This window comes from Pseudoalteromonas sp. S327, assembly GCF_005886415.1.
In the GTDB taxonomy this organism is placed as follows: Bacteria; Pseudomonadota; Gammaproteobacteria; order Enterobacterales; family Alteromonadaceae; genus Pseudoalteromonas; species Pseudoalteromonas atlantica.
This window is the reverse complement of the sequence record NZ_PNDP01000055.1, coordinates 1-57,671: the sequence shown is the minus strand read 5'-3', so window position 1 is coordinate 57,671 and position 57,671 is coordinate 1. Positions and strand designations below refer to the sequence as shown.

The 57,671-nt window shown below is 40.2% G+C and carries 55 protein-coding genes and 1 tRNA gene (1 of these 56 running past the window's edge); 21 read left to right on the top strand and 35 right to left on the bottom strand.

Features of this window, described 5'->3' with window-relative positions:
* The 4 genes from CWB60_RS16740 to CWB60_RS16725 form a co-directional block, all read right to left on the bottom strand.
* A protein-coding gene (locus CWB60_RS16740; RefSeq protein ID WP_283240971.1) for a replication initiator protein A crosses the window boundary here: on the bottom strand, nucleotides 1-374 show its 5' portion. 367 nt of this gene lie to the left of the window's left edge; the window shows 374 of its 741 coding nt (coding positions 1-374); its start codon is at nucleotides 372-374; its stop codon lies off the left edge, out of view.
* Between the two features lie 56 nt (nucleotides 375-430).
* Complete coding sequence (locus tag CWB60_RS16735; RefSeq protein WP_033032042.1) at nucleotides 431-631, bottom strand: helix-turn-helix transcriptional regulator; 201 nt, start codon at nucleotides 629-631, stop codon at nucleotides 431-433.
* A gap of 518 nt (nucleotides 632-1,149) precedes the next feature.
* The gene (locus tag CWB60_RS16730) at nucleotides 1,150-1,527 is read right to left on the bottom strand and encodes a hypothetical protein (RefSeq protein WP_138579493.1); all 378 of its coding nucleotides are present in this window, start codon (nucleotides 1,525-1,527) and stop codon (nucleotides 1,150-1,152) included.
* 60 nt (nucleotides 1,528-1,587) lie between these two features.
* Nucleotides 1,588-1,797 carry a hypothetical protein gene (locus tag CWB60_RS16725; RefSeq protein WP_138579495.1) on the bottom strand — a complete coding sequence of 70 codons (210 nt, stop codon included), beginning with the start codon at nucleotides 1,795-1,797 and terminating at the stop codon, nucleotides 1,588-1,590.
* A gap of 113 nt (nucleotides 1,798-1,910) precedes the next feature.
* Here CWB60_RS16725 and CWB60_RS16720 point away from each other — a divergent pair, with 113 nt between their 5' ends.
* A complete protein-coding gene (locus CWB60_RS16720) occupies nucleotides 1,911-2,174 on the top strand; it encodes a helix-turn-helix domain-containing protein (RefSeq protein WP_138579497.1) in 264 nt (87 codons plus the stop codon).
* Nucleotides 2,175-2,240: 66 nt separating this feature from the next.
* On the opposite strand, the gene CWB60_RS16715 is transcribed toward CWB60_RS16720, so the two are convergent.
* Nucleotides 2,241-3,893: a P-loop ATPase, Sll1717 family gene (locus CWB60_RS16715; protein WP_138579499.1), complete on the bottom strand. Its 1,653-nt coding sequence runs from the start codon at nucleotides 3,891-3,893 to the stop codon at nucleotides 2,241-2,243.
* 507 nt (nucleotides 3,894-4,400) lie between these two features.
* Between CWB60_RS16715 and CWB60_RS16710 the strand changes: the two genes are divergently transcribed.
* Both CWB60_RS16710 and CWB60_RS16705 read left to right on the top strand, forming a co-directional pair.
* Nucleotides 4,401-4,622: a hypothetical protein gene (locus tag CWB60_RS16710; protein ID WP_138579501.1), complete on the top strand. Its 222-nt coding sequence runs from the start codon at nucleotides 4,401-4,403 to the stop codon at nucleotides 4,620-4,622.
* Nucleotides 4,615-5,496 (top strand): site-specific integrase, encoded by an 882-nt coding sequence (locus CWB60_RS16705; protein ID WP_138579503.1) that lies wholly within the window; start codon nucleotides 4,615-4,617, stop codon nucleotides 5,494-5,496. Before CWB60_RS16710 ends, CWB60_RS16705 begins: the two co-directional genes overlap by 8 nt.
* Nucleotides 5,497-5,509: 13 nt before the next feature.
* On the opposite strand, the gene CWB60_RS16700 is transcribed toward CWB60_RS16705, so the two are convergent.
* The 5 genes from CWB60_RS16700 to CWB60_RS16680 all read right to left on the bottom strand — a co-directional run bounded on the left by CWB60_RS16700 (nucleotide 5,510) and on the right by CWB60_RS16680 (nucleotide 8,615).
* A complete protein-coding gene (locus tag CWB60_RS16700) occupies nucleotides 5,510-6,190 on the bottom strand; it encodes a hypothetical protein (RefSeq protein ID WP_138579505.1) in 681 nt (226 codons plus the stop codon).
* The gene (locus CWB60_RS16695) at nucleotides 6,187-7,335 is read right to left on the bottom strand and encodes a DUF8426 domain-containing protein (RefSeq protein ID WP_138579507.1); all 1,149 of its coding nucleotides are present in this window, start codon (nucleotides 7,333-7,335) and stop codon (nucleotides 6,187-6,189) included. The genes CWB60_RS16700 and CWB60_RS16695 overlap by 4 nt, the downstream gene beginning before the upstream one ends.
* Before the next feature lie 143 nt (nucleotides 7,336-7,478).
* A tRNA-Ile gene (locus CWB60_RS16690) sits at nucleotides 7,479-7,555 on the bottom strand.
* Between the two features lie 269 nt (nucleotides 7,556-7,824).
* Nucleotides 7,825-7,983 (bottom strand): YqaE/Pmp3 family membrane protein, encoded by a 159-nt coding sequence (locus CWB60_RS16685; protein WP_004587604.1) that lies wholly within the window; start codon nucleotides 7,981-7,983, stop codon nucleotides 7,825-7,827.
* Between the two features lie 65 nt (nucleotides 7,984-8,048).
* Complete coding sequence (locus CWB60_RS16680) at nucleotides 8,049-8,615, bottom strand: BON domain-containing protein (protein ID WP_004587605.1); 567 nt, start codon at nucleotides 8,613-8,615, stop codon at nucleotides 8,049-8,051.
* Nucleotides 8,616-8,932: 317 nt separating this feature from the next.
* Between CWB60_RS16680 and CWB60_RS16675 the strand changes: the two genes are divergently transcribed.
* Nucleotides 8,933-9,589 carry a LiaF domain-containing protein gene (locus tag CWB60_RS16675; RefSeq protein WP_004587606.1) on the top strand — a complete coding sequence of 219 codons (657 nt, stop codon included), beginning with the start codon at nucleotides 8,933-8,935 and terminating at the stop codon, nucleotides 9,587-9,589.
* Nucleotides 9,590-9,659: 70 nt separating this feature from the next.
* Here the strand turns inward: CWB60_RS16675 and CWB60_RS16670 are convergent, their stop codons facing one another.
* Nucleotides 9,660-10,076 (bottom strand): VOC family protein, encoded by a 417-nt coding sequence (locus CWB60_RS16670; protein WP_004587607.1) that lies wholly within the window; start codon nucleotides 10,074-10,076, stop codon nucleotides 9,660-9,662.
* Between the two features lie 451 nt (nucleotides 10,077-10,527).
* Between CWB60_RS16670 and suhB the strand changes: the two genes are divergently transcribed.
* Nucleotides 10,528-11,331 (top strand): inositol-1-monophosphatase, encoded by an 804-nt coding sequence (gene suhB / locus CWB60_RS16665; RefSeq protein ID WP_121638042.1) that lies wholly within the window; start codon nucleotides 10,528-10,530, stop codon nucleotides 11,329-11,331.
* Between the two features lie 53 nt (nucleotides 11,332-11,384).
* On the opposite strand, the gene CWB60_RS16660 is transcribed toward suhB, so the two are convergent.
* The 7 genes from CWB60_RS16660 to queA all read right to left on the bottom strand — a co-directional run bounded on the left by CWB60_RS16660 (nucleotide 11,385) and on the right by queA (nucleotide 19,847).
* Nucleotides 11,385-12,194: a substrate-binding periplasmic protein gene (locus CWB60_RS16660; protein WP_004587609.1), complete on the bottom strand. Its 810-nt coding sequence runs from the start codon at nucleotides 12,192-12,194 to the stop codon at nucleotides 11,385-11,387.
* Nucleotides 12,195-12,210: 16 nt separating this feature from the next.
* A complete protein-coding gene (locus CWB60_RS16655) occupies nucleotides 12,211-14,001 on the bottom strand; it encodes a GGDEF domain-containing protein (RefSeq protein ID WP_138579509.1) in 1,791 nt (596 codons plus the stop codon).
* 317 nt (nucleotides 14,002-14,318) lie between these two features.
* Nucleotides 14,319-15,266 (bottom strand): protein translocase subunit SecF, encoded by a 948-nt coding sequence (secF, locus tag CWB60_RS16650; protein WP_004587611.1) that lies wholly within the window; start codon nucleotides 15,264-15,266, stop codon nucleotides 14,319-14,321.
* A gap of 9 nt (nucleotides 15,267-15,275) precedes the next feature.
* Nucleotides 15,276-17,135 carry a protein translocase subunit SecD gene (gene secD, locus CWB60_RS16645; protein ID WP_004587612.1) on the bottom strand — a complete coding sequence of 620 codons (1,860 nt, stop codon included), beginning with the start codon at nucleotides 17,133-17,135 and terminating at the stop codon, nucleotides 15,276-15,278.
* Nucleotides 17,136-17,154: 19 nt separating this feature from the next.
* Nucleotides 17,155-17,490, bottom strand: coding sequence for a preprotein translocase subunit YajC (gene yajC / locus CWB60_RS16640; RefSeq protein ID WP_004587613.1), 336 nt, complete (start codon nucleotides 17,488-17,490; stop codon nucleotides 17,155-17,157).
* 25 nt (nucleotides 17,491-17,515) lie between these two features.
* Nucleotides 17,516-18,640: a tRNA guanosine(34) transglycosylase Tgt gene (tgt, locus tag CWB60_RS16635; RefSeq protein WP_138579511.1), complete on the bottom strand. Its 1,125-nt coding sequence runs from the start codon at nucleotides 18,638-18,640 to the stop codon at nucleotides 17,516-17,518.
* Nucleotides 18,641-18,815: 175 nt separating this feature from the next.
* The gene (gene queA, locus CWB60_RS16630; protein WP_138579513.1) at nucleotides 18,816-19,847 is read right to left on the bottom strand and encodes a tRNA preQ1(34) S-adenosylmethionine ribosyltransferase-isomerase QueA; all 1,032 of its coding nucleotides are present in this window, start codon (nucleotides 19,845-19,847) and stop codon (nucleotides 18,816-18,818) included.
* Between the two features lie 201 nt (nucleotides 19,848-20,048).
* On the opposite strand from queA, the gene CWB60_RS16625 reads away from it, so the two are divergent.
* Both CWB60_RS16625 and CWB60_RS21015 read left to right on the top strand, forming a co-directional pair.
* On the top strand, nucleotides 20,049-22,580 hold the full coding sequence (locus tag CWB60_RS16625) for an EAL domain-containing protein (protein WP_138579515.1): 2,532 nt from the start codon (nucleotides 20,049-20,051) through the stop codon (nucleotides 22,578-22,580).
* A gap of 187 nt (nucleotides 22,581-22,767) precedes the next feature.
* Nucleotides 22,768-22,980 (top strand): hypothetical protein, encoded by a 213-nt coding sequence (locus CWB60_RS21015; protein ID WP_024031438.1) that lies wholly within the window; start codon nucleotides 22,768-22,770, stop codon nucleotides 22,978-22,980.
* A 119-nt stretch (nucleotides 22,981-23,099) separates the two neighbouring features.
* Here CWB60_RS21015 and CWB60_RS16615 read toward each other — a convergent pair whose 3' ends face one another.
* From CWB60_RS16615 to CWB60_RS16585, 7 genes are all read right to left on the bottom strand, one after another.
* Complete coding sequence (locus CWB60_RS16615) at nucleotides 23,100-24,020, bottom strand: hydrogen peroxide-inducible genes activator (protein WP_004587618.1); 921 nt, start codon at nucleotides 24,018-24,020, stop codon at nucleotides 23,100-23,102.
* Nucleotides 24,021-24,102: 82 nt separating this feature from the next.
* A complete protein-coding gene (locus CWB60_RS16610; protein WP_024031439.1) occupies nucleotides 24,103-25,371 on the bottom strand; it encodes an inorganic phosphate transporter in 1,269 nt (422 codons plus the stop codon).
* A 40-nt stretch (nucleotides 25,372-25,411) separates the two neighbouring features.
* A complete protein-coding gene (locus tag CWB60_RS16605; RefSeq protein WP_004587620.1) occupies nucleotides 25,412-26,089 on the bottom strand; it encodes a TIGR00153 family protein in 678 nt (225 codons plus the stop codon).
* Nucleotides 26,090-26,239: 150 nt separating this feature from the next.
* Nucleotides 26,240-26,941: a phosphate signaling complex protein PhoU gene (phoU, locus tag CWB60_RS16600; RefSeq protein WP_004587621.1), complete on the bottom strand. Its 702-nt coding sequence runs from the start codon at nucleotides 26,939-26,941 to the stop codon at nucleotides 26,240-26,242.
* 45 nt (nucleotides 26,942-26,986) lie between these two features.
* Nucleotides 26,987-27,814 carry a phosphate ABC transporter ATP-binding protein PstB gene (gene pstB / locus CWB60_RS16595; protein WP_004587622.1) on the bottom strand — a complete coding sequence of 276 codons (828 nt, stop codon included), beginning with the start codon at nucleotides 27,812-27,814 and terminating at the stop codon, nucleotides 26,987-26,989.
* 26 nt (nucleotides 27,815-27,840) lie between these two features.
* Nucleotides 27,841-29,490 carry a phosphate ABC transporter permease PstA gene (pstA, locus tag CWB60_RS16590; protein WP_138579517.1) on the bottom strand — a complete coding sequence of 550 codons (1,650 nt, stop codon included), beginning with the start codon at nucleotides 29,488-29,490 and terminating at the stop codon, nucleotides 27,841-27,843.
* 15 nt (nucleotides 29,491-29,505) lie between these two features.
* Nucleotides 29,506-31,740 carry an ABC transporter permease subunit gene (locus CWB60_RS16585; protein ID WP_064386998.1) on the bottom strand — a complete coding sequence of 745 codons (2,235 nt, stop codon included), beginning with the start codon at nucleotides 31,738-31,740 and terminating at the stop codon, nucleotides 29,506-29,508.
* Nucleotides 31,741-32,397: 657 nt separating this feature from the next.
* On the opposite strand from CWB60_RS16585, the gene CWB60_RS16580 reads away from it, so the two are divergent.
* The 3 genes from CWB60_RS16580 to CWB60_RS16570 all read left to right on the top strand — a co-directional run bounded on the left by CWB60_RS16580 (nucleotide 32,398) and on the right by CWB60_RS16570 (nucleotide 36,649).
* On the top strand, nucleotides 32,398-32,904 hold the full coding sequence (locus CWB60_RS16580) for a glycine cleavage system transcriptional repressor (protein WP_024031441.1): 507 nt from the start codon (nucleotides 32,398-32,400) through the stop codon (nucleotides 32,902-32,904).
* 177 nt (nucleotides 32,905-33,081) lie between these two features.
* Nucleotides 33,082-35,169, top strand: coding sequence for a polyphosphate kinase 1 (gene ppk1 / locus CWB60_RS16575; RefSeq protein ID WP_138579519.1), 2,088 nt, complete (start codon nucleotides 33,082-33,084; stop codon nucleotides 35,167-35,169).
* Entirely contained in the window at nucleotides 35,162-36,649 is a 1,488-nt protein-coding gene (locus CWB60_RS16570) for a Ppx/GppA phosphatase family protein (RefSeq protein ID WP_138579521.1), read from the top strand. Before ppk1 ends, CWB60_RS16570 begins: the two co-directional genes overlap by 8 nt.
* A 192-nt stretch (nucleotides 36,650-36,841) precedes the next feature.
* Here the strand turns inward: CWB60_RS16570 and CWB60_RS16565 are convergent, their stop codons facing one another.
* From CWB60_RS16565 to CWB60_RS16535, 7 genes are all read right to left on the bottom strand, one after another.
* On the bottom strand, nucleotides 36,842-37,297 hold the full coding sequence (locus CWB60_RS16565; RefSeq protein ID WP_004587628.1) for a hypothetical protein: 456 nt from the start codon (nucleotides 37,295-37,297) through the stop codon (nucleotides 36,842-36,844).
* Nucleotides 37,298-37,591: 294 nt separating this feature from the next.
* A complete protein-coding gene (locus CWB60_RS16560; RefSeq protein ID WP_138579523.1) occupies nucleotides 37,592-40,714 on the bottom strand; it encodes an efflux RND transporter permease subunit in 3,123 nt (1,040 codons plus the stop codon).
* Nucleotides 40,711-42,246: an efflux RND transporter periplasmic adaptor subunit gene (locus CWB60_RS16555; RefSeq protein ID WP_138579525.1), complete on the bottom strand. Its 1,536-nt coding sequence runs from the start codon at nucleotides 42,244-42,246 to the stop codon at nucleotides 40,711-40,713. The genes CWB60_RS16560 and CWB60_RS16555 overlap by 4 nt, the downstream gene beginning before the upstream one ends.
* A 4-nt stretch (nucleotides 42,247-42,250) precedes the next feature.
* Nucleotides 42,251-43,573, bottom strand: a complete 1,323-nt coding sequence (locus CWB60_RS16550) for a TolC family protein (protein WP_138579527.1) — start codon at nucleotides 43,571-43,573, stop codon at nucleotides 42,251-42,253.
* A 296-nt stretch (nucleotides 43,574-43,869) separates the two neighbouring features.
* Nucleotides 43,870-44,202: a hypothetical protein gene (locus CWB60_RS16545; RefSeq protein ID WP_138579529.1), complete on the bottom strand. Its 333-nt coding sequence runs from the start codon at nucleotides 44,200-44,202 to the stop codon at nucleotides 43,870-43,872.
* A gap of 63 nt (nucleotides 44,203-44,265) precedes the next feature.
* Nucleotides 44,266-44,874, bottom strand: coding sequence for a paraquat-inducible protein A (locus CWB60_RS16540; protein WP_138579531.1), 609 nt, complete (start codon nucleotides 44,872-44,874; stop codon nucleotides 44,266-44,268).
* A 2-nt stretch (nucleotides 44,875-44,876) separates the two neighbouring features.
* A complete protein-coding gene (locus tag CWB60_RS16535; RefSeq protein WP_138579533.1) occupies nucleotides 44,877-46,142 on the bottom strand; it encodes an EAL and HDOD domain-containing protein in 1,266 nt (421 codons plus the stop codon).
* Nucleotides 46,143-46,287: 145 nt separating this feature from the next.
* On the opposite strand from CWB60_RS16535, the gene CWB60_RS16530 reads away from it, so the two are divergent.
* The 3 genes from CWB60_RS16530 to CWB60_RS16520 all read left to right on the top strand — a co-directional run bounded on the left by CWB60_RS16530 (nucleotide 46,288) and on the right by CWB60_RS16520 (nucleotide 48,615).
* Nucleotides 46,288-47,046, top strand: coding sequence for a substrate-binding periplasmic protein (locus CWB60_RS16530; RefSeq protein ID WP_171036164.1), 759 nt, complete (start codon nucleotides 46,288-46,290; stop codon nucleotides 47,044-47,046).
* 69 nt (nucleotides 47,047-47,115) lie between these two features.
* Complete coding sequence (locus CWB60_RS16525) at nucleotides 47,116-47,682, top strand: PhnA domain-containing protein (protein WP_055252603.1); 567 nt, start codon at nucleotides 47,116-47,118, stop codon at nucleotides 47,680-47,682.
* Between the two features lie 117 nt (nucleotides 47,683-47,799).
* Nucleotides 47,800-48,615 carry an META domain-containing protein gene (locus tag CWB60_RS16520; RefSeq protein WP_138579535.1) on the top strand — a complete coding sequence of 272 codons (816 nt, stop codon included), beginning with the start codon at nucleotides 47,800-47,802 and terminating at the stop codon, nucleotides 48,613-48,615.
* Between the two features lie 43 nt (nucleotides 48,616-48,658).
* On the opposite strand, the gene CWB60_RS16515 is transcribed toward CWB60_RS16520, so the two are convergent.
* The gene (locus CWB60_RS16515) at nucleotides 48,659-49,498 is read right to left on the bottom strand and encodes a 23S rRNA (adenine(2030)-N(6))-methyltransferase RlmJ (RefSeq protein ID WP_138579537.1); all 840 of its coding nucleotides are present in this window, start codon (nucleotides 49,496-49,498) and stop codon (nucleotides 48,659-48,661) included.
* A 238-nt stretch (nucleotides 49,499-49,736) separates the two neighbouring features.
* Here CWB60_RS16515 and CWB60_RS16510 point away from each other — a divergent pair, with 238 nt between their 5' ends.
* From CWB60_RS16510 to CWB60_RS16475, 8 genes are all read left to right on the top strand, one after another.
* Nucleotides 49,737-49,967: a cell division protein ZapB gene (locus tag CWB60_RS16510; protein ID WP_024031454.1), complete on the top strand. Its 231-nt coding sequence runs from the start codon at nucleotides 49,737-49,739 to the stop codon at nucleotides 49,965-49,967.
* The gene (locus CWB60_RS16505; RefSeq protein ID WP_004587640.1) at nucleotides 49,967-50,269 is read left to right on the top strand and encodes a cell division protein ZapA; all 303 of its coding nucleotides are present in this window, start codon (nucleotides 49,967-49,969) and stop codon (nucleotides 50,267-50,269) included. The genes CWB60_RS16510 and CWB60_RS16505 overlap by 1 nt, the downstream gene beginning before the upstream one ends.
* Nucleotides 50,270-50,331: 62 nt before the next feature.
* Nucleotides 50,332-51,354 (top strand): MBL fold metallo-hydrolase, encoded by a 1,023-nt coding sequence (locus tag CWB60_RS16500; protein ID WP_138579539.1) that lies wholly within the window; start codon nucleotides 50,332-50,334, stop codon nucleotides 51,352-51,354.
* A 37-nt stretch (nucleotides 51,355-51,391) separates the two neighbouring features.
* A complete protein-coding gene (locus tag CWB60_RS16495) occupies nucleotides 51,392-52,870 on the top strand; it encodes a LysM peptidoglycan-binding domain-containing protein (protein WP_138579541.1) in 1,479 nt (492 codons plus the stop codon).
* A gap of 67 nt (nucleotides 52,871-52,937) precedes the next feature.
* Nucleotides 52,938-53,426, top strand: a complete 489-nt coding sequence (locus tag CWB60_RS16490) for an FKBP-type peptidyl-prolyl cis-trans isomerase (RefSeq protein WP_024031457.1) — start codon at nucleotides 52,938-52,940, stop codon at nucleotides 53,424-53,426.
* Between the two features lie 26 nt (nucleotides 53,427-53,452).
* A complete protein-coding gene (locus tag CWB60_RS16485) occupies nucleotides 53,453-54,181 on the top strand; it encodes an SDR family NAD(P)-dependent oxidoreductase (RefSeq protein WP_138579543.1) in 729 nt (242 codons plus the stop codon).
* Between the two features lie 10 nt (nucleotides 54,182-54,191).
* A complete protein-coding gene (locus tag CWB60_RS16480; protein ID WP_138579545.1) occupies nucleotides 54,192-55,034 on the top strand; it encodes an amidohydrolase family protein in 843 nt (280 codons plus the stop codon).
* Nucleotides 55,035-55,080: 46 nt separating this feature from the next.
* A complete protein-coding gene (locus CWB60_RS16475; protein WP_138579547.1) occupies nucleotides 55,081-55,452 on the top strand; it encodes a hypothetical protein in 372 nt (123 codons plus the stop codon).
* Nucleotides 55,453-55,591: 139 nt separating this feature from the next.
* On the opposite strand, the gene CWB60_RS16470 is transcribed toward CWB60_RS16475, so the two are convergent.
* Nucleotides 55,592-56,767: a mandelate racemase/muconate lactonizing enzyme family protein gene (locus tag CWB60_RS16470; protein WP_138579549.1), complete on the bottom strand. Its 1,176-nt coding sequence runs from the start codon at nucleotides 56,765-56,767 to the stop codon at nucleotides 55,592-55,594.
* 25 nt (nucleotides 56,768-56,792) lie between these two features.
* Complete coding sequence (locus tag CWB60_RS16465) at nucleotides 56,793-57,560, bottom strand: class II aldolase/adducin family protein (protein WP_024031462.1); 768 nt, start codon at nucleotides 57,558-57,560, stop codon at nucleotides 56,793-56,795.
* Between the last annotated feature and the right edge of the window lie 111 nt (nucleotides 57,561-57,671).

The following is a 57,671-nucleotide window of genomic DNA, read 5'->3' as shown; positions in this document are numbered from 1 at the left end:
AACTTAAAGCCTTCGATGAGACCCATATTTTCCAAAAATCTTCGGCCATTAAACTTGTAATCAGTAGTAATTAAAGTTCCTGCGAGTCGATATAAAGCCTTTTCAACAAGTTTGTACTCTTTTCCTGATGTTCCTCTCCCTGTGGCTTTCAGGAGATCATAGGTGTTAAAGCGAACAGTGTTACTAAGCTCTAACTTAGCATTTTTTGCAGCCATGATATGGCTCAAGCAATAAATGAGTACTTCTTTATCTTTGATAGTTGCTCGACCTTGGACGCTTGGAACGATTTTTATCGATACACCTTTATATGAAAAATCCAAAACACCTTTAGACTTTCCGTCTAATGCAAACACAGGCCACACCATTGAAAACATATCTGATTTCAAATTGACATGAGTCATTTTGCACTCGAAATACGCCATAACTAGCGTTACTTGTTTCTTGGTTGAGAAGCTAACCAGTTGTGAAAATCTTCAACAGGGAAAAGTAATCGAGCGCCAATTTTAATATGCGGTGGTAATGGATAATTTCCACAGCCTTGTTTGTTCTTAGAGATTTGATTAAAAAGAGCTTGTTTGCTGATAAAAAGTAAGTCGGCTACTTCTTCTGAACGATAAAATACCTTTTCCATTATTATTGACCTCAAAGCGTAAGCGTTGAGCTCAATTATTAGCTCAACACATTATTAATTAGTTGAGCGACAATGGTAATTAAGTGATAAGAAGCTTGTCCTTGAAAAACAGGGGTAACTTTCGGGGGGTTTTTGACGGTTTAGAGGAAAAGTAACTTAATTTAGTTATCAATAAAATTAAATAACTAATTTTTATATGTATTATTTTTTAGATTTGGAGTTAGCTAGTAAAAAGGCCTACAAAAAAATTTGCTTGATAATCTTTTTAGGTAGGCTTTTGGAGAGGTTCTATGCAATATCATTTACATTTGAAATGAAACAAAACAGCGAAGAAGATCACAAGACTTAGAATCAAAGCGCAACCAACTAACAAAGGAGCCATATCTAAATCCTGCCATCTTTAATTGCTGCAAAAAGATCATTTTTCAGCTTGTCATAGCGTCGAGTAGCGCGAATCACTAACACCATTAAAATCCACATTTGAAACCATTCGTATAATGTCATGACAGCAATCTCTGCTAATGCTTTGCATTTGAGTATAGAAAAGATCCTTCCCAATTACACAAAGCAATCATCCACTCACTAATATTTTGTTGTTTCTGCTCATTACTACCCATGAACGGGAAGGTAATTTTTTTGCTTCGAGATTTGAAATGACTGAAAGGCTCTAACCTAATATCCCAAACCTCACCTATTTCATTTGTTACATCGAAAGCCAACGCTTTTTGAGAAATCAAAGCAAAAAACATTTCTTGCTCTGATTGCACTTCTTTCTCAAATGATAGCCCTAATGGTTCACATTCAGCTTCGATACCTGCCAAGCGGCTCTGAAACTCAACGACTACAGGGATGAAAGGCCTTAGCTCAACATTTTTATATAGCTCTAAAAGTAGCATTACATTACTCCTTAAAATTAGGCATGCCTAATTTTGATCACTGTCCTATTCTTTAAGTGATTAGTAATAGGTGTCGTAAAGTTCACCCCGTGATTTTGCATCCTCAGCTTCTTCACGCGACATAAATTCACCATCAGCGATAATATTGCCCATACCATCATTCAATATATCTAGTTGCTCGTTTTCTTTCGACGACTGCTCATCACTTGTAAATATACTTACCAGCAAGTAGATAGCCCCGACCAATACACACACAAACGTTTCGAGCATACTCATTCCTCCAAACTAAATTCGTTACAAAAGCAAAGAACTAAGGATTCCTTAGTATCTAGATTTAATTAAAGCTAAGAAACTCTTAGTTTTCAAGCTAAGAACAATAAATAATGAAAACTAATGACGAATCACCATTTCCAAAACGCTTAAAAGAGGCAAGAAAGGCTAAAGGGCTATCGCAAAAACAGTTGGGAATTTTGGCTGGAATGGATCAGTTTGCAGCATCAGCAAGAATGAACCAATATGAGAAAGGTGTACATTCTCCAGACTTTAAAACAGTGAAAGCTCTGGCTGATATTTTAGAAGTGCCAACTGCGTACCTGTATTGTATTGAAGATGAGCTGGCAAGTGTTATTAGGGAATGGTGCTCATAATACCTTCCCCATGTGTCTTCATCTCAAATAACTATCCCTTATAGGGGTTATTTGAAAGCCCCTTTGTTAAGAAGGCCTTTTATCAATTGCTAAGCTTCTCCATAACATCTTGTGTATATAGACAATAGAAGTTTGCTCTATGAGTTTAGGAGTTAAGTTTTGAGTTCTATCATGGCTCCACTTTACAGTGCTTGTCCCATCAACTTTGATACCAACAATGCCTATTTTGTATAGCGTATACAAAATATTCTGCCTAACTTGAGTCATGAAAGAGAGAGATGATGGATAGCTAGATTTAACATAGTCATGTGCGCTTTTGACGGCCAAGTCACCTTGCTCTTTAGGGATTTCTATTAAGCCCAAAATTACTTGCTCTAATTCTTCATCTAAAATGCTAGAAACTTTAAATTTACTATTTTTATGATGTAACAGTTCAATATATTTTTCTAACAATTGGTGCTCAGTTCGCCATTCAAATTTAAGTGACTCCAAACGGCCTTGAGAATAAGCTAGTTCTGCTTGCTTAATCATTGAGCCTGTAATTTCAGTTTTTCCTTGTGCTTCAATAAGACACTCATTTACAAATATAATAGCATCTCTGGGCCTCATCAATGTCCTATCTAAAATATAATCAAGAGGTGTAACCTTATCTATTTTATTCGGAAAGATATCTTCAAAAAAAACTTCACTATTAGTGTATTTGTTCTTTAGTAATTGGTTAATCCTCATATCTAACAGGCTTTTGAGCTGAGGACGATTCCATCCCATTTTTAAATAAAAACTATTGTACTTCTCCGGTTGAAAGCCTGAATCTTTAGTCTTATCAAGCACTCGATGAAGCAAGTCTGTTCTAAGAGTAATAACTATTTTTACTGGTTTTATTGCTCTAAACTTTTTAATTGTTTCAATTAAAGCCTTGATTAACTTATATCTAAGCTCATCATCTACCCAGTTTTCATCAAGTCTATCTATAACAATAAATGTTTTTTGCTTTCGGTCATTAAAAATATCATCAGCAAGAATATTTACCAACTTTGCTAATTTTTCAATTTGGACAGTATTTACAACTTTTTTTCCATAGTGGATTACTTCTGACTTAACCTCTTCTGTCATTGCCCCTCCTGCACCTCCAGTGATTTTTACACCTGGTACATTTGAAGAAATCGAAGATTTTAGGCTTGCTTCAAGCTTTTCTGTTAATTCTTTGATTCTGGTTTCAGTATCGACCCAAAATTTGTCCCCCCACTCTTCAATATACTTCAAGGCTTGTTGTTTTTTATAATTACCTGACAGTAGGTTGGTTATTAAATCAATGAAGTTGGTTTTTGCTTGAATGGAGTCAATGTTATATTTATATTTGATAAGCTCAACTGCGAAAGTATGCTGCCAAAGCAAATTATAAAAAATATCTAAATTTACACCTAAACCCTCAAAAAAATTTAAGACTGTAGAATTTGAAATATGTCTTAACGCTAAAGATTCTGGTTCAATCCTAATAACATTTTCAGAGCTACTTTCTAGTTGCTCCAAAAGAGCACTTTTTCCAATGCCTGTTCGACCTAAAACAATTGATTGCGGGGCTTCTGTATTTTCTATAACTTCAAAGTCACCAATATCAACAAAACAATCAGCTAAGAAGTTTAAATCGTTTTCTGCATCTGCCTCACCAATAGACATATGCTTCTTAAATACAAAATCTTGTTTAGGACTTTTCGCCATTCTATTTCCATATAAACCTAAGAATCTTCAACCTATATACTTTCACATGTTGGGCAAAACTTAAACTATGTTGATTAAAATAGCTTTAAGATTTGAATTTTAAAAATGAGGCATCATGAGCAATTGCCTCCTCTTTTCTGGGCTTCGCCCATACCCCGCTATGTAGAAGCCTAAAATAGGCTTGCACATAGCGGGGTATGGGCTTTTGAGTATCTTACACGCAGATTTTTATTTGCAGATTGAAATATTAATTAAAGCTGCTAATCTAAATATTAATCAAGCCCTTCGGGCAAGAATAAAACAGGCGCTGCACTGCTGCCTTCAACACGTTGTTACATTCTCTGTAACCCCCACTTCAGAAGCTTTCAGCTTCATTATAAAACCAAGTCTTTTGATTTTTAGGCGCGATCAGTCCGAGCCTTACGCATGCGTAAAACAGGGGCGAATAGGCGTTAGCCGCTGAGCTTAATCAGCCAGTTTTTCTTACAACCACACCGGAGAATAACTATGACCTTTAATGCTAAAGCAGAAGCATTGCGCCTAAAAAATGAGAAAAAATTGATCAGTAAAAAACGATTTAAGCCATCCAAGCTAGATAAACATAAACAGCGACTTCTGGCTCTTTACGAAGAAGATACGAATATAGCCAATCTTCAAAGATGGCTATTGCGTAAAAGAGTGAGAGCACATTGGACAACTGTAAAACGGTGGATTGATAAAAATGCCTAAGTTCGCAAAACCAGAAACGCAAGCGGAAAAGCTGGCTAAAAACTTATATAAGCACAAAATTATTAAATCTCTAGGTACCGCACGAAGCTATAAAACTGCACTTATAAAAATAGCTCGGTGGTCAAAAGATATTGGCAATAATGGTGTGCAAGGCATGAGCATTCAAGATGCTTATAAATACCTTGATTACCGCAGTGAGTTTGCAGGCCAAAAAACGTTGGATATGGAACGGCAAGCAATTCAAGCTATGTTTAAACTCAACGGCAAGCTTGGCCCTAAAGAAACGCTGACTGTAATAAAATCCGAAAAAGAGATAATCGAAAAGTCTCGCGCCTACACTCCAGTCCAAACTCATGCAATTAGTGAACATCAAACTAGAAAATATAATCTATCTACACAAATAGCCTACGCAGCAGGATTAAGAGCCCATGAGCTATTAACTATAGCCAGAGTATCAGAGCGAAAAGCTGATAGCCGTCCAGCGCTAGACAGCAAATGGCTTGGTCGAGAAGGTTGTATTTATACAGTGAAAGGTAAAGGCGGCCTAATCCGAGATGTATTAATACCTAACGCATTAGCTACACAGCTGGAACAAAGGCGCTTAGCACAGCCTATAACGGTTCGTGACAGGGAAATTAACTATTTGCAACGTTATGATATTGGTGGTGGTCATAAATGGTCATGCTCATTCTCAAAAGCATCTAGTCGCACACTCTTCTTTTCAAATGGCGGTCATGGTCTCAGGCATAGCTACGCACAAGAGAGAATGGATGAACTAAAAGGTTTGGGGCTTCGTAGGCAAATAGCTCTCGAAACTGTATCACAAGAGCTAGGTCACTTCAGAGCTGAAATTACTGAAGTTTATTTAAGGTAAAGAGCAGTCCATATTATTCCAAGTAAATATACTTAGAAACAAACCACTTACAACCTGAGAGCTCCTCACATTTTGTAAGCCCATCATTTTTCAATTCTATGGGCTTTGTTGAAAACACTATGTAATACATTCTATTTTTAGGCAATACAGCAAAATAACTTAGTACCCTTTCAGATGAAGTCAAAGAAACAAAGCTTGTCAAAGGTGTACTTTCTGAGTCACCCCCTATCTCTGCTAACTCACTGATAATTTGTGGTTCATACAATTTGCTGTAACCCATCTCAACTCCTTGAGCTTCAATTTGGTAAATTTTTACCGAAGATTTTGATACATCAAACTCAATAGGAGTATTTCCGACATTTACGATTTTTATTTTTACAATAACACCTTTAGAGCGTTCATCTTTATTTATACCTTCATAATTAACTACTTCTGTTGAAAGCTCTATTTTCGACGACTCTACATTTTTTAGCTTTTCTTTTAGTTCCGTTAATTGTGCTTGTGCTATATCTCTTTGATTTAAAATATTAAATGTAGAAATGGCCCACACACCTGCGGCAACTATACTTATAGCCGCTACAAAATTGTATACAGTTTCACTCAATTTAGGATAATCATTTGGTATTTTTTTAAGTAATAACAAAATGAATACAATGAATAAAACTGATGCACATACCCCCACTAATAGGGTCATATTCCAGTGTCTCCGTCAGCTTTTACTTTTGGGAAAGTGATCTCTTTTTTACCGTCCAATGTATCTTCACTAACTTGCTTTATTGACTTATTAGGTTTATCAAGACTGGCTTTAATACTAGCCTGAAAGACATCAAAGTTACCTTTTCCTGTTTCTTTCATTTCTTTAACAGTCTGATTAATTGCAACTTTTTGTTCTTCAGTAAACTCTTCACTCGCTTCAACATTTACACCGAACAATCCTCCTAATAACACGGCAAACACAGCAAGCTTTGTAGCCTCACCTCCAACGTCACTCCAAATATTGCCAGGTGATAAAAAAGAGTTTTTAGTAACCAATGAAAACTCATTATGGATTCCGGAGTAAATATATTGCTCTTCAATCTCATTAAACAAATTTCCATCAAAGTCCTTACTAGCTATTTTCGTAGCTAACAACTCTAACTTCTGTATAGTTCTTTGGAATTCAGTAACATTGAATTGACTGATTTTGTTTCTTTGATCAATTTTAGTAGAAAAATATAAGCGCCCGTTCTGTAAAAAAATACTATAAAGCCAATGCGTGAAAAGCTCTGAATTATCTTCACTGATAGAGAAAAGCGTTTGACTTGGTCCTAAGCTAGGCTTAATTGGCTTAGGTATCGTTTCTCGATTTCTAGGTGATTCCCATTCTACATTTCTTCGTAATTTATATTTCAATATTTTAGAAGAGTAGCCAGAGCCATCTATCAACAGGGCTTTTAAATCACCTTCTTCAATATATGCGTCTGACTTAATTGTACCTACTAAAACTTTTGAAGAGTTAAGTGTAATTACAACATCACCCACTTTTAGATCATTTATAAAAGTTTTAACCTGGGTTACAGCTGATGTTATTTGTGCAGACTCTTTCCTTGCTTCTTCGTCTGTCAATATTTTATCAGATGCCTCATCTTCTTGAGCTCTATTTTGGTCTAGTTCTGATTTTAGCGCTGTAAATATATCCGAAGGCTCAACTGACTTGATAACTCCTTCTTCTTTTATTACATCATCAATATGACCTAAAGCAACTACGCTATTTTGCATAAAGTGCCTAAAGTAGACAGCATCATTGCCTGGTCTGATAACCCAATATTTTATGTCATTTGCCACTGTATGAAGTTTCATTTGTTCCCTTTGGTCATTTAAGCGCTAATTTTAATTACATCACATTAAATATTAACTATAAAGCTTTGCTATACTAAAAGTAGCACAGAGGTAGCACAGGGTAATTTTTGTTAGTAGGTGTTTACTTAGGAAGCTTGTAAAAATGGTGGCCCCTCCCAGACTTGAACTGGGGACCTAACGATTATGAGTCGTGTGCTCTAACCAACTGAGCTAAGGGGCCAACTTTGTATAACTACGAGGTAGTTAATTTTTGAAGCGTTTAGCCACTGAGCGACTAAAGCGGGTTGCAGTATAAAAAGTTTTTTAAGGCTTGTCACTAGCAAAAACCTTTATTTTAACAATCAGTAAGCTGACTGCTTAAATAGTAATCTTTTTGCATGCGAATAGGCAGGGAATAACAGAAAAATAAACACAGAAGTATGTAAGCCGCTTTTTTACAATTTTAATAACTATAAAAAAGTGGCCGGCTCACATTGAACACACCACACATTATTTTTTAGCAATAATGTAGATAGCGTGAATTAAACCAGGGAAGTAACCCAGTAAAGTTAGTAAAATATTTAGCCAAAAGTGCATACCTAAACCAACTTGTAAAAATACACCCAGTGGCGGTAATAAAATCGACAGTATTATACGAATGATATCCATGATATAGCTCCTTTAAAAATGACAAGCAAAAAGCCCAGCTAAGCTGGGCTTTTTAGTATAGTGTATTATTCAGCAACAATAGTTAGTTCATCTACTACGTCACGAACATCTTCAGCATTTTTAGCAATTTTTACTGCTAACTGCTTTTCAGCTTCTGTTTCAACAGAACCTTTAAGTTTTACTATACCGTTGTCGGTATCAACGTCGATATCTGTACCGTCAACTTCTGAGTCAAATAAGAAACGTGTAGTAATTACTGTGGTGATTTTAGCGTCAGTTAAGTCGTTATCGTCATCATCCATAGTGTCACGATCTTTGTCGTCCATATCCATGTTTTTCACAACAGTTAGGTTGTTTTCTACATCAGATACGCCATCTAGGCTAATTACAAGTTCTTCAGCTAGCTCTTTATCAAGGTCGCTGTTTACTTTACCTGTAAGTACTACCTTGCCATTTTTTACATCAGTGTTAATGTCAAAGTTGTTTAGATTAGTGTTCATAAGAAGCACTGTTTCTGCCTTACCATCAATCCAAGCATCTTTACTTTCATTTTCCCACGTGCCCGCTTGAGCACCCATAGCTGTAGTACCTAGAACTAAAGCCGCAATCATAGATTTGTTGAATGTTTTCATAATCTTTCTCCTTTTGATTAAAGACACTTTTATATATGCGAGCTTTAGGCCAACTTTATTAACACTTTAAATTCATGGAGTTAACTATTTCATTAGGTATAAATAAAAATACCTCCGAGTAAACATTTACAGGCTATTAGGTAAAACTTTCTTAAGTGGTGAAAATAACGATTATATTGCTGTTTTGGTTAATCTATCGTTAATATAATAAATTAAGCGGCGCTACTAAAACAATAAGCCATTGATATATAAATAGTTAATTTTTGGTACACCACTTGCTATGTACAGTGGTAACTCATATAAAAAGGATTATTCCCATGTCTGTAAAAATTGAAGACCGCCCAATAGAGCAAGTTCGCGAACAAGTGATAGACCAACTTATTTATAACTACAGCCATGGCGTTATTTCAGCTGAAGCCTTTGAAAGGCGCTTAGACAGTGCAATGGAAGCAACCGAAAATACTGCGTTACTTAATTTAGTAGAGGATTTAACCCTTACTACAGATACCCAGTACAGTGCTCAAAAGCAAACGCAATTTGCCCCTAACTACAGCGCCCAACAAGCGGATGAAGAAAACTTAACACTGCGAAGCATTTTAGGCTCAAGCGAGCGTAGCGGCCAATGGGTGGTGCCTAAAGATATTTACATTCAAAACTATATGGGGTCGATTGTTTTAGATTTTACTGATGCTATTTTTGCCCACCAACATGTTACCGTGCATGTAAATTGTATTTTTGGCAGCGAAGAAATTTACGTACCAGAGCACGTTAATGTAGTTTCTAAAATGTTTTGTATATTAGGTAGTTTTGAAAACAAAACGGTGTCGCTTAATAAGCGTCAAGGCCCCACAATTAACCTAGAAGGTAAAACAGTTTTAGGTTCGGTGGAGGTAAAAGTTAAACGCACCATTAAAGAAAAGTTTGTGAGTTTTGCTAATGATTTAAAGGCCCAGCTTGGGGTGAGTAATAAATAATACGGGTAAAAACACAATGGGTAGAAAAGCCATATTATGCGCTTTTCTACACCGTTAGTTACTGCCTATTTTATAAGTCGTTATTACGCTCGCTTGGAATGTCACTCATATACTGCACAAACTCAACCTCGAACCCGGCTGGGTCTAAGTAATATACGTTTTTTCTAAATGGGTTTTCTGCACCCTCTTTATCAATGCTAAATCCGGCGTGTTTTAAGCGCTGTATAACAGCGTCTAGGTTGTTTGTAACGTAGGCAAAGTGAGCCAGTCCGACTTGGTGCCCTGCCAAATCTCTGTTTTTATGCTCGCCATTATCGCTTATAGCAATGTAATGGTTATCGTCGCCAAAATGTACCCAGCGCTTAGGTTTGCCATACCAGGTGTTATGCCCTTCACTTCTAATTGACCAATAAGGAAAGGCTGCTTGGTAAAATTTAAGCATGGCATTTATATCGTTTACTACTAAATGTACGTGTTCTAATTTCATTATTATTTACCCTAGTTGAATGCTTAAACACAAGATAAAACCTCAAGCTAACTTTAGGTAAAGCACTTTTTTTACTTTTTAGTATTATTGGCGTGTATTGCCCTTGTAAGATTAATTTTTACAACAGTATGTTTGCTAGCAGGACGCGGAAGCTTTGCCTACATGGATGTAGGTAAGGAGCGTGAGCAGGACGCGGAAGCTTTGCTTCATGGAAGTTATTGAGCCCCCAAGGCTTCGCACTTCGCGCTGTGATTAAGTTGCCCTTCGGTTGAACAAATTTCAATCCATACACGCCAACATGTCTTAGATACGAATAAATTTACATGCATTTCAAGGCCGTACAAAAAACACACAAAAGTATTTGGGGTTTATTGTTTACTTTATGGCAAAAGTCGCTAAAATACGCCGGCTTAAATATATAAACGTTCTTTTACAACCCAAAGGTAATACCATGCATCCAATGTTAAACATTGCGGTTCGCGCTGCGCGCAACGCAGGCAAAATTTTACTTCGCGCAAGTGAAGATTTATCAAAAGTTGAAATTCAACAAAAAGGCACTAACGACTTAGTGACTAACATTGATAAAGAAGCCGAAGCCGCAATTCGTGATACAATTTTAAAATCTTACCCTGATCACTGCATTGTTGGTGAAGAACTAGGTGAGCACAAAGGCAAAGATGCAGATTACCAATGGATTGTTGACCCGCTTGATGGCACAACTAACTTCATCAAGGGTATCCCTCATTTCGCGGTTTCTATCGCACTTAAAGTAAAAGGTCGTTTAGACCAAGCTGTAATTTATGATCCAATTCGTGGCGAGCTTTTCACTGCATCTCGTGGTCAAGGCGCACAGCTAAACAGCAAGCGTTTACGCGTTACTAAAACCGTAGAATTAGCTGGTTCAATTTTAGCAACAGGCTTCCCTTTCAAACAAAAACATCACTTAGATGCATACACAGACGCGTTTAAAGCATTGTTTACACAAACTGCTGATATTCGTCGTGCAGGTTCTGCAGCGCTAGATATGGCGTATGTAGCTGCGGGCCGTGTTGATGGCTTTTTTGAAATTGGTTTAAAACCGTGGGACACAGCAGCAGGCGAGTTACTTGTAAAAGAAGCTGGCGGCATGGTTGTTGATTTTGCAGGTGGCGTTAACTACAACAATAGCGGTAACATTATTTGTGGTGCACCTAAGCTTACGCAAGCAATTATCCGTGAAATTCGCCCAGTATTACCTGAAGCGTTACTTCGCTAATAAAGTGCATGTAACCCTATTATAAAAAAGGAGCCTATGGCTCCTTTTTTGTTTTAAAAGTAAGGGTTATCGAGCTTTAGCTCCGTGGTATAACCTTTTGTAAAAGGGAGAGAGTTTATGTCTTTTGCAAAATACTCATCAAATAACGCATCAAACTCTCCGCTGTTTTGCATGTTTTGCAACCCAAGCTCTATGGCTTGCGCTAAAGCTGGCTTACTACTTACAACAAAATAATAAATACCGGTGGGATAACTAATAAATAAATTAGGCACAATAACTAAGTTACTCTGCGCATTGGCAACAAGCTCAGAATTAACTTCGATAAATGAGCGAGGAAAGTAATCAATTCTGCCACGGCTAGTAAGCGTAAACATAGCTTGATAGTTACTCAGCGGCCTTACATGTAAGCCGTTATAGGCCATTATTTTTGTATCTGGCCAATCATGCCCTTGCACTGCCGAGAGCTCACTTAATTGCGCCAAAGTGGTAATGCCTTTAAATTTTTCGACATTTTTTTTACTGGTTAATAAAACGCGCTTGCCTATAAAGCCTTTAAATAGCGGGACTTTAACGGCTATTGCCCGTGCCTCTCGTTCTGGGCTGCTCATGCTCCAATAAACATCTAACTCTGTTTTATCTAGCTCAATCAGGTCACGCTGTTGCTGTAAGCTCACTGGCTGCATTTTTATGTCTACAGGATAATTAGCCCGCTCTAGGGCTCGTGTTAATAGCTCACTTAGGTATTCTTCACGGGCATTTTGCACACTTTGCTTTTGAGCAACATTAACAATTTCTACCCCTTGCACAAAAAAACTAACCGCAAATAAAGCAAATCCACCAACAACTACTTTTAATGGCAACATAATAATTACCTATTTTTTATACCACCTGTTTATTCTCTGGTGCTAAGCGCACTACGGCAGGCGCAGGCTTTCTGCGCTTACAAATAAACAAATAACTATGGCGATATCGCTTAGCCTCTTTTTTAGCATCTGTTGCAAGTGCTGCAACTTGATGGCTGTTTTTACATTCTTGTAAGTCGGGCTCCACAAGGCCAATTGATAACGTAAGTAAAGGTACAAATTGCTTTTCTCCCTCACGATTTGTAGCCCAGTAGCCTTTGCTCTTAATGTGCTCAGGCGTAAAAAAAGTGCGTGATTGCAGTTCAAACTGCTCAATTATGGTATTACAAATATACACAGCATCTGATTGGTCAAACACAACCATAAAGTCATCACCACCTATATGTCCTACAAAGTTAGCACTGTTTTCGCATGCTTGCACGGTTACATCTGCCAATAATTTAATCACACTATCGCCACTGGCATAACCGTATAAATCATTGAACTGCTTAAAGTGATTAAGATCTATATAGGCAAGCGAAAACGCACTTTGTGAGCGTAACCTTTGCTCTATTGCCTCATTAATGGCTACATTACCAGGGAGCATGGTGAGTGGGTTAGCATGCTGGGCGTGACGAATTTTTTCTTCTGTTATATGCTTTAAAATATCACGCAATGGGGCAAGCCCTAGGTAACGTTTATTTCGGGTGATCACAATATGGCGGCGAATATCAAAGTCTTGCTCTGTAATTTGCTGACTCACGGTATCAAGAAGTTGGTTTTCATCCACCACTAAAGGTTGTTTATCCATAAAGTCGGTTACGGGGCACTTGTCGTAAAGTGCATGGCCATAGGGCGCTGCAAACACCTCAGTGAGCTGATCTTTATGTAGTAAGCCAACCGGTTGGCCGGCTTTATTTAAAACCGCTAGGCTCATCACGGCTTTGTCTTTTTCGAATAGCTTGTGGGCGTCTTTGCAACGGGTTTCGCTGTCTATTGCTTCTTGTGTAACAGCAAGCCAGCCAATCGCTATTGATTGATCAAACGTATTGCTTGGCTGTTTAAAGTTTAATGCTTGTAATTGCTCTGAGCTGTAATCAAGGCTTGGATTTGAGTTTGGTTTTTCCAGTAAAAAACCTTGTACGTTTGCTATGCCTAAGCTTTCAACATAGGCAAGCTCTTCTACTCTTTCTATGCCTTCGGCTATTACTGCGGTGTTTGTTGCTTTTGCGAGTACCGTAATCGATTTTAAAAACTCTTTTTTAACTTCGCTTTCATCGCAATGATCAATAAAGTAACGGTCGATTTTTACAAAGTCGGGGCATAGTTCAGACCACTGTTTTAAACCCGAGTAACCAGCACCTAAGTCGTCAATGGCAATGGTAAAACCCAGCTCGCGGTAGTGTGCAATTGTTTTTAATAATAAAAAACCATCGTCGACCTTTTCTTGCTCTGTTACCTCAATCACCACGCGGTTTGCTGCTAAGCCAAACTGCTCTATTAAGTGCAAGGTTTCACCTTTTGGGTGGCAAGGGTCAAGCAAGGTTTTAGGGCTTACATTTAAAAATAACTTACCGTTTAGATTAAGCTTTACAAAGTTTTCAATTGCTTTTGAGCGGCACAATAACTCAAGCTCTGAAATTAAAGCGTGCTCACTGGCCGCTTCAAACAGACGGTTAGGCATTTCCAAAGGGCTGTTTTTAGGCCCTCGACTTAGCGCTTCGTAACCTATAATTGTTTGATTAGCTATATCAAAAATAGGCTGAAATAACGTGGTTATTTCACCGTTACTTAAAATGTACTCTAGTACTTTGCGCTGCATCGTCACTGCAAAACCTGATTGTCGTTTAATAGGGGCATTAAAGTAGCAAGCCTGTATGACAATTTTATGGCATTAGGTGCTATTGACCTTTCAGGATTAAATTTGCTCAATTTAGGGGCGGTACAATCTAAGCGCTAAGTTTATAGCCTAATATACTGTTAAATATTCATACGTTTTTGTAAGGGCTTAATTATATAACCGGCTCAAGGCTTTAAGTTCAGCCTAAAAAGCGTGTACGTTTAATCTTAAAGCAACCAAGCTCTATAAAACCGCGCGCAATAAAAAACCGCTCAATTGAGCGGTTTTATTTAGCGTTAACTCTATTACGGCAATGCGTCTAGGTCTGCGCCTTCTTTTTCAATTACCTCTGGTATTAAATCTTCTTTACTTACGCCCATGGTAATAGCTACCGAGCTTGCAACGTAAACTGAAGAATAAGTACCAATGAACACACCAAATAACAGGGCTGTAGCAAAGCCATGAATAGTTTGTCCGCCCCATACAAATAACGCAATCAATACCAAAATAGTGGTGATTGACGTTACAAGTGTACGATTAAGTGTTTGCGTTAGCGACATGTCGATAATTTCGATAGTATCGTCGATGCGTACTTTACGGAAGTTTTCACGAATACGGTCAGATACAACAATAGTATCGTTAAGTGAGTAACCAATTACCGCCAATATTGCCGCTAAAATAGTTAAGTCAAACTCTAACCCTAATACAGAAAACAAACCAACTGTAATAATTACATCGTGTAATAGTGCACCTACCGCGCCCACAGCAAAACGCCACTCAAAGCGAAATGCCACGTAAATCAAAATACAAATAAGCGCAGTTAACATGGCAAGGCCACCCTGCTCTTTTAAGTCTTCCCCTACGCTTGGGCCTACAAACTCAATGCGGCGCATTACTACGCTCTCATCAGCTTGCTTTAAGGCAGTAATAACTTGGTTACCAATAACTTCGGCTTTTACTTCACTGCCACGCGGCGCTAAACGAACCAAAATATCTTGGCTAGAACCAAACAGCTGCACTGAAGCATCGGCAAACCCGTTTTCAGCTAATACTGAGCGTACTTTTTTCAAATCTGCAGGTTGCGAAAAACCAACCTCTACAGCGGTACCGCCAGTAAAATCTAAACCAAAGTTTAAACCTTTGATAAAAATTGAGGCAAACGACGCTAAAATTAATAGCGTAGAAAAACCCATTGCCACTTTACGAAGTGACATGAAACGTAGGGTTTTACCACCCAAACTTAAAATTTGCATGTCCGCTCCTTAAATTGAAAGTTTATCAATGCGCTTACCACCAATAAATAAGTTAATTACCGCACGGGTACCAACTATGGCTGTAAACATTGAAGTTAAAATACCAATTGCGAGTGTTACGGCAAAACCTGCAATAGGGCCAGTGCCCACTGCAAATAAAATAACCGCAGCAATTAAAGTGGTAATATTGGCATCAAAAATAGTACTAAAGGCGCTATCGTAACCAAAATGAACGGCTTGTTGAGGGCTGCGGCCATCGGCCAGCTCTTCACGAATACGCTCAAAAATAAGTACGTTAGCATCAACCGCCATACCCACTGTTAATACAATACCGGCAATACCTGGCAGCGTTAATGTGGCTCCTGGAATTAACGACATTACACCTACAATAAGCACTAAGTTAGCTGCTAGTGCAATGTTGGCAACTAAACCAAACCCTTTGTAGTAAATAAGCATAAAGGCAAGTACAAACGCAAAGCCAAGGGCTACCGCTGTCATACCGGCTTCAATGTTTTCTTGACCTAGGCTTGGGCCTACTGTGCGCTCTTCAACAATTTGAATTGGCGCTACTAATGCACCGGCGCGTAATAGTAAGCTTAAGTTGTGGGCTTCGGCTGGGTTATCAATACCTGTAATACGGAATGAGCGGTCAAGACGAGCCTGAATAGTCGCAACGTTAATAACCTCTTCTACCTTAATAGGTGGAAGTGCTTTACCGTCAGCATCTTTTTTACCCGATGGCTTGTATTCAATAAATACCGTTGCCATGCGCTTACCAATAGCACGCTTGGTAAAGGCATTCATTTTTGCCCCGCCTTTGCTATCTAAGGTAATGCTTACTTGTGGGCGCTGGTATTCGTCGTTTCCTGATTGCGCACCAGTGATATGGCTACCTTCAAGAATGACACGTTTTTTAAGTACCACAGGGTAGCCATCACGGCTCATGATCATTTCTGTGCCCGCAGGAATACGCCCTTGAGCAGCTGCACTTGGGTCTGCGTTTTCGTCTACTTCACGAAATTCAAGCGTGGCCGTTGCACCTAAAATTTCTTTAGCGCGTGCTGTATCTTGTACACCTGGTAGTTGCACAATAATGCGCTCAGCACCTTGGCGCTGTACGTTAGGCTCTGCAACACCAATTTGGTTAATACGATTACGAATAATGGTTTCGTTTTGCTTAATAGCGTAGTCACGTATTTCTTTAAGCTTTTGCTCACTCATAGTGGCAAAAAATGCGCGATCGTTACTGCTATCATCAATGTATACGTTTAGTGGGTAGCGCGATGCTAAAAAGCGTTCAGCCGCTTCTTTATCTTCTTCTGTACGCATTTCTACACGCATACGCTCAGAGCCCGCTACGCGGCGAACACTACGGTAACGAAGTTTTTCTTCGCGTAGGTCGCTACGAAAATCTTGTTCCATTTGCTCTAGCTGATTATCTACCGCGGTTGCCATGTCGATTTCCATGGTGAAGTGAACACCACCACTTAAATCAAGACCTAGCTTCATAGGGTTACCACCCAATGATTTTAACCATGCAGGTTGCGCAGGTGCCATATTAATAGCAGAGATATAATCGTCGCTAAGAGAATTACGCAGTAAGTCTTGCGCTTTTAGCTGTTCTTCAACATTTTTAAAACGTACTAATACTTGGCCGCCTTCAAGCACGGTAGACTTAGCTGTTACATTATGTTGTTTGAGGGTTGCGTTTACTTTGTCTACTACACTGAGATCGACATCTGCGCCTTTTGCCCCCGAAACCTGAATGGCCGGATCGCGGCCATACAAGTTTGGAGAAGCATATAAAAGGCCAATGGCTACCACAGCTAAAACAAGTAAATACTTCCAAATTGGAAACTTGTTTAACACAGGCATGTCCTTTTTATTTTTATAGTGACTTCATTGTGCCTTTAGGCAATACAGCAGATACTGCCGATTTTTGTACTGTTACTTCAGCTTGCTCATTTAAAGAAATCACGATGAAATCTTTATCTTCAGTAATTTTAACAATTTTACCTACTAAACCGCCTTGGGTAAGTACTTCATCACCTTTAGCCATCGCGCTCATAAGGCTTTTGTGCTCTTTCACACGCTTAGCTTGTGGGCGGTAAATTAAAAAGTAAAAAACTAAACCGAAAATAGCTAACATAATTAGCATTTCCCAGCCACCACTTGCAGCAGGTTGACCAGCAGCGGCGTGTGCGTTTGAAATAAATAAACTCATAATACTTCCTCTATATTTTTAAATTTTAATTTATATCTGCAAGCTCTGGCACGTCTTGGCCACGGCGAGCATAAAAATCACTAACAAATTCTTCTAGTTTACCTTCGCTAATTGCATTGCGTAGGCCTTCCATAACACGCTGATAGTAACGTAAGTTATGGATTGTGTTTAGTCGTGCGCCTAAAATTTCGTTACATTTATCAAGGTGATGCAAATAAGCACGCGAATAATTTTTACAGGTATGGCAATCACACTCAGGATCAAGTGGGCCAGTGTCTGTTTTATGTACTGCGTTGCGAATTTTAATTGTACCTGTGGTAATAAATAAATGACCATTACGTGCATTACGGGTAGGCATTACACAGTCAAACATATCAATACCACGGCGTACAGACTCAACTAAGTCTTCAGGTTTACCTACACCCATTAAGTAGCGCGGTTTGTCTTCTGGCATTTTGTACGCACAATGATCAAGAATATTCATCATTTCGTTTTTAGGCTCACCAACCGATAGGCCGCCTAATGCGTAACCATCAAAGCCAATTTCTTCTAGGCCTTTTTGTGATTGTTCACGTAACTCTGGGTACATACCACCTTGAATAATACCAAATAAGGCTGATGGGTTATCGCCGTGGCCTTCTTTAGAGCGCTTAGCCCAACGAAGCGATAACTCCATTGAGTCTTTTGCTTCTTTTTCGGTGGCAGGGTATGGCGTACATTCGTCAAAAATCATTACGATGTCTGAGCCTAAATCACGCTGTACTTCCATTGATTTTTCAGGCGACATCATAATTTGGTCACCATTTACCGGCGATTGGAACAACACGCCTTCTTCGGTAATTTTACGCATAGCACCAAGGCTAAATACTTGGAAACCACCTGAGTCGGTTAAAATTGGAAAGTCCCAATTCATAAAGTCGTGTAAATCACCGTGTTGTTTAATGATTTCAGTACCTGGGCGTAGCATTAAATGAAAGGTGTTACCCAAACAAATTTGTGCCCCTGTGGCTTTAACTTCATCTGGGGTCATGCCCTTAACAGTACCGTAAGTACCTACTGGCATAAATGCAGGCGTTTCTATTACACCACGGTCAAAAATCAAGCGGCCGCGGCGCGCTTTTCCGTCGGTGCGGTCTAATTCAAATTTCATATCATCCTCAATGTCGGAAAAACAGTCCAACAAGCTATAATTTAACCGCTCGATTCTACCCTTTTTGCCCCGTTATTACTATTAGCTGCGCTAAATTCACTGCGTATTAGCGCAGGCAAATAAAAACCCAGCGTGCGAGCTGGGCTTTTAAAAACGGTACCGGATAAAAACGTGCTTATTTACGTGTTAAAAACATCGCATCGCCGTAGCTAAAAAAGCGGTACTTTTGTTCTATAGCCGTGTTGTACGCGCCCATAATGTTATCTTGGCCGCTAAAGGCACTTACTAGCATTATGAGGGTTGATTCTGGCAAGTGAAAATTAGTCACCATGGCATCAACTACATTAAACTGATAACCCGGAAAAATAAAAATATCGGTATCGCCAAAATAGCTCTCTAATTTACCGCCGTGTACTTTTGCTGCCGACTCCAACGAGCGCACAGAGGTAGTTCCCACAGCTATAACACGGCCACCGTTAGCTTTTGTATTAGCAACAGCGTGAACCACCTCATCAGGTACTTCAATGTATTCAGAGTGCATTACATGCTCATCTACGCTTTCTACGCGCACCGGCTGAAACGTACCTGCGCCAACATGTAGCGTAACAAACGCCATGTTTACGCCTTTTTGTTTTAATGCCGCCATTAGCTTATCGTCAAAATGCAGCCCTGCCGTAGGCGCTGCTACTGCACCGGGCTTTTCGCCATAAACGGTTTGATAACGCTCGCGGTCAGCTTCGGTGTCTGGGCGGTCAATGTAAGGAGGTAAAGGCATGTGGCCAATGTCGTTTAGAATATCTAGTACATTTTGGGTGCGATCAAATTCAAGCTCAAATAACGTATCGTGACGCGCAATCATTGTCGCTTTTGCTTTGCCTTCTAAAATAACTTCGTTACCAGGCTTTAACGACTTACTTGCTCTTACATGGGCAAGTACGCGGTGTTCATCAACTACACGCTCTACAAGTACTTCGACTTTACCGCCAGAGGCTTTTTGGCCGAACATACGAGCAGGAATAACGCGGGTATTATTAAATACTAATAAGTCACCTTCGTTTACTAAATCAAGTAGGTCGCTAAACACTTTATGTTCAACGTTGCCAGTTGGGCCATCTAGGGTTAGTAAACGGCTGCTGGTTCTGTCTTGTTTAGGAAAACGAGCAATTAATTCATCAGGTAAGTCAAAGCTAAAGTCAGCCACGCGCATAGTCGGTATTCCACATCATTAAAATCGCGCCAAGTGTATATCTATCCTCGGCTAAGCTCAAGATATCTACCACAGTTGAGAGGATTCACCCTATTTTAGATACATTTGAGTAACTACTTTAAATAATCTTGTTCTTATTGGTAAATATCATTATTCTTACTCACCTTAAATAATGATGTTTCTAATTTCGGGGTTAAAAAAGTGGCAGGTAAGCTGAAGTTGCTCATTCTAAACGCAAGTAGTGAAGAACGCCGCACTATTCGCGCCACTTTAGGACATTTAAAGGTATTTGAATTCATAGAAGTAGCAGATAGCCAAGATGCGCTCACTCTGTTAAAAAAGCAGCCAGTAAACATGATTATTACGGGCTTGAGCGTGGGGAAAATAGATGGCTGGCGTTTTTCTCGCATGATCCGCTCAGGCTTACTTAAAACACCTAAAAACACCCCAATTTTACTTATTCCGCCTATTTACTGTGAGCGTATAGCTGAAACCACCGCTCGTAGTTATGGCATAGATGCCGTACTGCCCTTTGAGCACCAAGATATGCTGCCGCAGGTGCTGGCCAATGTTCTGTCTACGCATTTAGAAAAAAGCAGCCGCCTTAATTTACTCTTGCTTGAACCAATAGCGCAAAAAGCCGATGAAATAGCAGAGCAACTTAAGCTCAATTTTGCCATTACCCATGTCACCTCAAGCCAAAGTGCTTTAAACGCTTACAACCAACAACAGTTTGCCATTGTACTACTTGATGCAACCGCTTCACATGCGGGCACATCCGATAAGTTAGTCGAAGAAATACTGCAACATAACCCTAAACAAGCCATTGTAACTATTATTGATAATAACGATGCCGACTATGCAGAGCAGCTGCTGCTGTCCGGTGTTACCGACTTTATAAGAGCGCCATACGACCCGTCGTTTTTAAATAAAGTATGTGACCATGCTGCGCGCCGTGAAGACTTTATGGTTAGTTATGCTGAGTTTGCCCAAAAGGTTGAACAGTTAAGTATTAGCGAAGTACGCTACAAAGAGCTTTTTTCGGCGCACCAACGTATTTTGCTGCATTTAAATACGGTGGTTTTAGAGCTCGACCAACAAGGTAAAATTCGCTTTATCAATCCTGCTTGGGAAACACTAAGTGGCTTTGGGGTTAAATCGTCTTTGCAAAAATCATTAATCGATTATTGCTCTGATGAATGCCAAGTAAAACTAAATACGACCATTAACGATATTCTTAATGGCGGCATGCACCAGCAGCAAGTCGAGATTCAACTTAATCATAAAAATGGCAATCAGATTTGGGTGGAATGCCGCTTACAGCTAATAAAAAATAGCCGTAATAATGCCACCATTACTGCCACAATCGACAACATACACGAGCGTAAACAAGCTGAATTAAAGCTGCGCCACTTAGCCCTGCACGATACGCTAACAGGCTTACATAACCGTTATTATTTTGATCAACAACTCAATAATATATGCCAAACTAAACACACCTATGGTGATGTAGAGCACGCGCTTATTTACATCGATTTAGATCATTTTAAAATAATTAACGACAGCAAAGGCCACCAACAAGGCGACATTGTACTAAAAGATGTAGCTCAATTATTTGAAGCAAACATTAGCGCTAAACATTTAGTGTGTAGAATAGGCGGTGACGAATTTGCTGTTATTTTAAAAAATACGCAGCTGCTTGACGCTCACCTAATTGCAGAGAGTATTTGTAGCGCGATTGAACAGCACGAGTTTAAATCTGAAGACCAAGTATATTCAATTAGCTGCTCTATTGGCTTAACGCAAATAACGGCTAAAAATTGCGACCCGAGTGAGTGCCTCAAGCAAGCCGATATAGCCTTATATATTGCTAAAAGTTTAGGCCGTAACCTAGTGCACTGCTACTCAAAAGAAGATGCGCAAAATAACACCTTGCAAACCGGGCTTGAGTGGGGGCATGAGATTCGACAAGCACTTCAGCAAGATAACGTAGAACTGCACTATCAGCCAATATGGGACTTTAAAGCCAATAAAGTGGCTTATTTTGAAGCGTTACTGCGTTTAAAAGTAGACGATAAACTTATTTTCCCTAATCAATTTATTCCCTCTCTTGAGCTGCTAAACGACACCTTTTTAATGGACCAATGTGTTATTCGCAATGCCATTGCTAGCGTGGCTGAACACCCAGATTTAAATCAAGTGGCTATTAACCTCTCTGCTCAATCGTTTTTAGATGAGCGCTTAGTGCCACATATAGAATCGAGCCTAGAAAAATACCACGTACCGCCTTCGCGTATTATTTTTGAAATTACCGAGTCTGCCTCAGTTAACAATTTAAAAGCCACCCGTAAAATGATAGAAAAGCTAAACAGTTTAGGCTGTCATTTTTCTATTGATGATTTTGGTACAGGCTTTAGTACATTTAACTATTTAAAACAGTTACCTGCACAGCATGTAAAAATAGATGGCTCGTTTGTACGCGACATGATTAACGACCCCATTGACTTAGCACTGGTTAAGGCCATTAACGATATAAGCCGCTCCCTTGATAAGCGCTCTGTGGCAGAATACGTAGAAAGCGAAGAGATATTTTTTGCACTAAAAGAGATTGGTGTGGACTACGGACAAGGCTATTTTATTGCCCGTCCTGTGCCTGTAGAAAAAGTACAATCGACGCTTAAAATTATTTACCAAAAGAAACCTTTTATCCAACAACACACTAGCGCCAGCTAAACATTTTTAAACAGTTTTAAGCATTTTATTACTATCATTATTGCACTTATTGCCTATACTTTACGTACCACTTAGTAAATGTCTTGTTATTTTGATGATTTAACAATAAAAACATGACATTACCTATAAGCATACATGACTAGCAATTACATAGAGGTTAAAGCTTGTCAGGTTTAAGGAGGAAGGTATGGCGCAGTTGATTATTTTACTTCTCGTAATACATTGTGTAATTGCGTATCAGTGCTACCGGTACGCGCAGCTAAAGGGCTACCCAGTAGGCGTATTTGCTACTTTAGGCCTACTCCCGTATTTTAATGTAGTGGTTTGGATTTACTTGCTTTTTCTACCCGAACTCGAACCCTTTGAAAGCCAAACACATAGCAAACAGCAGCCCTTGTAGGCTGCTGTTTTGTTTATGCTACGCTGGTGCTTAATAGTGACCAATAACCACACTGCTCAAACCCTGTTTACCTAAAGCAACATATTACTGCTGCACTTTAACCTTAAAGGTAAATAGGCTTAACTCTCAAAGTCTAAGCTACATTGGCGAGCCAAAAACACTTCTAGCTGTTGGCTGAATAACTTAAAGTCGCGAATTCTTCCTGTGGTTTTACGCCACAGTATGCCTATATCTCTGTAGGCATCGCCTTGCGATGGGGTTGCTATCATGTTTTTATCTTTAAGAATACCCGCATTAATCGCCATCTGCGGTAAAAATGTAACCCCTAACTGATGCTCTACCATGCTTAATAAGGTATGTAAGCTTGCAGCTTCAAAAGGGTTAATACAGCTTGAGCGGTTTAGATGACACGCACTTAATGCATGCCCCGTCATACAATGCTCTCGCTCTAATAAAAACACACTAGCATCGGGTAGCAAGTTAAAGTCTTCAACGCCTTTAGCAGGGCTGTAATCTTTATGGTGCACTAAACTAAAGTGATCTTTAGCCAATACTTGAGTATGAAACTTCTCCGTTTGGTACGGTAAGGCTAATAAGGCTAAATCAATATGGCCGTGTTCAAGCTTATCTAATAACTTGTCGCTGGTATCTTCAACGAGTACCAACTCTAAATCACAAAAGGTTTGCTTACAAAAGTGATACAAAGGCGCCGCTATGAAGCTGGCGATAGTGGGTATAACCCCTACCACTAACTTACCACTGAGTGGCGTTAAAAAGCTTTTGGTTAGCTCTTTTAAACTAATTGTATCGTTAATAATTTTACGAGAGCGCTCAACGACCTCTTCACCAATACTGGTAAACATAAGGCTGCGATTTTCTCGCTCAATTAGCTGACAACCGAGTGTTTCTTCAAGGTTTTGAATTGCACTGCTTAAAGTAGATTGCCCAATAAAGCACGCACTTGCTGCACGGCCAAAATGCTGGTGCTGATGTACAGCTAATAAATACTGTAGCTGTTTAATACTTGGTAGGTTGGTCATTTTTTCTTTCCACAAATAAAAAGACCCCAACACCTAGGGCGTTGAGATCTTTTCAAGCTAAAAGTCTTTGAGTACTTTTTTGTTAAACCCCAAACGCGGTTCTTAGTACGTAGAAAATAACAATAGCAAGGGCAGCGCCAACTGGCAATGTAATTACCCAAGAAACTACAATGTTTCTGATAACACCCATGTTAAGTGCAGCAATACCACGTGCCATACCTACACCTAATACCGCACCAACTAAGGTTTGTGTAGTAGAAATTGGCATACCTGTACCTGATGCAATAACAACGGTAGACGCAGCAGCTAATTCGGCAGCAAAACCACGGCTAGGCGTTAAGTGAGTAATACCTTCACCTATCGTTTTAATTACCTTTTTACCTAAAATAGCAAGACCGGCAACAATACCAAAACCACCTAGTGGTAAAATCCACCAAGCAATAGCCGCTTTTTTAGCAATTTCACCGTTGCTTTCAACAATGTTCACAACCGCAGCAAGTGGACCAATTGCATTCGCTACATCGTTTGAGCCATGCGCAAACGCCATACAACACGCTGTTAATACCATTAATACCGCAAATACTTTTTCTACGTTATTAAATTGCATTTGTTTATCGGCTTTAGGGTCGATATTTAAACGTGAAATCGCAATTTTACCAATAATAGCTACAATTACAGCAATCGCGATCGCAATTAAATAACCTTCAGTAGCGCCTAGGTTAATACCTATATGCTTTAAGCCTTTTTTAATTGTTACTAGCGCCATAATAAAACCCGCTAAACCCATGTACAAAGGTACAAAGCGTTTTGCGTTTTTAAGCGGTGCATCAGTATCAAAAATCAGCTTTTGCGCACTCATAAAGATTAAGTAAGCAATAAAGCCCGAAATAGCAGGTGTAATAATCCAGCTACCTACAATACCACCTACTTTATTCCATTGAATAGCCTCTGTACCCACTGCAACTAATGCAAAACCAATGATTGCACCAATAATTGAGTGAGTTGTTGAAACAGGCCAACCTAAAAATGAGGCAATTAATAGCCAAGTACCCGCTGCAAAAAGTGCAGAGATCATACCTAAAACCATTAAATCAGGGAGAGCAGCAAAAGGCGCAGCATCAATAATACCTTTACGGATTGTTGATGTAACCTCACCACCTGCTAAGTAAGCACCAGCAAATTCAAAAATCATAGCAATAATAATTGCTTGTTTAATTGTTAACGCTTTTGAACCTACCGAAGTACCCATCGCATTAGCAACGTCGTTCGCGCCAATACCATAAGCCATAAAAAAGCCGACTGCTGCGGCAATTAAAACTAATACCGTGCCGTAAGATGCAATGATATCCATTGTGTAACCTTAATCTTTCGTTTGAACTGATTTTTATAAATTAACGAGCTAGCATCAGCTCAAGACGTGATCCTACGCGCTCTGCAATATCTGCAAGTTCGCCAACCCATTCAATTATTTTGTATAAAAACATAACATCAATTGGGTTTAGCTCGCTTTCTACATCGCGTAGTTGGCGGCGTACTTTAATTTGCATTTCATCCGTGTCTTGTTCTATGGCATCCAATTCTACGAGCATTTTTTCTACTAAAGTCACCTCGCGACCTTTAAAGCCCGTTTCTAACAATTCTTCTAACTCATTAATTGCTTTTGATGCTTGTTTAGTCGCATCAACACAGCGTGTTAGATAAGCTAAAAAGTCTGCTTGCATAGCACTAGGAATTGTCATTTCACGGCCAATTACGCGCCCTGCAATGTCTTTAGCCTTATTTGCTATTTTATCTTGTTGAGTTACGAGTTCGAGCAGATCTGTACGCTCTACCGGCATGAATAAACCACGCGGTAATTGTAAGCGTATATCTCTTTTCATATCATCAGCTTCACGCTCTAAATTACGAATAGTTAAGCGAAGCTCTTCTGCTTGCTGCCACTCTTCTTTAAATACGTGATTAAAAAAAGGTATCAAGGCTTTACTTGCTTGATGAACCTTCTTGATGTGTTCTTCCATTGGTTTGATAGGAGATTTTGCAAATACTCCTAAAAACGCGTTTGTAGGCATAACTGACCCTTTAATCAAATTGATATGCTTTGCAGCATGAATTTTACAGTATTAGCCGCGATTGTGAACGCTTTTTATTATTTCATCATGGCTAACAATGCATAAAGCGGCACTAAGCCGCTTTAATAAAAAAGAATGATAGATAAAAACCTACAACGATTTTTCTATATCTTCTTGAGATGTATGACGAATATCTTTGCCGTTTACAAAATAAATAATGTATTCCGCAATATTTTGGCAACGGTCGCCAATACGCTCTAATGAACGTACAGACCATACTAAATCCATAATTTTAGGAATTGAGCGTGGATCTTCCATCATGTAAGTCATAATTTGACGTGTGATTGCTTCATATTCACGGTCAACTTTTGCATCTTCTTTATGTACTTCAAAGGCGCGTTGTACATCCATGCGCGCAAATGCATCAAGTACATCGTGTAGCATTTTTAAAACTTGGCGACCCATGTTTTCAATATTCACTAATAAATCTTGCTGATCTTTAGTAAATGAATCAAGTGCCACTTTAGCAATGCGCTCTGCTTCATCGCCAATGCGCTCTAAATCGGCAATCGTTTTTGCAATGGCTATTACTAAGCGTAAATCGCTCGCTGCAGGCTGACGACGCGCAATGATGCGCGTACATTCATCATCAATGCTAACTTCCATCGCATTTACTTTGTAATCGTTCTGGCGTACTTTTTGTGCCAGTTCAGCATCATTGCGACTTACTGCATCTAATGCACTGCTTAGCTGCTGCTCAACTAGGCCACCCATGTTAAGTACATGGTTACGAACATTTTCTAGCTCTTGGTTAAAGCGCCCAGAAATATGCTTATTTATATTATGTTCCATAATTACCTTCTCTTAAATTCGTTTACAACACTAAAACGTATACGACTAGCCGTAACGGCCTGTAATGTAGTCTTCCGTTTTCTTTTTACTTGGCGTTGTAAATAAGGTATTTGTGTCTGAGTATTCAATCAACTCGCCCATGTACATAAAGGCCGTTTGATCAGATACACGCGCTGCTTGTTGCATGTTATGTGTCACAATAACAACGGTAAATTTGTTCTTTAAATCGTTAATTAGCTCTTCAATAACCAAAGTAGAAATTGGGTCAAGTGCCGATGTTGGTTCATCAAGTAATAGTACTTCAGGTTCAATCGCAATTGAACGGGCAATAACTAAACGCTGTTGCTGACCACCTGATAGGCCAAATGCACTATCGTGTAATCTGTCTTTTACTTCATCCCATAAAGCCGCACCGCGAAGTGATTGTTCTACCACTTCATCTAGCTTACGCTTTTCTTTAATACCTTGTAAGCGTAGGCCATAAACCACATTTTCATAAATTGATTTAGGAAATGGGTTAGGACGCTGAAACACCATACCCACGTTACGACGAAGCGCGGCTACATCTACACTTTTATCGTAAATGTTTTGGCCGTGAAGTAATATTTCACCTTCAATACGACACACATCAACTAAATCGTTCATGCGGTTAATACAACGCAATAGCGTTGATTTACCACACCCCGACGGGCCAATAAACGCCGTAACTTGGCCTTTCGGGATATTCATATTTACTTTGCTAAGCGCTTGCTTTTCACCATAGTAAAGATCAAGGTCCTTAATCTCTAACGCTTTTTGGTCATCAGTTAAGTTTTCTAAGTCTAACTTCAAGCTTTTGTTAGCTTGGTTTACTTGTGGAGCGACTGTAATCATGTTTGTTACCTATAATTCTTTACTAATTAGTGTTCAAGCGATCTGAATTTTTCACGTAAATGGTTACGTATGCCTATCGCTGTTATGTTGAGGGTAATAATCACCGACACTAATAAGAAGGCCGTTGCGTATACCAGCGGGCGTGCCGCTTCAACATTCGGGCTTTGAAAGCCCACATCATAAATATGAAAGCCTAAGTGCATGAACTTTCTATCTAAGTGAAAATAAGGGAAGTTGCCATCAAGTGGTAACGTAGGGGCCATTTTTACCACACCTACGAGCATTAACGGCGCAACTTCACCGGCCGCTCGAGCAACTGCAAGTATTAAACCCGTCATAATTGCTGGGCTTGCCATAGGAATAATAATACGCCATAAGGTTTCAACTTTGGTTGCACCAAGCGCTAATGAACCATCACGCACTGTACTAGGAATACGCGATAAACCTTCCTCGGTTGATACAATAACAACCGGTAATGTAAGAATAGCTAATGTAAGCGCAGACCACATAACACCCGGCGTACCAAATACTGGCGTTGGCGCAGCTTCTGGATAAAACAGTTGGTCAAGGCTACCACCTAACATGTAAACAAAAAAGCCTAAGCCAAATACACCGTAAACAATAGACGGTACACCGGCAAGGTTAATTACCGCAATACGAATCATCTTAGTTACTGCATTTTTAGCTGCGTATTCATGTAAGTAAATTGCAGCTACAACACCAAATGGGGTCACAATAACGGCCATCAGCATAACCATAAATACTGTACCAAATATAGCAGGGAATACGCCGCCCTCGGTGTTTGCTTCACGTGGGTCGTCTGATACAAACTTACCCAGTTGTACAAAGTAATGACCTAACTTTGAGAAAAAGCCCATGTCGTTAGGCAACCAAACATCAAGCACTTGATACAGTGGAATGGTGACTACTTCACCACGCATGTCCTTAACTAAAACTTGGTCACGCTTGGCTTTTTTACGCAGTGCAAATAACTCTTTTTCAAGTACTGCATATTCGTTACGTAACTCGGCACGTGCTTGAGCAAGCTCGGCAACACGCTCATCGGTTAGTTCGTCATCAAGTAGGTACGCCTTTTCTTGTAAGCGAAGACGCTCTAATTCGTAGTTGATATGACCAATGTCGCCATTTTGTAAATCAAGCGCTTCGTCGTTTAAATCAACCGCACGCTCTACTAGCTCATGTAAGGTTTCGATTTTATCGCTAGTAACCGGCTTTCCATCTTTAATTACACCTTCTATGTAGCCATAAAAGTTACCGTTTTTACTGCGCTCAAATACAGCAAGCGTAGCCGGTGTACTTTGCTCAGTAATATCGGTTTCTAATATCCAACGAAAATCTAAATCTACATATTCGCGGTTACCTGTTTTTATAAGTAAACGCTCAACTTCGTCTTTATTAAAATCTGATACATCAATACCTGTTGCAGCTAAACGCGCTGTAGGCACAAGTTCTCGGTCGTAAACTTCACCAATGATGGTTTGTTTTGAAATAGACCCTTCTAGCTCAAATTGAACTACCTCTGATGGCCAGAAAAAGCTTAATCCCTTCCAAGCTATCATTGCTAATAAACCGAGAACTGAAATTAAGCTGATGCTTACCGCACCACCTGTCATCCAAATCCAAGGAGAACCAGACTTAAACCACTGCTTTACCATGTCGTGTCTCTCCACTTACATTGAGCTGTATTTTTCACGCAGTTGCTGACGAACAAACTCAGCCACTGTGTTGAAAATAAAGGTGAATATGAATAGTACAAATGCTGCTAAGAATAATATTCTATAGTGCGAGCTGCCTACTTCTGATTCAGGCATTTCTACCGCAATGTTTGCTGCAAGCGTACGCATACCTTGGAAAATACTCCAATCCATAATTGGCGTATTACCTGTTGCCATTAATACAATCATGGTTTCGCCTACTGCACGACCAAGTCCCATCATCACGGCAGAGAAAATACCTGGGCTTGCTGTAAGTAGTACAACACGTACTAGCGTTTGCCACTGCGTAGCACCAAGTGCTAGTGAGCCATTTGATAAGTGTTTAGGAACACTAAATACGGCATCTTCTGCAATCGAGAATATAGTAGGAATAACGGCAAAGCCCATCGCAATACCAACAACTAATGAATTACGTTGGTCAAACGTCATACCAAGCTCGTTGGTTAGGTATTGACGTACATTGCCATCAAACATCCAAAGCTCTACTGTTTCGCTCATCGCGAACGAGAACCAACCAATTAATAGAACAACCGGAATAAGTAAAATAGAGTGCGACCCTTCAGGGATTTTATGACGAATACTCACTGGTAACTTAGTCCAACCTAGTGCTGTTGCTAGCACACCTAACGGTAATAAAATCAATAAGCCGACAATAGCAGGTAGGTGCTCTTCTATAAGTGGCGCTAACCACAGGCCTGCTAAAAAGCCTAATATTACAGTCGGGAGGGCTTCCATAATTTCTACCGTTGGCTTTACCACTTTACGCAGCTCGCTCGACATAAAGTAAGCGGTGTAAATAGCGGCAGAAAGCGCAATGGGTACTGCAAATAGCATGGCGTAAAGCGCTGCTTTTAACGTACCAAACGAAATAGGAACCAAAGAAAATTTAGACTCAAAGTCATCACTTGCTGATGTAGATTGCCAAATATAACCAGGCTCAGGGTAACCTTCGTACCACACTTCTTGCCAAAGTGCAGACCAGGTAACCTCTGGGTGCTCATTATGAATTTCTAAGACGGTTAGTTGATTATCGGCTAAAATAAGGGCGGCATTTGAGCGCGGAGCTATAGCAAAGTTTTTAATCTCGCCATCACTTACTTTACCTTGCCAAAGTTTTGCCTCACTAGTGGTGTAATACACACCTAACTCACCGTTACTGCTCGTAGTGAAGAAAGTTCGACGATAAAACTCGGTAAAAATGTTCAGCTTGCTTTGTTTAGTTGTTTCAAACGAGCGAATTTTTTGATACTCACGGCCGCTGTCTGTATTGACTTCAAACCACTGCGATACTTCACCGTTATCGTTTGCAAGCATGAGTGAGTTAGCACCTGCAAGTAGCTGCGCAGACACTAAGTTAGCACTTTCTTCGTTAGCCGAAAGCAGCTGAATTTGCTCTACTTCGCTTGGATAGCGTGTATCGTAAACATAAATTTGATTCGCCGAACGTACAAATGTGCGGGTGGTGTCTGGCGAAATTAAAAGCTCATCAACACGGCCTTCAATATTAAGCTCAGTGCGCTCAACTACCCATTCTACTTCACCGGTAAACATGTTTTCTTCAGCAACAAAGCTGCTAAATAAAACGCGTTTGTCTTCGGTTAAAGCAACCACGGCTGTTTTATCTTCGTAATGACTAAATGCAAAACGCTTAATGGCAGCACCTTGCTCGTCAACTTCTAATGCCATTTTGCCAAGTGGATAATCTAAACGTGGCGTTAGCTTTCTTTCGTTGTTAGGAAAAGTAACTAAAAACTTAGGTGCTACCAGCACCACTGAGCCATTTTCTAAACCAAACGCATAATGCCCCTGAAACGGCGCACTGTTTGCAAAGCTTGATGCATCACTAGGTAGCTCGGCGCTTAATGTTTTAAGCTTTTTACCAAAGCTGCCATCTTGCACACTATAAAAATCTACCTTTCCTTGCTGAGAGAGTAAAAAAGCAACCTCAGTTTGCTCCTCAACACCTAAGCCCACAATTTGTTCAGCATTAGCAACGTTAAAACTGTTACGTTTTTCTACTTTTGCTGATTCAAAAATTGGTTGTACTACATAAAGAAGGTAAAAGAATATTAATAACAATGCTATTAATACCATTACTCCGCCTGCGGAAATACCCCACTTTGCAAACCGGTCTTTAAATAGACGGCTTCGATCCGTATTTAAAGTCGGCTTATTCGGATTGGAAGTCATCAAAACACCCTTTAATTCTGTCGTTGTACAAATTATATTTCATCAAGATGACAGTAATGTTACAGATGTAATAAATACCCGCCTAAACGCTTTAAAATCAGTCCTTTTTTCTAATGACAGCCCTTGCTTAATTGTTACTCACTGATATGACACAACATAAATCGATACAAAAAAGGGGAAATATTTAATATAAACGCCCTAAATTAGTGCCTATTTAGCTATTTAATAACGCGTTTTACTGCTCTGCTGGAGATGACTAAATTTATGCTTTTATGGCGCATCAGTTGTTAACACTTTTATGGTTAAATAAAGTACATAGCGCTCAAAGCATTAAAAAAATAAATGTTATGGTTCATAAATGACACTTATTATCAAAAATGCTATAAAATTGTTAATAAATTCAGAGTGTATTTATGTTCTTGAAGGAACTAATTTGTGCTTTTATTGGACAAACAATTTAACGCAGACAATACTAAATCTATGTATAACGAAACCAGACCGCAGCGCTAAAGTTAAAAAAACTCAACGATAAAGACACAAATAAGTAATAATAAACAATTAGTTTTTATGCGTTTATATTACCCACTACAATGATAGAAACGTTATAAACACTTAATGCCTACGCATTTACATTTTCAGGCTTAGAGAGAGCTATTTATGAAGCAGTTGGTAATCACCATTTTAGGGCAAGACCGGCCCGGATTAGTAGAAAGTATTTCATCGGTTATATTGCAAAATAAGGGTAACTGGCTGAGCAGTAATTTAAGCCACTTACTAGGCCACTTTGCCGGTATTATTCAGGTAGAAGTAGCGCAAGAGCACTTTGAAGCATTGCAAAACGCATTAAATGCCTTACCTAAACTCGACGTACGGATTGAAACTGGCAACACAGAAGTAGAGCCAAGTAGCAAAGAGCAAATAAATTTTGTCATTACTGGCAATGACCGCCCGGGCATTGTTCAGGAGCTGGCAAGTGTAATACGCCACAAAGGCGCTAGCATTACTCACTTAAACTCAAGGCAACAAAGTGCGCCAAATTGGGGAGTGCCTATTTTTAGTGCCGTAGCGACTGTTACCTTACCCAGTGGTATGAATAAAGAAGAAGTTATTGATGCACTTGAATCGATTACCAGTGATTTAATTGTAGATATTGAAGAGGCATAGCCCAAACGCCGTTGACATAAAAATGACATGGTAGTCATTTTTATGTCATCTAACTGGCGTATGTTTAAGTTAAAAAGGGCTGATTCTTACTACTTTTATCGCTTTTTACATTGTAACCCTCATAAGCGCGCACAGCCCCAAATTAAATTTGAAACATATCCTGATAACGGAATAGATATGAATGCCCATATAGAACCCCTTCAAACAACTGAATATTTTGCAAAAGAATTAAGCTGGCTGTCATTCAACGAGCGTGTACTACAAGAGGCTAAAGATAAAAATAACCCGATTATTGAGCGCATGCGTTTTTTGGGCATTTTCTCTAATAATTTAGATGAATTTTTTAGAGTACGCGTTGCTGATGTAAAGCGCCGAATTTTATTAAATAAACTCCCCGATGCTAATTTTGAAGAAGACGAAATACTGCTTAGTGAAATACAAAAAAAAGTACTCCAGTTAGGCAAAAAATTTAACCACATACACCAGCAGGTATTAACCGACTTAAACCATCATAACATTCATGTTAGTCGCCCCGATGAGCTCAGTGAGTTTCATTTAAACTGGTTAAAAAATTACTTTCATGATCACGTTCTTCAACATACCTCTCCTATTTTGCTAAACGAGAACAAAGACTTCTCTACCTATATAAACGACACCATGACCTACTTATTTGTAGAAATGAGTGATGAAAAAAGTTATTACGCAATGCTTGAGGTACCCACCGACAGGGTTGATCGCTTTATAAACCTGCCTCCAGAAAAAACCCGCCGCCATAAAACCATTGTAATGCTTGATGATGTTATCACTTACTTTTTAAACGATGTATTTAGTAGCTTTTTTTCTTATAAAAGCATTGCCGGTTATGCGATAAAATTAACTCGCGATGCAGAGTACAACCTAGACGACGAGCTAGAGGCTGGCTTACTTGATAAAATGTCCAAAGGGTTAAAACAACGTATTTATGCTGAGCCAGTAAGATTGGTTTACGATCAAGCCATGCCTGAAAACATGCTAAAAGTGATGAAAAAGCGCCTCGGTGTCACGCATCATGATGCGTTAATCCCCGGGGGGCGTTATCGTAATTTTAGAGACTTTATATCGTTTCCTAATGTAGGGCGCCAATATTTAGAAAACAAACCCCTCCCAGCATTGCAAAGTAGTGCGTTTAATAAACATGCCAGTGTATTTGACGCTATTAGCGAGCAAGATATTTTACTGTATTACCCCTATCATACTTTTAATCATGTGCTTGAATATGTGCGCCAAGCGGCCTTCGACCCTAAGGTTACGCAAATAAAGGTTAATATTTATCGTGTAGCGAGCAAATCTAGGCTGATTTCATCGTTAATTAACGCCGCTCAAAACGGTAAATTAGTGACCGTTATGGTTGAGCTAAAAGCACGTTTTGACGAGCAAAATAATATTGAATGGGCAAAGGTGCTAAGCAGTGCAGGTATTAAAGTAATTTTTGGTATACCCGCACTAAAAGTGCACAGCAAATTATGTGTGGTGCACCGTAAAGAAAAAGGCCAAATAGTAAAATATGCTCATATTGGCACAGGCAATTTCCATGAAAAAACAGCCAAAATTTACACTGACTTTAGCCTATTTACTCGCCACACTGGTATTTGTGAAGAAAGCGACAGCGTATTTAGATTTATAGAAAGCAGTTATAAACCGTTCAAATTTGACTACTTAATGCTTTCGCCAATTAATGCCCGTGAAACGCTGCTTAATTTAATCAATAACGAAATTGACCATGTTAAAAACAACAAACCAGGCAAAATAACGGTAAAAATAAATAACCTCGTCGATAAAGAGCTGGTAGACAGGCTTTACCTAGCTGGTCAAATCGGCGTTAAAATTAGAATTATTGTACGTGGTATGTGCTCGCTCATCCCTGGCGTGCCTAAACTTAGCGATAATATTAAGGTAATTAGTATTGTTGATCGCTTTTTAGAGCATCCTCGCGTAATGGTATTTGGTAACAATGGCGATGAAAAAGTATTTATATCTTCAGCTGATTGGATGACACGTAACCTAGATCATCGTGTTGAAGTAGGTGTTCCTATTTTGGATGTTAAGTTAAAACGCCTTATAGTTGATATATTAGAGCTACAATTTAAAGACCGTACCAAAGCACGCATTATTGATAGCGAGCAAAAAAACGCTTATGTAAGAAGGGGTAACCGTAAAAAAATTCGCTCTCAGATAGCAATTTACGATTATCTAAAAAAATGGGAACACACTTATTATAATGAATGATCACCCTTCAATAGCCGCAGTTGATTTAGGCTCCAACAGCTTTCATTTAGTGGTTGCCCGAGAAGTAAACGGCACTTTGCAAATTTTGCACAAAGAAAAACAACGCGTTTATTTAGCCGATGGGTTAGATGATAAATTTCGCTTAAGCCAAGCTGCAATAGACCGCGCCCTCGTGGTACTAAAGCAATTTGCTAAAACCTTACATGAGTTCCCCGCAAGTAATGTAAAGGTAGCTGCCACTTACACTTTTAGGCGCGCTAAAAATATTAACGCCTTTTTAGCCCAAGCTAGCGCTGTGTTTCCTTTTCATATTGATGTAATTGCAGGTCAAGAAGAAGCACGCCTTATTTATCAGGGCGTTGCGCATTATGTTCATAATGAAGAAAACCGCTTAGTGATCGATATTGGCGGTGGCAGTACCGAGCTTATAATAGGTAAACATTTTAAGCATAAGCTTTTATCTAGCCGTAATATGGGCTGCGTTAGCTTTACAAAGCAGTTTTTTAGCGATGGAAAAATAACGGCCAAACGCTTTAACAAAGCGCAAATAAGAGCCGAGCAAGAGCTTGAAGCCATTTTTTCTAATTATGTAAGCGAAAATTGGCAAACAGTAATTGGCACCTCGGGCACTATAAAGTCAATTTTAGCGATGATAAGCGCCACAAACCCGCAACAACCTAACATCACTTACGACGATTTACTCGCGTTAAAACAACAGTTTATTAGTGCTAAACATATTGATAACTTAGCTATTGTAGGGCTTACACCCGAGCGCCAACAAAGCATATGCGGTGGCTTAGCAATTTTAATTGCGATATTTACAGAGTTTGCCATTAAAGAGCTGACCTACAGCGATTTTTCGTTGCGCGAAGGGTTGCTGCACGAAATGCAGCAAAAGCTGGCCCATAAAGATATTCGCTCAAACACCATTAATAACTTAAGTGAGCGCTACACTGCTGATAAAGCGCATGCAGCGCGTGTTGCTGATACGGCTATTTGGCTCTATAAACAGTTAAAAAATGTATGGCATTTAGATAATAACGACGATATTGCTTTGTTAACTTGGGCAGCAAAATTACATGAAATTGGTTTATCAATTAACTCATCAGGGATTAACAAACACAGCGCTTATATAGTGGCGAATAGTCAATTACCCGGTTTTACGCAGCAAGAGCAACTTATTTTAAGCTCACTTATACGCTTTTATCGTAAAAAAATTAAACTGACAGAGCTGCCAGAGTTTTTAACCATTTCTCAAAAGCACGTGCTTAAACTGATTGTTATTTTACGCTTGGCCATTTTATTTAATCAAAAGCGCCAAGTGAGCTTAAAGCCGGATATGGAAATAAGCGCAAGCAACTTAGGGTTATTTATTAAGTTTAGTAACAACTATGTGCAAGAGCATACATTGCTACAAGCAGACCTAGAGCAAGAGCAGCTCTATCTTAAAAAAGCAGGGATTCAGTTTGAGTGCGTTTAATTTTATAAGGCTATTAAAAGCCTGTGACATTTTTTGTGCAGAAGTATTGTAATTGCGACACGCACTTTTTAAAGTGAGCTTGCTGCTTTATTTACACCCCATGTAAAGCACACATAATAAAGCGCCCTTGGGTAAACCCAAAGGCGTTTGAAGCTTTACCTATAAAGATAAAACCAGGTTATTTTATCAGGTTTACATATCCATATGGCGGTTTGAGCTTTGCATCATTTGCTTAACGCCTTGCTTTTCAAGCTCTAAAATTTGCTCGAGCTTTTCTTTACCGTTTTCTGTCTCAGCGCGCTCTAATAAGTACTCGTAAAGTTCGATTACTTTTTTGTGCTGCTCAGAGAGGTAGTTTTGAATCACCTTTTCATCAAATTCTTGGTCTTTGCTAATATCGTTAAACGTAATTAACTCGGGGTTGTCTGCAAAGTATTCGTAGCTGTAAGTATCTAAAGTGTTGATCTCTGTAATTGCTTTAAAGCCAACTAAGTCTTCAGCTAACTTTTTTTCATAATCTAAATAATAGTCCACTAGCATCGCGTTACGTTCATCAAGTAACTCCTTAACGCTGTAAAAATTTGCCGCCATTTGTGTGTGAAATAAAACGGTCCAATCGTACACTTCTTTAATTGTTTTAACTTGCATGTGCATTCCTTACTAAGTTGACTGTATAAGGTATAGGTTGCGTAAACCGTGCCAATATAAACTCAATTAAAAACAATGCATTAAAAATAAAAAAACAACAGCTAGGCGGGTTATTTGGTACAAGTTACAAAATACGGGTAATTTTTATAGGGCAACAAAACGGGTATTGCCCACAGTGTGCTATTAGAGCCTGCTGAAATAGGGGCAGCTTATCAAGCTCACAAGGGTACAAACCGTACACCGCGATTTAACCGCCCCTACATTCAGCAAGTTTTAACTCACAAAGAACAACACCTATTGACTAATATGCTGCTTTTTCCACAGTAAATACACCGCAGGTATAACCAATAGCGTAAGTATAATTGCGCTTAGCATCCCGCCTACCATCGGCGCAGCTATCCTACTCATTACTTCGCTACCGGTGCCGGTGCCGTATAAAACGGGTAATAAGCCAGCAATAATGGTAGCTACCGTCATCATTACGGGGCGCACTCTTAGCCCTGCACCTTGCATAATAGCGTGTTGTAACGCTTGTAAGTTAAATGCAGTTCCAGTTTGCTCGCACTGCTGGCGTTGCTCTGTATAAGCTTGGTTTAAATATACAAGCATTATGACGCCTATTTCTACCGCAACACCGGCCAATGCAATAAACCCTACCCCCACTGCCACCGAAAAGTTAAACGCTTCAAAGTACATTAGCCAAATGCCGCCTACCATAGCCAAAGGAAGGGTGGCAATAATAATAAGTACTTCGCTTAGGCATTTAAAATTAAGGTATAGCAGTATTACAATAATCGCGAGTGTAAGCGGGATCACATAAGTAAGCTTTGCTTTTGCGCGTTGCATGTATTCGTACTGCCCTGCCCAAGTAATTGAATAACCAGCGGGTAATTGTAGGTTATCGCCAAGTACTTGCTGAGCTTGTGCTACATAGCTGCCAATATCACTGCCTTTAATATCAATTAAACTCCACCCATTTAAACGCGCGTTTTCGCTTTTAATGCCGGTAGGGCCATCTTCAATAAATACTTTAGCAACATCACCAAGTGCAATATGTTGGCCTGATGGTGTAATAATAGGTAATAATTTTAAATCTTCAGGCGAAGCACGAAAGCTCTGTGGGTAGCGTAAATTTACCGGGTAACGCTGTTGCCCTTCGATTGTTTCAGTCACGTTTGAGCCGCCAATTGCTGTGGCTACAACCTGTTGTATGTCGGCTACATTTAGATTATACCGTGCTGCTTTTTCGCGGTTTATATCCACTTTAATATAACGCCCTGTGGCTACACGCTCTGAATACACTGAGGCTGTGCCGGGCACATCTTTTAACAATTGCTCAATTTGCTGCCCAATGTTTTGAATTTCTAACAGGCTTGGGCCCGCGATTTTAATACCTACAGGCGTTTTAATACCGGTGGCAAGCATATCAATTCGCGTTTTTATTGGCATAACCCACGCATTTGTAAGGCCCGGTAATGTAACTAAGCTTTCCAGCTCGGCTTTAATTTTTTGCTTCGTCATGCCCTCTCGCCACTGTGATTTGGGCTTAAACTGAATAAAGGTTTCAATCATTGTCAGCGGTGCGGGGTCGGTTGCGGTATCGGCGCGCCCTATTTTACCAAATACAGTTTTTACTTCAGGCACAGAGGCTATGAGTTTGTCTGTTTGCTGTAAAATTTTTCGCGCTTCACCAATAGAGAGCCCTGGGTAAGTTGTTGGCATATACATTAAGTCGCCTTCATCTAGCAAAGGAATAAACTCACTGCCTATTTTATTTACCGGATAAAAGCCTATAACCGTCACTATAAATGCAATAAATAACGTACTTTTTGGAAATTTAAGTACGGTAGCTAACAGCGGTTTATACCCTGCAACCAAGGCTCTATTAACAGGGTTTTTATGCTCAGAAATGACCTTACCCCGAATAAAGTAGCCCATTAACACCGGTACTAACGTTATAGCTAAGCCGGCAGAGGCTGCCATCGCATACGTTTTTGTATAAGCAAGCGGGGCAAACATGCGCCCTTCTTGCGCCTCTAAAATAAATACAGGCATAAAACTTACAGTAATAATGAGCAAACTAAAAAATAACGCAGGGCCTGCCTCGGTGGCCGATTTAGTCACTATTTGCCAGCGGTTTTGCTTGGTTAGTGGCGTTTTTTCCATGTGTTTATGCATGTTTTCTATCATTACGATAGCACCATCTGTCATAGCGCCAATAGCAATAGCAATCCCGCCTAACGACATAATATTAGCGTTTACACCTTGCCAATACATCACAATAAAAGCCATTAATATACCCATAGGCAAGGTAATAATAGCCACCAGCGATGAGCGCACATGAAATAAAAATACCACGCACACTAAGGCTACAATAATGAGCTCTTCAAACAATTTACTACTTAGGTTATCAACCGCGCTTTTTATTAACGTGGAGCGATCGTAAACCGGAATTATTTCAACCCCTTCGGGTAACCCTTGTTTTAAAGACTCAAGTTTTGCTTTTACCCGAGAAATCGTTTCTTGGGCGTTTTCGCCATAACGCATCACCACAATGCCACCCGCAACCTCGCCTTCGCCATTTAGCTCTGCAATGCCTCGTCGCATTTGAGGACCTAAGCGTACATTTGCTACATCTCGTAATTGTAATGCACTTCCTTGGGCGTTAATTCCTAATGGAATGGCTTCTAAGTCGGCGACACTTTTAATATAACCTGTGCTGGTTACCATGTATTCGGCTTCAGCCATTTCGATTACTGAGGCGCCAGTTTCTTGATTACCTTGGCTAATTGCAGTTTGTATCAAACTAAGAGGAAGGCCATAAGCACGTAACTTAACGGGGTCTACAACCACTTGATACTGCTTTATCATGCCACCTACAGCGGCTACCTCAGATACACCTTCAACGCTTTGTAGTTCAAATTTTAAAAACCAATCTTGCAAACTACGAAGCTGACTAATATTAAGCTGATTTGTTTTATCGACTAATGCATATAAATAAACCCAACCCACTCCTGTGGCATCGGGCCCAAGTTGTGCCTTTGCACTTGCCGGCAAGCGGCTTTCTACCTGACTTAAATACTCTTGTACGCGGCTTCGGGCCCAGTAAATATCGGTATTTTCATCAAAAATAATATACACATACGAGTCGCCAAAAAACGAAAAACCACGCACTGTTTTAGCGCCAGGCACAGACAGCATTGCCGTGGTGAGCGGAAAGGTAACTTGGTCTTGCACTACTTGGGGCGCTTGGCCTGGGTAGCTGGTTTTAACAATTACCTGCACGTCCGATAAATCCGGAAGCGCATCAACGGGTGTCTGTTTTACACTGTAAATACCCGCGCCAAATACAATAATACTCAGTAACAAAACGAGAAAACGATTAACAACCGACCAGCGAATAACAGCAGCTATCATAATGACCCCCCATGCATTGAGTGATGAGCTGCACCTTTGTCAGTAGGATGCTCGGCAATTTTGCTTATTACAAATTCGCCCTCAATAATGCTAAACGTAAAATGCACCTGCTGTTCAGGAGAAAGCGCACTAATATCAAGCTCTTTAGCAAGTATAAAGTCCATAGTAGCAGGGCCTCTGTTCCATTTAGCAATAGCCTCTCTGCTAATATTTATAACCCGCTGCGCTGCGTTTATATTATTTATGGTTCCCATTACTGTGGCTGTTTGAACCGCTTCAGCCTTGTCCATCTCCATGTTAGGCATGTCGCTCATAGCATGAGTGCTTGGTGCGCTCATACGCTTAAAGTCCGAGTCTTTACTCGATTCAGAGTCTATTAAAAACTGCGCAGCAGTCACAACACGGTCTTCTTTGGTAATGCCCGATAGAATAGCCACCTCATGCTGGCTAATTTGCCCTACTTTTACCGCCACCGATTTAAAACGCCCATCGCCTAGGGCAAGTACTACTCGGTTTTGTGCACCTGTACGAATAAGCGCTTGCTTAGGTATAACTAATTGCGGTGAGTCACTGTGTGTGTGAATACTTACTTGGGCAAACATATTAGGCTTAAGTAGCCCTGCGGTATTTTCAAAACGCAGCCTTACACGTAAAGTGCGATTTTTAGCATTCAGCGCTGGGTAAATGTAATCTACTATGCCCTGCCACTGCTTACCTTGAATGTAATCAAGGGTCATTGTAACGGGAAGCCCTTTGCTCACTAAAGCTGCTTGGCGCTCAAATACTTCTGCCTCTACCCATACTTGATCTAATTTAGCGATGCTCATCATTGAGGTGCCTGGCTTAACATAAAAACCTTCTCGGATATTAAGCTCATCAAGCACTCCACTTTGGCGCGCGTAAAATGTAATGTTTTGCATCACTTTTTTATTTTTTTCTAAGCGCTTAATAAAGCCATCAGACACATTTAGCGACTCTAAACGCGCTTTAGCAGCCCTGATCAATACGCTGTTTTTTCTATTTACTGCGAGTAAAAATTCTTCTTGTGCGTTCACAAGCTGAGGAGAGTAAAGCGTGTAAAGAGGCTCACCGGCACTAACGGGCTCCCCTTGCGCTTTTACAAATAGGGTTTCTATCCACCCTTCTACGCGGGGGTGAATATGGGTTAACTGATCTTGATTGTATTGCACATAACCGATTGTTTGAATATCACTTTGCAGTGTTTTCAGTTGCACTTTACTGGTTTTAACGCCTAAGTTATTAACCACTTCAGGTGATATTTTTATAGTACCTGGGCTGTCGTTTTCAGCGTTTGCGTATACAGGCACCAGCTCCATCCCCATTGGTGATAGCCCTGGTTCATCGCGCCTATAATTACTGTCCATTGGCGCAACCCAATACAGCGGCTTCGTTTTTTTATTATCAGCGGTTGTGGCTAAGTGCTCAGTGTCATCAATCAACCAGCGATTAGCAATAAACATTAACGTGGCACCAATAAGCAGCGCTACAAGGTATTTTAAGTTAGTTTTCATTGTTTTATCCTTGTAACTCAGCCATTACTAGCGAGTCTAAACTGGCTGCGTAATAATTTAAGCGAGCAATAATTATGTGTTTGTCTATTTGAATATTAAGGGCATCTATTTTGGCGTTTAGCTCACTAATACGCGCGCGCATAACATCAGAAAAGTCGCCATCGTCACGGGTATACGCGTTTAAAGTAGCCTGAGCTTGTTGCGACATTTGCGGTAATAACGTGTTTTGATAAAGCGTATTGCGCTGCTCAATTCGCTCAAGTTGACTAATCTCTTTAAAGTACTGTCCTTTTAGGCTTTGTAGCGCCACGCGTTTGTCGGTTTTAATGGCCTCTGCATTAGCAATAGCCGCATTAACTTGCTGATCTTGCCTGTTATCGGTAAATAAAGGTAAATCAATACTCACCCCCACCGAAAGCAAATCAGCACGCGATTCACCAGCTTGGTTATCAGCGCGGTAGCCATAACCCATATTTACGCCAAGTTGTGGCTTATAACTTTGTTTAGCAAGGCTCACTTGTGTGCGTTTAGAGGCTATACGTTGATCTATAGCCACCATAGAGGGATGCGCCATAAGTAACTTAATGAGCTCATCAAAGTCTAAGCTATTAAATTGGGTAAGCGGGGCTGGCGCTGTAAAAGTTAGGCTTAATGGTTGGCGTAATATGCTCTGTGGTAACCACTGGGCTAACCCTTGTTTAGCGGCATCTAGCTGCTGCGCTAATACAATCAGTTTATCTTCAAGGCGTGTGAGCTCCAATTGTGAGCGAATAATATCTTGCTGACGGGTTTTACCTAAACTACTGGAGTAACTGGCTTCGGTAACTTCAATTAACTGGCTAAACAATGCTTTATCTTGTTCAATTAACGCAATACTTTGCTGTGCTCTGTAGGCATTTAACCACAGCTCCATTACCCTAGCTTTTACTTGCGCCTTTCGCTGCGCCCTAAGCCACGGCTGCTCAAGTGCTTCTTCTTTTATTGCTTGTTGGCTAAGTGCTAGGCTATTACCACGGCTAAAGCTTTGGCTTATACCCAGTTTTAACTGCGTCATGTTTTCTTGATCAAACGCAAAGCCATCTACGGGTACGCTTTGCAAACCTATGCTTAATACGGGGTCTGGTAGAGTACCTGCAGCAATACTTTGCGCTGTGGCGGCGGCTTGCTTTTGCTCACTGGCGCTCAGCCATGGCTCGTTATTGAGCGCCAGGTTTATGGCATCCGTTAAATTAAGGGTTGATGCTTTTGCTATGGCATCACTATTAAATACAGCACCAAATAAGGTGGCGCTCAGTAATAAAGCTTTAAAAATTACAGTGCGGGTCATTGCCTGCTCCATCTAAAATTAAAAATAAAATCTTAAATTAACAAGCAGAACAGGCGCTTTTAGCGAATATAGCTAAATTTCAATTATACCAATGATGTTAAATTAGTCGTTATGTATAGCGACAGTTAAATAGAGTGATAACAAAGCATAAATATCGGCATGTAGTTGCTCTACACGAGAGGTTTATAACGCTGTTAACGCTTTATTTGGCACGCTAAATGACTAAATAATCAAGTCGATTGGTATCACACCTATCCTGCGTTTAAGCAAACATAGGAGGGCGATATAAAGTATTACTAGGGGGGGGAGGAAATACCGCTATTAAGCTGGGTAACTTTTTCACTCGATAACGAAAAAGCAGTAAATAAGGCCGGGGACGTTAAAATAGAGCTGCTTCCACAGCCATTTATTGGGCAATGACAATCATTTTGAACATCTGCTTCATCACTGCAGCAATCCATTTCCATCATACCTGTATGCAATTTACTCTCGCTCATTACATGTGTGGCATGCTTTGCTGATAGGCTCATGTGTGGCATTTCGCACTGCTGATTTACAGACGCAACGGCTTGCCCCACAAACGTGAGTAGCATCACAACAACGAGTAAATTTGAGTAAAAACGCTGCAAAACAAAACCTATTAAGTAAATTACCCAGTAATAATATTTGAGTTATTAAGCTAACTCAAATAATTAATTTTCTTTTTTAGGTGGTGTAATTAAGCTACTCGCTAAAATAGCAAAAATACAATAAGCACTAAAATACCAAAATCCCTCACCAAAAGTGCTATGCATAATTAGTAAATCGCTACTTTGCCCATGTGCATTGCCTGCCAAATAAGTCACTATTAACGCAATAACAAACACATCCACCATGCTCCACTTGCTCAGTGCGCAAATAACCCCAGCTAACTTATTTTTAAATCTGCTGGGTGACAAGCAGCAATACAGTAATTGCAGCAGTAATTTTAAGCTTGGGATCACAATAGAGAACAACCCAACTAACGCCGCTACAAATAAATTATTATTATTAGCTAGCTCGTTTACGGTTCCCCAAATACTTTGTGTTTTGCTATACGCGTTTATTTCACCCTCTAATTTATCAAGTCCTAACATGCTAGAGAACATCATTAACATACTACGGGTACGGCCATCGCCTTCCTCAGCCAGCATTTCTATGCCTGCTTTGGCGAGTTGCGATTTATCAATGTTCCCCTCAATCGATAATACAGGTTTGGTAACACCAGGAAATAACAGCCCTAATGCAACCACAATACTTAAAATAGATAACCAATTACGCATATTTATTCTGCAATAGCCTCAATAATTTCGTCACTATACAACAGTGCATCAAGAACATAATTAAAAATATGACCTATATGCAAATCACTGTTTATTGCCGGCATTAACACCGCTATTTTATCCATTTCATCTAGTTCAAACGCCCTAATAAGCGCAAGGCTTTGCCCTAAAATGCCCTCATTGTTTAATAATGCCTGAGCAATACTTTCATCTAGCGAAAACTCTTTAACAATTGCTTCAAGGTCTGTATCTAAAATTGCATCCATCACAGAAAACAACCCAACCAAGTAGCCCTGACCAACCAGTTCTGCGTGGTTTTGCCCTAGCAATAGCGCAATAAACTGCGCTCTGGTTAAGGCAAGTTTTGTGAGTTCCGAGGGTTTATCGGCGCCTAATTCGCTCAGCGCCAGCACGCGTACCAGTTGCCTTATGCTGTCCTCTCCTAAATACACAACCGCTTGCGAAATAGAAGTAATGGTTAATTTAGCACTGCCCGAGCGGGCATTTGCCAATTTCAATACACGCGCTGTAATTGCCACATCTCTGGCTACTTGTTTTTGTATTTCATCAAAGCATAAAGATTCTTTTGCCGTAAAGCGCAGTAAATCAAACACAATCACCTTACCCGGCTCCACATCTTTGTAAGTGATCATCTCTGGGCGGGCAAAAAAGTAACCCTGAAATAAATCGCAACCGGCTTGTTTTAACGAGTGAAATTGCGCATGAGTTTCTATGCGCTCAACAATAATTTTTGCATGCGGATTAGCGCGTTTAATTTTTTTTATGCGCATATTAGTTCTAATTATTACATCGTCCATTTCAATTTTGATGTAATCTACATGCGCAAGTAATGGCGCCCATTTATCGTCGCCATCGTAATCATCTAAGGCAAACTTGTATCCCTCTTGCTTGAGCGCTTTCACGCGCTGAGTTACCTCAGCTATTTTGTTCGTACGCTCAACGATTTCTAACACACAATTTTGTGGTACTAACAATTTAGGAAAGTTTTCTAAAATAGTGGCTGAAGAAAGGTTAATAAACGCTAAATGATGCGCTGTAAGTTTGTCTGGCCCTAGCATCATCAGTGTATTAAAAAACAAACGGCTAGTTGCTTGCTCATCAGATGTTCCCACAGGAAATGCATTATGGGCTGAATCGCGATAAAGCAGCTCATAAGCAAACACATTCTGCTGCGCATCAAAAATAGGTTGCCTTGCAACAAACTGTGTTAGCTTTTGTCCGTTTTGAAAAATATTTGTGGGATTCACTTAATAAAAACCTATCTAATTTGGCGCTGTTTATTACAATGAGGTTATACACTGTAATTCAACTGCTATGAAGATTCTAGGATCATTGCAAGCGGAGTTAAATTACATAACGCTCAAGGTTAAAAGTTTAGCAAAGGTTACGTATTTGTATTTTTTAAAGTTGTTTTTATCCTTATTTATTTTGCATCTTGCTACGTTTGCTCATGCCCAGCAAAACCAGCCAGAACTAAATTACAATGTCAGTGCGTCAGGTAGTCACTACCCTTTTTACACCGGCAACCCAGAAAAACCCGGCATTTTGCCAGAAATAATCACCGCTTTAATGGCGCAAGCAAATATTACCGCCAATCACGTTGAGCTCCCCACTAAGCGAATTACCAAATACTTAGAAAACGGCATTATTGATTTTGATGTAATCACTCTGAAATGGTTAGCGCAAAGCGAGCGAGATAACCCTTACTATATTTTTTCAGAGCCGCTGATCCCCGCAACCGAAATGATTGTCGCACTGCCTGATAACGTCGCGCAGTATCAAACTAAGCAAAGTTTATACTCTAAAGAGGTCGGTACAGTACTTGGCTACTACTACCATGATGATGCAAAATTTAACCGCGTCGATTTTCCCTCTGAAAAAGAGCTAATGATTGCATTATCTAAAGCGCGCATTGATGTTGCCATTATAGGTACTCATACCGCATCGTATTGGTCTAAACAACTAAATATTAATACTGAGTTTGGCGCCCAGCATTCGCATGGTTATTTAAGAGTGCGTTTACTTGCTAAGCACAAAGCGTTACTGCCTAAAATTAACCAAGCCCTTGCACACTTACATAGCAGTGGTTACATAAAACACATTGAAGATAAATACATTAACCCAATACCCGCACAAAATTTAAGGGATTAGTATCGCCGCCTACCTTTGCTAGGGTATAATACGGCCAAATGTAAACCTCTTCCTATATAAGAACGCCTTATGAGTATTGAAAAAGCCTTAATCGAGCGCAGTAATAACCAGTGTGAATTATGCAGCGCAACCGAACACTTATCTGTTTACGAAGTGCCTCCTGTTACCGAAACCCATTCAGACAAATGCATTTACACCTGCCAAACCTGTAAAGATCAAATAGAAAACAACAGCGAGCTTACCCCAACACATTGGCACTGTTTAAACGACAGCATGTGGAGCCAAACACCTGCCGTACAAGTAGTGGCTTACAGAATGCTAACGCGCTTAGCTGTTGATAATGGCTGGGCACAAGATGCGCTAGATATGATTTACCTAGAGGAAGACACCCTTACTTGGGCCAAAAAAGCCCTTGCTGAAGATGACGATATAAAACACGTAGACAGTAACGGCGTAGTGCTACAAGCTGGCGATACGGTTACTTTAATTAAAGACTTAGACGTTAAAGGTAGTAGCTTAACCGCCAAACGCGGCACAGCAGTACGCAATATAGGCTTAACAAATAACCCTGAACATATTGAAGGGCGAGTAGATGGCCAACGTATTGTTATTTTAACAAAGTTTGTAAAAAAATAGCGTTAAAGCATTATATTAAGGCGCATTAGCGCCTTTTTTTGTGCCTTAAAAAATTAAGCCATGATTAAGCTCCTCCCCCCTACACTTACCAGCAATATAGGAATAAGGAGCGCAAGCATGGCAAAGCAGCAATTTAGGTTTCAAAAACGTACATTTACTGGCTTAGGTTTATTAGCCCTAAGTGCACTCACATTAGCGGGCTGTGAAAAACCAGCTAACGAATCACAATCCACAGTACAAGAAAAAAGCGTTATGGGTTTAACCACGCAAGTGAGCTATAAAGATCGCAGTATGCCACGCCCTGGCTCACAACTAATTGTAACGCTATCTGATGTGTCAAAAGCAGATGTAAAAGCCGAAATAATTACTCAACAAGTAATTGATATAAATAAAGCGCCGCCGTATACCGTGGAGCTAGCTTATGATGACAACAACATTGTTGATAAACACCGCTATAACCTCACCGCTAGAATCATTAATAAAGACAAGGTTCTTTATACCAGCACAATGCAGTACGACCCTTTTAAAAATGCAAACTCGGGGATTCTTCACGAAATTGAGCTTGAAAAAGTCGCCTCACCTAAAAGCGATGTTACGCTTGCAAATACATACTGGAAAGCCGTTACAATTAATGCGCAAACAGTCAGTGTAAGAACAAAAGAGCCATTTATACAATTTGATAAAGATAACCGCGTTAACGGCTTTTTAGGGTGTAATAACGTCAGCGGCAGCTACAGCACAGAGCAACATTCAATTTCGTTTAGCCAATTGGCAAGTACAAAAAAAATGTGCTCACAAAGCATGGAGCAAGAAGCGGCTATGTTAAACATGCTCAATAACACGCAAAAGTGGGCTATAGAAGGTGAGTCTTTAGAATTAAAAGATAGCAGTGGCAACACGCTTGCCACCTTTAATGCGGTTTATTTTAATTAAATAAAAGCCCAGCTGGGCTTTTACTTTACATAATGGCAGGCAGTTATTCGTCGACTAACTGCTCGCTTCTATAAAACCCGCTAGGCTCACTTAAAAGTTCAACTAACTCAGGTAATATGCTGTCCATAGTTTGTTTTAATTTCCACGGTGGGTTAATAACAATCATGCCTGATGCCGTCATACCGTGTACGTCAGTATCCGCTTGCGTGCCTAACTCAAATAATTGAATATTACGCATTCCCGAATCAATCAGCCCTTGCTCCATTGTATTGATTCGCTCTCTATCAACAACGGGATACCAAATCATATATGTGCCGGTTGCAAAGCGCTGGTGCGCCTTAACTAGTGTGCTTACAACAGTTTCGTAATCGTCTTTTATCTCATAAGGTGGGTCAATAAGCACACATGCACGGCGCGAAGCTGGCGGAAGTAGCCCTATTAATCCGGCAAAACCGTTTTCGCCACGTACGCGAATAGAGCGCTTACCTTGCATGTTTTGCTCAAGTAACTGCAAATCGCGCGGGTGTAATTCAAAAAACCAGCCTTTGTCTTGACGACGTAAGTAATGCTCAGCAATTTTTGGCGAACCGGGGTAAAACGCCAGTTCATCCCCATCATTAAACGATTTAATTAATGCAATATAATCGTTTAGCGCTTCGTGTTTACTGCTATGTTGCCAAAGCTTAGCAATGCCCTCTTTGTATTCTTGTGTTTTTTGGGCATCAGATGAACTTAACTCAAAAAATCCCGCACCTGAGTGGGTATCAATATAATCGAGGGGTTTATCTTTAATGGTTTGATATTGAAGTACCTGTGCAAGTACTAAATGTTTAAGTACATCGGCAGGGTTACCTGCATGAAAAGAGTGTCTGTAACTAAGCATTGTTAATTTTCGCTATACGCAATTTAATATCGGCAGTGAACCATAAGCTCTGTATTTTGGCAACCTATACACCGCTTTGCGAGCAGTTAAGTGAACCATTTATGAACAAAAAAGCCGCCTCCCTGAATTATCACTTAATAAACAATAAAATTGTGCTAAAACCACCGTAAATGCTGGCAAAACAACACACTTTGCTTTACATTTGCATGACATTAATTACAGTTATATGAGCGCCTTTATGAACAACACAACTCTTCAACAACTCGAACAACTGATTGACTCGCTTATCGAGCGCAACAACCAATTACAAACAGATGTTGCTAGCTTAAAAGAGCAAAACGCAAAACTAAGCGACGAAAACGAAATTTTACAACTAGAAGCCCTTGAAAACGAAGAAAAGCAAAAAGATGCCAGCTCTACGTTAACAGGCTTACTTGATAAACTACAAAGCGCACAACAGGCAAGCTAATGTCTGAGCTGCAAAACCAGCGGGTCACAGTTGAGTTGCTAGGTAAAGAGCAGCAGTTTGCATGCCCGGTTGGGCAAGAAGATGCATTAATAGCAGCAGCACAAAATTTAAATGACTTGGTTGAGCAAACAAAGCAACGCTCATCAGTTCGCAACGAACAACAGGCGATACTTTTAGCAGCACTTACACTTAGCCATGAGTTGCTAGAAGCTAAAACGCATGCCAGTGTAGAGCAACAGCAACAAGATCAACTCATTGATAAACTCAGCCAATGCTTGGCGAGTGACCCAATAAAAAAATAAAAAGCGCCCCGTGCGCTTTTTGTTTATTATGAGGGTAAATAAATGCTGCGCAGAGACACACAATGACATTAAAACCCCTTTTAGTAACTGTAATCCCCGCCCTTTTTATTACCCTTAGCTTATTTTCTCACTCTAGTAAGGCAGCGGTTACTTGGCAGCAAATAAACGAAAATGTACAATTTTTAAAACAACAAGATAAGTTACGTTTTTACGATTCCAACCAAGTGCTCATAGAGGGCGAGCAATGCGCACTCATGGTAGATGCAAGCGGAAACTTTGCAGCCGTTGAAGCACTGGCAAAACAGTTAAAAAAACACCTTAAAACACCGCTCTGTTATTTAGTTGCAACACACTTTCATGACGACCATTTACTCGGCATGGCCGTATTACAAAACGCCTTCCCAAAAGCGCAGCTAATAGTGCATAAACAGGTAGCCGATAATTTTGCCACATACCAACAGGCTTATGATGATAAGTTAGCAGGCTATGAAAAAAGTATAGAGCTGAGCTATCAGCGCTTAGCCACATTGCCCGAGCAACAGCAAACACAGTGGCGCGAAAAGCTCTCTTTAGCTAAACAACGTTTTTTACGTTGGAAAAACTATCACTTAAAATCACCTAGCACCGTAATCAGCGAGCAACAAAGTATTGATTTAGGTAACTTTGCGGTACAAATAACGCCCGAAAAAGCCCACACAAACGGCGATTTAACACTTAGTACCAATAATGGCACGCTGCTAATAGGCGGCGATATTGTTGACTGGCTACCCTACCCAGGCCACGGCCAGTTACAAAATTGGCAAGCCTTGCTCAAACGCTATATTAATCAGCCTAATTTGCGTACAATACTTCCCGGCCACGGCGGGGCGCTTGAAAAAGCGCAACTTAAGCAGCCTTTAATGTTTTTAAAAAATTTAATAACCTATGTGAAAAATAATAAAAAACAAACGCTTGAGCAACTTACTGAGAGTTTCCCTGCGGATGTTTTAGCACCATATAAACAAGAAGCGTTAAATACAAAGTCGAGCCAGTTATTTTTACAGGCTGGGCTTAAGCGCGCCCAGTTAATTGAGCACGCGCAGTAGTGTTATAAAAATAAAGGATTGTAGATAAGAGATGAAGATGCGTGGATTGCTTGTAAGTTGTGTAATTATTTTTTTGTATGGCTGTAACAGCACACAAACACAACCCGAAACAGACGCACCACAAATTTTTACTCACTTTGAGCCAAGCTACGAAAACCAAATAGAGCTTGAGCCTGTACAGCCAAAACAATTACAGCAAGCCAATACTGCACCGCCGGTAAAGGCAAAAAAAACAATTGTAAAAAAGCGCCCCACCAAAGCTAAAAACCTATGGGTGCATATTGCCAACAACCTACATTTTACGGTGTATCAAAATCGCGCCTTAAAAAAGCGTATTAACTGGTATTTAAAACAACCTAACTATTTACCCACTGTAAATAAACGCGCCGCGCCTTATTTGTATCATATCGTAAAAAAAATTGAGCAAAAGCGCCTGCCTATGGAGCTGGCTTTACTGCCCTTTGTAGAAAGTGATTTTAGACCCACCATTGCCTCATCGCAGCAAGCAGTAGGCGTTTGGCAATTAGTGGCCGCCACAGCGCATCATTTTGGGATTAAATCCGATCAGTGGTATGACGGCCGACAAGATGTACTTGCCTCCACCGATGCCGCACTTGAATACCTCAGCTATTTACACAAACGCTTTGATGGCGACTGGCTACACGCCCTAGCGGCTTATAATAGTGGTGAGGGGCGTGTTAAACGAGCCATTGAGCGAAATAAAAAACGCGGTAAAAGTACCGATTACTTTTCTCTAAAGCTGCCAAAAGAAACGGCCGACTACGTACCTAAACTGTTAGCGCTAAGCTACTTAGTTAAACACCCGCAAAAAGGCTTTAGGCGTCCTAAACTGGCTAATAAACCAATAACAACGCAAATGAATGTTGGCCAACAGTTTGATTTTTCGGTCATCGCTAAGCTCTCTGGGGTTGGCTCAAAACAGTTGCACGCGCTTAACCAGGGCTATTTAAAAAATCAAAGCTCACCTAATGGCCCCCACTCATTGCTTTTACCTATCGGCCAAGAGGCACTGTTAAAAAGTCAGTTTTTTAAGTCTAATTTTGCTGGCGAATACATCGTTAAAAAAAATGATACGCTATACAGCATTGCAAGACGCTTCAGCATGTCGGTAAGCGCGTTAAAGCAGCTCAATGGCAAACAAAATAATATGTTAGGCATAGGTGAAAAACTGCTGGTTGGACAGCCTAAAACGCTCCCCAAATCGCTCACTATAGATTATCAAATTAGTCCTTATTTAGAGCCACAAGAAGTCGTGATCCCTACTCTTGAAATAGATTATGAAGTAAAACAAGGCGATAGCTTGTGGAGCATTAGTCAGCTTTACGAAGTACCGCACAGTGATTTAGCTAAATGGAACAACTTAAGTGCCTCAAGCATTTTAAAGCCTGGCACGCAATTAACGCTATTTATTCCCCAGGCAGAAAAACCCAAACAGCCGCAGCAAAAACAAGATTTACTGCAAGATCTACAAAAATCACTTATTCAACCACGCTGAGTTTATAAAGCTCGGTATTTCGCGTAAAATCGGCTTTTAACTTAGTCAAAAACTTAAAGAGACAAGCATGCAAATTAGCAAAAATTCAGCAGTTGAATTTCATTACACATTAAGCGAAGCGGGCGAGCAACTAGAAAGCAGTGTAAACCACGCGCCTCTTAGCTATATTCATGGCAGCGAAGGCATGCTTCCTGGCTTAGAAAAAGCCCTTGAAGGCAAAGCCGCAGGCGATAAGTTTAGCGTAACACTTGAGCCTAGCGAGTCATACGGTGAGCGCGTTGACGATTTAATTCAGCGTATTCCGCTTAAGCACCTACAAGGTGACGTAAAAGTGTGGAAACCAGGTATGACTGCGATGGTGCACTCAAACCAAGGCCAACATCAGGTAACATTAGTTAAAGTAGGCCGCTTTAATGCAGATTGCGATTTAAACCACCCGTTTGCAGGCAAAACGCTAACGTTTGATTTAGAAGTGGTATCGGTTCGTGAAGCAACCAGTGAAGAGATTTCGCATGGCCATGTTCACGCTGAAGGCGGCTGTGGTCACTCTCACTAATCACACACCTTAAATTAGGAGCAAGTATGTCTAAGGTTGCTATTGTTACAGGCGGTACAAAAGGCATTGGATTAGCGGTTGTAAAACGCTTTATTGAAAATGGCTACACGGTGCACAATCTGGATATTGAGTACAGCGAGCTGGGGGTTTTTCACCAATGCGATGTGAGTAATGTTAGTGCTGTAAAAGCCTGTATTACGGCCATTTGTAAACAAAGCTCACGCATAGATGTACTTGTTTCTAACGCCGGTAAACACCTCAGTGCTAGCATAGAGGATACCGATGAGGACACTTTCGATGCGTTATTTGCATTGAACGTTAAAGGAGCCTATGCGGCTGTACAAAGTGTACTACCCAGCATGAAAGCGCAAAGCAATGGCGCTATTATTTTAATAGCCTCAGATCAGTCAATAATTGGTAAACCTAACTCGTTTGCCTACAACCTGACAAAACATGCTCTTGCTTCTATGGCAAAAACTACAGCACTTGATTACGCCCAATTTAATATTCGCGCGAATGCGGTATGCCCAGGGACAATAGAAACCCCTCTATTTCATAATGCGATAGATGCTTATTGTAAAAAAAGTGGGGCTAACAAGGCCGATATAGTGGCAGAAGAAGCAAGCCTTCAACCGCTAAACCGCTTAGGACAAGCTGATGAAGTTGCCGCGTTAGTTAGCTTTTTAGCAAGTGATGATGCAAGCTTTATAACCGGTAGCCTACAACATATTGATGGCGGCTATACCACACAATGAGCACATGCTAATGAGCCTGAAAATTATTGACCCCCACGTGCATTTTTTTAACCTTGCCGAGGGGCAATATACTTGGCTGCAAGGCGAAAACCCACCAGCATGGCCAAATTTAGAGTTAATAAAACAACCTATTAGTGAAAAAAAGCTACTAGAGAGCAGTGACTTTACCCTCGCCGGCATAGTACATATAGAGGCAGGTTTTGATAACAACGCCCCCATTAACGAACTTAATTGGCTAACGGCGCATTTAAAAAAGCTTCCCTTTAAAGCCATTAGTTACGCTCAGTTAGATTGCGCACCTGAGCAATTTGCAAAAGCAATAAACGCCCTTGCCCACCCGCATTTAATAGGCATACGGGATATCACCGAAGGCGCAGACGCACAGCGATTATTAAACCCAGTGTGCTTTAGTAATTTGCAAACCCTTTGCCAGCAAGGGCTGCATTATGAAGCCCAGTTTGAGCTTGAAAATACCGCAATAGCCGCTCAGCTTGCTCGTTACGCTAAGGCGCTGCCTCAGCTAAAAATAATAATAAACCATAGCGGCCTACCTAATAATATTAATAACTGGCAGCAAAGCATTCGCATGCTAAGTGCGCACAATAATATAGCGATTAAGTTTTCGGGTTTTGAGCTTTTAGCGTTGAATTTACAACAGCAACAAGATTGTTTTGAAACTATGTTCTCGTACTTTGGTGAGCAGCGCATTATGTTTGCGAGTAACTTTCCGGTTTGCCAAATTAACGCAAGCTATAATGATGTTTGGCATAGCCATCAAGCTTTGTGTAAAACAAATAAAATATGGCACAACCTTAGCTACGCAAATGCTAAGCATTTTTATAACATACCTTAGATAAGCTATATTAAATTTAACCACTTACGTAAATGCGGCAATGACTATGACATTACATTCGCAAATATCAGCCCTTGGCATTTTAACTATTTTAAGTGGTTGCGCATCTAACACGCAGCCTACTCCTAAGCTGCATCATGCCTTACTTACCCAGCCAAATAGCCAAGCGGTAGCGCGTGTTATAGAGCGCTTAATGCATATAAAAAACGTAACGCTTGCTGACGATATCTTTATTCACACCAGTACCTTTACTCTTAAAAACACAAACCGTAGCGATATAACAGCCAATCAAAAGCTTAACTTTCCCGATCAATTTGAGTTAATGATAAACAATAATCGCTGCTATATACGCCACCTTGATAGTAAAGCCACCGCTGAGATAAAAGGCGTTACGTGTACAATCAATCTTGCCAATTAAACCCACTAACTATTCAAATGGTATTGCTCATCGGTATTAGAGAAACACAACTATAAAAAAGCCGGTAAGTGAGCTATCACTTACCGGCTTTTACTTTAAACAATAGTATTTAAATAACGCTCTTTAAATAAAGCTTAAATTATTTAATTTCTACACGCTGCGAGCGCATAACAATCTCATCATTTAATTCAATGCCTAAGCCTGGCTCTTCTGATACTTCAAAAAAGCCATTTTTTGGTTGTGGATCTTGTAAGCACAGCTCTCGGTTCCACTTTTTAATGGCATATGTATGATGCTCATGAATCAAAAAGTTAGGAATAGCGGTTTCTAAATGAAGCGATGCAGCTGTTGCAACTGGCCCGCCACATACGTGAGCCTGAATTCGCACATCAAAAATATCAGCGTAGTCACACACTTTTTTAGTTTCAGTAAAGCCACCACATAAACCGATATCGGGTTGAAGTACATCAATGCTTTGATCTTCTAAATAAGGGCGCACACCCCAGCGGTTGTATAAACGCTCACCGCCTGCAATTGGCACTGCCACTTTATCTGCTACTTTTGCATGTAAAGAATGGTTTAAGTAGTTAACTGGCTCCTCGTAGTACATGCAATCAAACTCTTCGGCTATTTCACCAATTTGTATAGCAGAGGTCGCGCCAGGTAAGCTGTGGCACTCAAAAATAATATCCACTTCGTCACCAACTGCTTCACGTATAGCTTGCATACGAGCACGGTATAGCTTCATTTCGGCGCGAGAAATTATTTTAGTACGGTCGTAATACGTATTGCCGTCTTTATCGTATTGGATAGGGTCAACTTTTACTGCATCATAACCTTCGCCAATCGCTTTTAACGCCGCTTCTGCGTATTCTTGCGGTTGTACTAACGCTTTAAATTCGCTGTCCCAATCAAACTGTAACTGCGATGCGTAAGTACGTAGCTTATCGTTTACTTTACCGCCCAGTAATTGGTATACCGGTAAATCAAGTGCTTTACCTTTTATATCCCAAAGTGCTGTATCTATGGCGCTCATTGCTGCATAAACAACAGGGCCGCCACCTAAACCCCAAAAGCTTTCGCGTAACATACGCGACCATAACTTTTCGGTTTGAAACGGGTCGTGCCCAATTAAAAAAGCATCAGCCATTTCTTTTATCATTGCTGCTGCTGCGCTGTGGCCTAAATCGTAAGCTAAACCAGCCTCACCTACACCACTAATACCTTCATCGGTATGAATACGTACAAAAACCGGCGTCCAAGCTGGACGCTCAGGGCAATGAATATCAAATACTTCTACGCGATTTACTTTCATTAAAATTCCTTATTAGCCACGCAGGCTATTGTGCAAAACTGGGATCAAGTCGGTACGCTTTTCGTAACATGGCAGGCCACGCTAATTGCCCACCTGTGCTGCCGCTATGTACCACATTAGCTTGGTTATAAATATTGTCGATAATTGGCTGCGGCACCGGAATAACCTCTTGTGAGCTGGCTTGTAATGCAAGCTGAATTTCGCAGGCACGTTGCAAGTCATAAAAACGCATAAAGGCATCGCCTACGGTTGGACCTACGGTTAAACCACCATGATTTACCAATAGCATATGATTGGTATTGCCTAAATCATCTTGTAATACTTTGCGCTCGTCATCATTTACAGCCAGCCCTTCATAGCCATGGTACGACAGCGAAGGGAGCGAAAACATAGAGTATTGGCTTAGTGGCAATAGGCCATTTTTTTGTGTAGCAACGGCAATGGTTTCTTTAGTATGTAAGTGAATAACGCAATGAGCATCTTCACGCACTTCGTGAATTGCGCTATGAATAGTAAAACCTGCCGGGTTAATGCTAAAGGGGGTGTCGTCAATAATATTGCCGTGCAAATCAACCTTTACCAGGTTTGATGCAGTTACTTCGTCAAATGTTAAGCCAAACGCATTTACAAGGTAGTGATCCGTGCCAGGTAAACGTGCTGATAAATGCGTGTATATTAAATCCCCCCAACGAAAATGCTCTACTAATCGGTAGCAAGCTGCTAAATCTACACGCAATTGCCACTCTTGCTCCGACACTTTATTTTTTAAATCTAGTTGGGGTAAATCAATCATAATCAGCCTTTTAAAATACGTACAACAACACAAGTACGAATAGATGTTTAGAAGTCTAAAGCAGTATTAATTTTATAGCAAACACAAACAAAACAGCCACACAATTGTGTG

What these genes read in the sequence shown, in the direction of transcription:
- CWB60_RS16660 (WP_004587609.1), bottom strand. Translation starts at nt 12,194, where the DNA reads ATGTTGCCATTAAAAGTAGTTGTTGGTGGATTTGCTTTATTTGCGGTT.
- CWB60_RS21015 (WP_024031438.1), top strand. Translation starts at nt 22,768, where the DNA reads ATGGCGCAGTTGATTATTTTACTTCTCGTAATACATTGTGTAATTGCG.
- CWB60_RS16465 (WP_024031462.1), bottom strand. Translation starts at nt 57,560, where the DNA reads ATGATTGATTTACCCCAACTAGATTTAAAAAATAAAGTGTCGGAGCAA.
- pstB (WP_004587622.1), bottom strand. Translation starts at nt 27,814, where the DNA reads ATGATTACAGTCGCTCCACAAGTAAACCAAGCTAACAAAAGCTTGAAG.
- tgt (WP_138579511.1), bottom strand. Translation starts at nt 18,640, where the DNA reads ATGAAATTTGAATTAGACCGCACCGACGGAAAAGCGCGCCGCGGCCGC.
- CWB60_RS16505 (WP_004587640.1), top strand. Translation starts at nt 49,967, where the DNA reads ATGTCTGAGCTGCAAAACCAGCGGGTCACAGTTGAGTTGCTAGGTAAA.
- CWB60_RS16585 (WP_064386998.1), bottom strand. Translation starts at nt 31,740, where the DNA reads ATGACTTCCAATCCGAATAAGCCGACTTTAAATACGGATCGAAGCCGT.
- CWB60_RS16735 (WP_033032042.1), bottom strand. Translation starts at nt 631, where the DNA reads ATGGAAAAGGTATTTTATCGTTCAGAAGAAGTAGCCGACTTACTTTTT.
- CWB60_RS16495 (WP_138579541.1), top strand. Translation starts at nt 51,392, where the DNA reads ATGCGTGGATTGCTTGTAAGTTGTGTAATTATTTTTTTGTATGGCTGT.
- CWB60_RS16510 (WP_024031454.1), top strand. Translation starts at nt 49,737, where the DNA reads ATGAACAACACAACTCTTCAACAACTCGAACAACTGATTGACTCGCTT.
- CWB60_RS16490 (WP_024031457.1), top strand. Translation starts at nt 52,938, where the DNA reads ATGCAAATTAGCAAAAATTCAGCAGTTGAATTTCATTACACATTAAGC.
- phoU (WP_004587621.1), bottom strand. Translation starts at nt 26,941, where the DNA reads ATGGAACATAATATAAATAAGCATATTTCTGGGCGCTTTAACCAAGAG.
- CWB60_RS16565 (WP_004587628.1), bottom strand. Translation starts at nt 37,297, where the DNA reads ATGCAAGTTAAAACAATTAAAGAAGTGTACGATTGGACCGTTTTATTT.
- CWB60_RS16670 (WP_004587607.1), bottom strand. Translation starts at nt 10,076, where the DNA reads ATGAAATTAGAACACGTACATTTAGTAGTAAACGATATAAATGCCATG.
- queA (WP_138579513.1), bottom strand. Translation starts at nt 19,847, where the DNA reads ATGCGCGTGGCTGACTTTAGCTTTGACTTACCTGATGAATTAATTGCT.
- CWB60_RS16715 (WP_138579499.1), bottom strand. Translation starts at nt 3,893, where the DNA reads ATGGCGAAAAGTCCTAAACAAGATTTTGTATTTAAGAAGCATATGTCT.
- CWB60_RS16560 (WP_138579523.1), bottom strand. Translation starts at nt 40,714, where the DNA reads ATGATAGCTGCTGTTATTCGCTGGTCGGTTGTTAATCGTTTTCTCGTT.
- CWB60_RS16730 (WP_138579493.1), bottom strand. Translation starts at nt 1,527, where the DNA reads ATGCTACTTTTAGAGCTATATAAAAATGTTGAGCTAAGGCCTTTCATC.
- yajC (WP_004587613.1), bottom strand. Translation starts at nt 17,490, where the DNA reads ATGAGTTTATTTATTTCAAACGCACACGCCGCTGCTGGTCAACCTGCT.
- CWB60_RS16550 (WP_138579527.1), bottom strand. Translation starts at nt 43,573, where the DNA reads ATGACCCGCACTGTAATTTTTAAAGCTTTATTACTGAGCGCCACCTTA.
- CWB60_RS16555 (WP_138579525.1), bottom strand. Translation starts at nt 42,246, where the DNA reads ATGAAAACTAACTTAAAATACCTTGTAGCGCTGCTTATTGGTGCCACG.
- CWB60_RS16680 (WP_004587605.1), bottom strand. Translation starts at nt 8,615, where the DNA reads ATGAAAACATTCAACAAATCTATGATTGCGGCTTTAGTTCTAGGTACT.
- CWB60_RS16540 (WP_138579531.1), bottom strand. Translation starts at nt 44,874, where the DNA reads ATGCGTAATTGGTTATCTATTTTAAGTATTGTGGTTGCATTAGGGCTG.
- CWB60_RS16570 (WP_138579521.1), top strand. Translation starts at nt 35,162, where the DNA reads ATGAATGATCACCCTTCAATAGCCGCAGTTGATTTAGGCTCCAACAGC.
- CWB60_RS16515 (WP_138579537.1), bottom strand. Translation starts at nt 49,498, where the DNA reads ATGCTTAGTTACAGACACTCTTTTCATGCAGGTAACCCTGCCGATGTA.
- CWB60_RS16525 (WP_055252603.1), top strand. Translation starts at nt 47,116, where the DNA reads ATGAGTATTGAAAAAGCCTTAATCGAGCGCAGTAATAACCAGTGTGAA.
- pstA (WP_138579517.1), bottom strand. Translation starts at nt 29,490, where the DNA reads ATGGTAAAGCAGTGGTTTAAGTCTGGTTCTCCTTGGATTTGGATGACA.
- CWB60_RS16675 (WP_004587606.1), top strand. Translation starts at nt 8,933, where the DNA reads ATGTCTGTAAAAATTGAAGACCGCCCAATAGAGCAAGTTCGCGAACAA.
- CWB60_RS16520 (WP_138579535.1), top strand. Translation starts at nt 47,800, where the DNA reads ATGGCAAAGCAGCAATTTAGGTTTCAAAAACGTACATTTACTGGCTTA.
- CWB60_RS16475 (WP_138579547.1), top strand. Translation starts at nt 55,081, where the DNA reads ATGACATTACATTCGCAAATATCAGCCCTTGGCATTTTAACTATTTTA.
- secF (WP_004587611.1), bottom strand. Translation starts at nt 15,266, where the DNA reads ATGCAAATTTTAAGTTTGGGTGGTAAAACCCTACGTTTCATGTCACTT.
- CWB60_RS16470 (WP_138579549.1), bottom strand. Translation starts at nt 56,767, where the DNA reads ATGAAAGTAAATCGCGTAGAAGTATTTGATATTCATTGCCCTGAGCGT.
- CWB60_RS16700 (WP_138579505.1), bottom strand. Translation starts at nt 6,190, where the DNA reads ATGACCCTATTAGTGGGGGTATGTGCATCAGTTTTATTCATTGTATTC.
- ppk1 (WP_138579519.1), top strand. Translation starts at nt 33,082, where the DNA reads ATGAATGCCCATATAGAACCCCTTCAAACAACTGAATATTTTGCAAAA.
- CWB60_RS16685 (WP_004587604.1), bottom strand. Translation starts at nt 7,983, where the DNA reads ATGGATATCATTCGTATAATACTGTCGATTTTATTACCGCCACTGGGT.
- CWB60_RS16485 (WP_138579543.1), top strand. Translation starts at nt 53,453, where the DNA reads ATGTCTAAGGTTGCTATTGTTACAGGCGGTACAAAAGGCATTGGATTA.
- CWB60_RS16720 (WP_138579497.1), top strand. Translation starts at nt 1,911, where the DNA reads ATGAAAACTAATGACGAATCACCATTTCCAAAACGCTTAAAAGAGGCA.
- CWB60_RS16695 (WP_138579507.1), bottom strand. Translation starts at nt 7,335, where the DNA reads ATGAAACTTCATACAGTGGCAAATGACATAAAATATTGGGTTATCAGA.
- CWB60_RS16610 (WP_024031439.1), bottom strand. Translation starts at nt 25,371, where the DNA reads ATGGATATCATTGCATCTTACGGCACGGTATTAGTTTTAATTGCCGCA.
- CWB60_RS16705 (WP_138579503.1), top strand. Translation starts at nt 4,615, where the DNA reads ATGCCTAAGTTCGCAAAACCAGAAACGCAAGCGGAAAAGCTGGCTAAA.
- CWB60_RS16725 (WP_138579495.1), bottom strand. Translation starts at nt 1,797, where the DNA reads ATGCTCGAAACGTTTGTGTGTGTATTGGTCGGGGCTATCTACTTGCTG.
- CWB60_RS16480 (WP_138579545.1), top strand. Translation starts at nt 54,192, where the DNA reads ATGAGCCTGAAAATTATTGACCCCCACGTGCATTTTTTTAACCTTGCC.
- CWB60_RS16710 (WP_138579501.1), top strand. Translation starts at nt 4,401, where the DNA reads ATGACCTTTAATGCTAAAGCAGAAGCATTGCGCCTAAAAAATGAGAAA.
- suhB (WP_121638042.1), top strand. Translation starts at nt 10,528, where the DNA reads ATGCATCCAATGTTAAACATTGCGGTTCGCGCTGCGCGCAACGCAGGC.
- CWB60_RS16615 (WP_004587618.1), bottom strand. Translation starts at nt 24,020, where the DNA reads ATGACCAACCTACCAAGTATTAAACAGCTACAGTATTTATTAGCTGTA.
- CWB60_RS16500 (WP_138579539.1), top strand. Translation starts at nt 50,332, where the DNA reads ATGACATTAAAACCCCTTTTAGTAACTGTAATCCCCGCCCTTTTTATT.
- CWB60_RS16605 (WP_004587620.1), bottom strand. Translation starts at nt 26,089, where the DNA reads ATGCCTACAAACGCGTTTTTAGGAGTATTTGCAAAATCTCCTATCAAA.
- CWB60_RS16580 (WP_024031441.1), top strand. Translation starts at nt 32,398, where the DNA reads ATGAAGCAGTTGGTAATCACCATTTTAGGGCAAGACCGGCCCGGATTA.